The 57322-nt window shown below is 60.8% G+C and carries 53 protein-coding genes, 1 tRNA gene and 2 pseudogenes (2 of these 56 only partly in view); 36 read left to right on the top strand and 20 right to left on the bottom strand.

The window, feature by feature from the left end; all coding sequences use genetic code 11:
* From aspS to ACLD1Y_RS11750, 16 genes are all read left to right on the top strand, one after another.
* Positions 1-1306, top strand: partial view of an aspartate--tRNA ligase gene (aspS, locus tag ACLD1Y_RS11825; RefSeq protein ID WP_429478162.1) — the 3' portion only. The gene continues 470 nt to the left of window position 1, outside the view; the window shows 1306 of its 1776 coding nt (coding positions 471-1776); its start codon lies off the left edge, out of view; it ends in the stop codon at positions 1304-1306.
* A 133-nt stretch (positions 1307-1439) separates the two neighbouring features.
* Positions 1440-2186 carry a YebC/PmpR family DNA-binding transcriptional regulator gene (locus ACLD1Y_RS11820; RefSeq protein ID WP_017738028.1) on the top strand — a complete coding sequence of 249 codons (747 nt, stop codon included), beginning with the start codon at positions 1440-1442 and terminating at the stop codon, positions 2184-2186.
* 155 nt (positions 2187-2341) lie between these two features.
* Positions 2342-2866, top strand: a complete 525-nt coding sequence (gene ruvC, locus ACLD1Y_RS11815) for a crossover junction endodeoxyribonuclease RuvC (RefSeq protein WP_159955518.1) — start codon at positions 2342-2344, stop codon at positions 2864-2866.
* A 68-nt stretch (positions 2867-2934) separates the two neighbouring features.
* Positions 2935-3546 carry a Holliday junction branch migration protein RuvA gene (gene ruvA, locus ACLD1Y_RS11810; protein ID WP_003193868.1) on the top strand — a complete coding sequence of 204 codons (612 nt, stop codon included), beginning with the start codon at positions 2935-2937 and terminating at the stop codon, positions 3544-3546.
* Complete coding sequence (ruvB, locus tag ACLD1Y_RS11805; RefSeq protein ID WP_015885611.1) at positions 3547-4605, top strand: Holliday junction branch migration DNA helicase RuvB; 1059 nt, start codon at positions 3547-3549, stop codon at positions 4603-4605. It begins immediately after the preceding gene.
* A complete protein-coding gene (locus tag ACLD1Y_RS11800) occupies positions 4589-4735 on the top strand; it encodes a hypothetical protein (protein WP_429478282.1) in 147 nt (48 codons plus the stop codon). The genes ruvB and ACLD1Y_RS11800 overlap by 17 nt, the downstream gene beginning before the upstream one ends.
* Before the next feature lie 10 nt (positions 4736-4745).
* Positions 4746-5201: a tol-pal system-associated acyl-CoA thioesterase gene (gene ybgC / locus ACLD1Y_RS11795; protein ID WP_429478161.1), complete on the top strand. Its 456-nt coding sequence runs from the start codon at positions 4746-4748 to the stop codon at positions 5199-5201.
* Between the two features lies 1 nt (position 5202).
* Positions 5203-5898: a protein TolQ gene (gene tolQ / locus ACLD1Y_RS11790; protein WP_010208111.1), complete on the top strand. Its 696-nt coding sequence runs from the start codon at positions 5203-5205 to the stop codon at positions 5896-5898.
* A gap of 23 nt (positions 5899-5921) precedes the next feature.
* A complete protein-coding gene (gene tolR, locus ACLD1Y_RS11785) occupies positions 5922-6374 on the top strand; it encodes a protein TolR (RefSeq protein ID WP_161634127.1) in 453 nt (150 codons plus the stop codon).
* Positions 6374-7447 carry a cell envelope integrity protein TolA gene (gene tolA / locus ACLD1Y_RS11780; protein ID WP_429478160.1) on the top strand — a complete coding sequence of 358 codons (1074 nt, stop codon included), beginning with the start codon at positions 6374-6376 and terminating at the stop codon, positions 7445-7447. The genes tolR and tolA overlap by 1 nt, the downstream gene beginning before the upstream one ends.
* A 17-nt stretch (positions 7448-7464) precedes the next feature.
* Positions 7465-8745, top strand: a complete 1281-nt coding sequence (gene tolB, locus ACLD1Y_RS11775) for a Tol-Pal system beta propeller repeat protein TolB (protein ID WP_032865025.1) — start codon at positions 7465-7467, stop codon at positions 8743-8745.
* Between the two features lie 55 nt (positions 8746-8800).
* Positions 8801-9301, top strand: a complete 501-nt coding sequence (pal, locus tag ACLD1Y_RS11770) for a peptidoglycan-associated lipoprotein Pal (protein WP_003209827.1) — start codon at positions 8801-8803, stop codon at positions 9299-9301.
* A 6-nt stretch (positions 9302-9307) separates the two neighbouring features.
* The gene (ybgF, locus tag ACLD1Y_RS11765; RefSeq protein ID WP_429478159.1) at positions 9308-10141 is read left to right on the top strand and encodes a tol-pal system protein YbgF; all 834 of its coding nucleotides are present in this window, start codon (positions 9308-9310) and stop codon (positions 10139-10141) included.
* A gap of 164 nt (positions 10142-10305) precedes the next feature.
* Positions 10306-10953 (top strand): 7-carboxy-7-deazaguanine synthase QueE, encoded by a 648-nt coding sequence (queE, locus tag ACLD1Y_RS11760; protein WP_105695406.1) that lies wholly within the window; start codon positions 10306-10308, stop codon positions 10951-10953.
* A 1-nt stretch (position 10954) separates the two neighbouring features.
* Positions 10955-11644, top strand: coding sequence for a 7-cyano-7-deazaguanine synthase QueC (gene queC, locus ACLD1Y_RS11755; protein ID WP_429478158.1), 690 nt, complete (start codon positions 10955-10957; stop codon positions 11642-11644).
* 63 nt (positions 11645-11707) lie between these two features.
* Positions 11708-11783, top strand: a tRNA-Lys gene (locus ACLD1Y_RS11750).
* A gap of 184 nt (positions 11784-11967) precedes the next feature.
* Here ACLD1Y_RS11750 and ACLD1Y_RS11745 read toward each other — a convergent pair.
* Positions 11968-12912 (bottom strand): antitoxin Xre/MbcA/ParS toxin-binding domain-containing protein, encoded by a 945-nt coding sequence (locus ACLD1Y_RS11745; protein WP_429478277.1) that lies wholly within the window; start codon positions 12910-12912, stop codon positions 11968-11970.
* A gap of 530 nt (positions 12913-13442) precedes the next feature.
* Here ACLD1Y_RS11745 and ACLD1Y_RS11740 point away from each other — a divergent pair.
* From ACLD1Y_RS11740 to ACLD1Y_RS11675, 14 genes are all read left to right on the top strand, one after another.
* Positions 13443-13781 carry a DUF7693 family protein gene (locus ACLD1Y_RS11740; RefSeq protein ID WP_429478157.1) on the top strand — a complete coding sequence of 113 codons (339 nt, stop codon included), beginning with the start codon at positions 13443-13445 and terminating at the stop codon, positions 13779-13781.
* Between the two features lie 67 nt (positions 13782-13848).
* Positions 13849-14355 carry a sigma-70 family RNA polymerase sigma factor gene (locus tag ACLD1Y_RS11735; RefSeq protein WP_429478156.1) on the top strand — a complete coding sequence of 169 codons (507 nt, stop codon included), beginning with the start codon at positions 13849-13851 and terminating at the stop codon, positions 14353-14355.
* A complete protein-coding gene (locus tag ACLD1Y_RS11730; RefSeq protein ID WP_429478155.1) occupies positions 14355-15287 on the top strand; it encodes a FecR domain-containing protein in 933 nt (310 codons plus the stop codon). Before ACLD1Y_RS11735 ends, ACLD1Y_RS11730 begins: the two co-directional genes overlap by 1 nt.
* Before the next feature lie 75 nt (positions 15288-15362).
* Complete coding sequence (locus ACLD1Y_RS11725; protein WP_429478154.1) at positions 15363-17789, top strand: TonB-dependent siderophore receptor; 2427 nt, start codon at positions 15363-15365, stop codon at positions 17787-17789.
* Between the two features lie 308 nt (positions 17790-18097).
* A complete protein-coding gene (locus tag ACLD1Y_RS11720; protein ID WP_429478153.1) occupies positions 18098-19117 on the top strand; it encodes an ABC transporter substrate-binding protein in 1020 nt (339 codons plus the stop codon).
* Entirely contained in the window at positions 19114-19905 is a 792-nt protein-coding gene (locus ACLD1Y_RS11715) for an ABC transporter permease (RefSeq protein WP_429478152.1), read from the top strand. Before ACLD1Y_RS11720 ends, ACLD1Y_RS11715 begins: the two co-directional genes overlap by 4 nt.
* Positions 19893-20672, top strand: a complete 780-nt coding sequence (locus tag ACLD1Y_RS11710; RefSeq protein WP_198913603.1) for an ABC transporter ATP-binding protein — start codon at positions 19893-19895, stop codon at positions 20670-20672. The genes ACLD1Y_RS11715 and ACLD1Y_RS11710 overlap by 13 nt, the downstream gene beginning before the upstream one ends.
* A 165-nt stretch (positions 20673-20837) precedes the next feature.
* Positions 20838-21704: a formyltetrahydrofolate deformylase gene (gene purU, locus ACLD1Y_RS11705; protein ID WP_429478151.1), complete on the top strand. Its 867-nt coding sequence runs from the start codon at positions 20838-20840 to the stop codon at positions 21702-21704.
* On the top strand, positions 21701-22588 hold the full coding sequence (folD, locus tag ACLD1Y_RS11700; RefSeq protein ID WP_429478150.1) for a bifunctional methylenetetrahydrofolate dehydrogenase/methenyltetrahydrofolate cyclohydrolase FolD: 888 nt from the start codon (positions 21701-21703) through the stop codon (positions 22586-22588). The genes purU and folD overlap by 4 nt, the downstream gene beginning before the upstream one ends.
* Complete coding sequence (locus tag ACLD1Y_RS11695; RefSeq protein WP_429478149.1) at positions 22578-23819, top strand: FAD-dependent oxidoreductase; 1242 nt, start codon at positions 22578-22580, stop codon at positions 23817-23819. Before folD ends, ACLD1Y_RS11695 begins: the two co-directional genes overlap by 11 nt.
* A gap of 12 nt (positions 23820-23831) precedes the next feature.
* On the top strand, positions 23832-24125 hold the full coding sequence (locus tag ACLD1Y_RS11690) for a sarcosine oxidase subunit delta (RefSeq protein WP_429478148.1): 294 nt from the start codon (positions 23832-23834) through the stop codon (positions 24123-24125).
* Complete coding sequence (locus ACLD1Y_RS11685) at positions 24122-27019, top strand: 2Fe-2S iron-sulfur cluster-binding protein (protein WP_429478147.1); 2898 nt, start codon at positions 24122-24124, stop codon at positions 27017-27019. The genes ACLD1Y_RS11690 and ACLD1Y_RS11685 overlap by 4 nt, the downstream gene beginning before the upstream one ends.
* Before the next feature lie 52 nt (positions 27020-27071).
* Positions 27072-27671: a sarcosine oxidase subunit gamma gene (locus tag ACLD1Y_RS11680; protein ID WP_429478276.1), complete on the top strand. Its 600-nt coding sequence runs from the start codon at positions 27072-27074 to the stop codon at positions 27669-27671.
* A gap of 192 nt (positions 27672-27863) precedes the next feature.
* Positions 27864-28658 carry an IclR family transcriptional regulator gene (locus tag ACLD1Y_RS11675; protein WP_105695420.1) on the top strand — a complete coding sequence of 265 codons (795 nt, stop codon included), beginning with the start codon at positions 27864-27866 and terminating at the stop codon, positions 28656-28658.
* A 36-nt stretch (positions 28659-28694) separates the two neighbouring features.
* On the opposite strand, the gene ACLD1Y_RS11670 is transcribed toward ACLD1Y_RS11675, so the two are convergent.
* From ACLD1Y_RS11670 to dapA, 9 genes are all read right to left on the bottom strand, one after another.
* Positions 28695-29939, bottom strand: a complete 1245-nt coding sequence (locus tag ACLD1Y_RS11670; RefSeq protein ID WP_429478146.1) for an OprD family porin — start codon at positions 29937-29939, stop codon at positions 28695-28697.
* Positions 29940-30017: 78 nt separating this feature from the next.
* Positions 30018-30614, bottom strand: a complete 597-nt coding sequence (locus tag ACLD1Y_RS11665) for a TetR/AcrR family transcriptional regulator (protein ID WP_429478145.1) — start codon at positions 30612-30614, stop codon at positions 30018-30020.
* 76 nt (positions 30615-30690) lie between these two features.
* On the bottom strand, positions 30691-32289 hold the full coding sequence (pruA, locus tag ACLD1Y_RS11660) for an L-glutamate gamma-semialdehyde dehydrogenase (protein ID WP_429478144.1): 1599 nt from the start codon (positions 32287-32289) through the stop codon (positions 30691-30693).
* A gap of 15 nt (positions 32290-32304) precedes the next feature.
* Positions 32305-33747 (bottom strand): FAD-binding oxidoreductase, encoded by a 1443-nt coding sequence (locus ACLD1Y_RS11655; protein ID WP_429478143.1) that lies wholly within the window; start codon positions 33745-33747, stop codon positions 32305-32307.
* Between the two features lie 9 nt (positions 33748-33756).
* Positions 33757-34854 (bottom strand): ABC transporter ATP-binding protein, encoded by a 1098-nt coding sequence (locus ACLD1Y_RS11650; protein ID WP_429478142.1) that lies wholly within the window; start codon positions 34852-34854, stop codon positions 33757-33759.
* A gap of 22 nt (positions 34855-34876) precedes the next feature.
* Complete coding sequence (locus ACLD1Y_RS11645; RefSeq protein ID WP_429478141.1) at positions 34877-35752, bottom strand: ABC transporter permease; 876 nt, start codon at positions 35750-35752, stop codon at positions 34877-34879.
* Entirely contained in the window at positions 35752-36588 is an 837-nt protein-coding gene (locus ACLD1Y_RS11640; RefSeq protein WP_429478140.1) for an ABC transporter permease, read from the bottom strand. Before ACLD1Y_RS11640 ends, ACLD1Y_RS11645 begins: the two co-directional genes overlap by 1 nt.
* A gap of 71 nt (positions 36589-36659) precedes the next feature.
* The gene (locus ACLD1Y_RS11635) at positions 36660-37733 is read right to left on the bottom strand and encodes an extracellular solute-binding protein (protein WP_429478139.1); all 1074 of its coding nucleotides are present in this window, start codon (positions 37731-37733) and stop codon (positions 36660-36662) included.
* A gap of 21 nt (positions 37734-37754) precedes the next feature.
* A complete protein-coding gene (dapA, locus tag ACLD1Y_RS11630) occupies positions 37755-38663 on the bottom strand; it encodes a 4-hydroxy-tetrahydrodipicolinate synthase (RefSeq protein ID WP_429478138.1) in 909 nt (302 codons plus the stop codon).
* 390 nt (positions 38664-39053) lie between these two features.
* Between dapA and ACLD1Y_RS11625 the strand changes: the two genes are divergently transcribed.
* A complete protein-coding gene (locus ACLD1Y_RS11625; protein WP_429478137.1) occupies positions 39054-39677 on the top strand; it encodes a helix-turn-helix domain-containing protein in 624 nt (207 codons plus the stop codon).
* Positions 39678-39685: 8 nt separating this feature from the next.
* Here the strand turns inward: ACLD1Y_RS11625 and ACLD1Y_RS11620 are convergent, their stop codons facing one another.
* The gene (locus ACLD1Y_RS11620; protein WP_429478136.1) at positions 39686-40636 is read right to left on the bottom strand and encodes a helix-turn-helix domain-containing protein; all 951 of its coding nucleotides are present in this window, start codon (positions 40634-40636) and stop codon (positions 39686-39688) included.
* Between the two features lie 204 nt (positions 40637-40840).
* On the opposite strand from ACLD1Y_RS11620, the gene ACLD1Y_RS11615 reads away from it, so the two are divergent.
* From ACLD1Y_RS11615 to ACLD1Y_RS11595, 5 genes and pseudogenes are all read left to right on the top strand, one after another.
* A complete protein-coding gene (locus tag ACLD1Y_RS11615) occupies positions 40841-42757 on the top strand; it encodes a TonB-dependent receptor (RefSeq protein ID WP_429478275.1) in 1917 nt (638 codons plus the stop codon).
* A gap of 11 nt (positions 42758-42768) precedes the next feature.
* On the top strand, positions 42769-43800 hold the full coding sequence (locus tag ACLD1Y_RS11610) for a methyltransferase domain-containing protein (RefSeq protein ID WP_429478135.1): 1032 nt from the start codon (positions 42769-42771) through the stop codon (positions 43798-43800).
* Positions 43797-45260, top strand: coding sequence for an MFS transporter (locus ACLD1Y_RS11605; RefSeq protein ID WP_429478134.1), 1464 nt, complete (start codon positions 43797-43799; stop codon positions 45258-45260). Before ACLD1Y_RS11610 ends, ACLD1Y_RS11605 begins: the two co-directional genes overlap by 4 nt.
* 220 nt (positions 45261-45480) lie before the next feature.
* Positions 45481-46503: pseudogene (nadA, locus tag ACLD1Y_RS11600) on the top strand (quinolinate synthase NadA); the annotation flags it as partial.
* Position 46504: 1 nt separating this feature from the next.
* Positions 46505-46702, top strand: a pseudogene (locus tag ACLD1Y_RS11595) (RDD family protein); the annotation flags it as partial.
* Positions 46703-46838: 136 nt separating this feature from the next.
* Here the strand turns inward: ACLD1Y_RS11595 and ACLD1Y_RS11590 are convergent.
* From ACLD1Y_RS11590 to arcC, 9 genes are all read right to left on the bottom strand, one after another.
* Positions 46839-47327, bottom strand: a complete 489-nt coding sequence (locus ACLD1Y_RS11590; RefSeq protein ID WP_429478133.1) for an RDD family protein — start codon at positions 47325-47327, stop codon at positions 46839-46841.
* Between the two features lie 95 nt (positions 47328-47422).
* On the bottom strand, positions 47423-47635 hold the full coding sequence (locus ACLD1Y_RS11585; protein ID WP_194938420.1) for a cold-shock protein: 213 nt from the start codon (positions 47633-47635) through the stop codon (positions 47423-47425).
* Positions 47636-48028: 393 nt separating this feature from the next.
* On the bottom strand, positions 48029-49153 hold the full coding sequence (gcvT, locus tag ACLD1Y_RS11580; RefSeq protein WP_429478132.1) for a glycine cleavage system aminomethyltransferase GcvT: 1125 nt from the start codon (positions 49151-49153) through the stop codon (positions 48029-48031).
* A gap of 39 nt (positions 49154-49192) precedes the next feature.
* Positions 49193-50569 carry an L-serine ammonia-lyase gene (locus tag ACLD1Y_RS11575; protein ID WP_429478131.1) on the bottom strand — a complete coding sequence of 459 codons (1377 nt, stop codon included), beginning with the start codon at positions 50567-50569 and terminating at the stop codon, positions 49193-49195.
* Positions 50570-50728: 159 nt separating this feature from the next.
* On the bottom strand, positions 50729-53569 hold the full coding sequence (gene gcvP, locus ACLD1Y_RS11570; RefSeq protein ID WP_429478130.1) for an aminomethyl-transferring glycine dehydrogenase: 2841 nt from the start codon (positions 53567-53569) through the stop codon (positions 50729-50731).
* Positions 53570-53579: 10 nt separating this feature from the next.
* On the bottom strand, positions 53580-53963 hold the full coding sequence (gene gcvH, locus ACLD1Y_RS11565) for a glycine cleavage system protein GcvH (protein WP_185708033.1): 384 nt from the start codon (positions 53961-53963) through the stop codon (positions 53580-53582).
* Positions 53964-54378: 415 nt separating this feature from the next.
* Positions 54379-55890, bottom strand: coding sequence for a sigma-54-dependent transcriptional regulator (locus ACLD1Y_RS11560; RefSeq protein ID WP_429478129.1), 1512 nt, complete (start codon positions 55888-55890; stop codon positions 54379-54381).
* Positions 55891-56104: 214 nt separating this feature from the next.
* Positions 56105-56467, bottom strand: a complete 363-nt coding sequence (locus ACLD1Y_RS11555; RefSeq protein WP_429478128.1) for a DUF5064 family protein — start codon at positions 56465-56467, stop codon at positions 56105-56107.
* Between the two features lie 18 nt (positions 56468-56485).
* A protein-coding gene (arcC, locus tag ACLD1Y_RS11550) for a carbamate kinase (RefSeq protein ID WP_429478127.1) crosses the window boundary here: on the bottom strand, positions 56486-57322 show its 3' portion. It continues 93 nt past the right edge of the window; only the last 837 of its 930 coding nucleotides appear in the window; the start codon falls outside the window, past its right edge; its stop codon occupies positions 56486-56488.

The following is a 57322-nucleotide window of genomic DNA, read 5'->3' as shown; positions in this document are numbered from 1 at the left end:
AAACGGCTTCCTGGACGTAGAAACGCCGATCCTGACCCGGGCTACCCCGGAAGGCGCGCGTGACTACCTGGTGCCTAGCCGTACCCACGCCGGTTCGTTCTTTGCCCTGCCGCAATCGCCGCAGTTGTTCAAGCAACTGCTGATGGTGGCCGGCTTCGACCGCTACTACCAGATCGCCAAGTGCTTCCGCGACGAAGACTTGCGCGCCGACCGTCAGCCGGAATTCACCCAGATCGACATCGAGACCAGCTTCCTTGATGAAAAAGAGATCATGGGCCTGACCGAGCAGATGATCCGCAACCTGTTCAAGGAAGTGCTGGACCTGGAATTCGGCGATTTCCCGCACATGACCTTCGAAGAAGCCATGCGCCGCTACGGTTCCGACAAGCCAGACCTGCGTAACCCGCTGGAACTGGTAGACGTTGCCGACCAGCTCAAGGAAGTCGACTTCAAGGTGTTCAGCGGCCCGGCCAACGACCCTAAATGCCGCATCGCCGCACTGCGCGTGCCTGGCGGCGCGAGCATGCCGCGCAAGCAGATCGACGACTACACCAAGTTCGTCGGCATCTACGGTGCCAAGGGCCTGGCGTACATCAAGGTCAACGAGCGCGCCAACGGTGTTGACGGCCTGCAATCGCCTATCGTTAAAAACATCCCGCTGGAAAACCTGAACGAGATCCTCGATCGCGTGGGTGCAGTCGATGGCGACATCGTGTTCTTCGGCGCCGACAAGGCCAAGATCGTCAGCGAGGCCCTGGGCGCGCTGCGTATCAAGCTGGGTCACGACCTGAACCTGCTGACCTGCGAATGGGCCCCGATGTGGGTCGTTGACTTCCCGATGTTCGAAGAGAACGACGACGGCAGCTTCAGCGCCTTGCACCACCCGTTCACCGCGCCGAAGTGCTCGCCAGCCGAGCTGGAAGCCAATCCTGCGGGCGCACTGTCCCGTGCCTACGACATGGTGCTCAACGGCACTGAGCTGGGTGGCGGTTCGATCCGTATCCACCGCAAAGAGATGCAGCAAGCGGTGTTCCGTCTGTTGGGCATCAACGAAGCGGAACAGGAAGAGAAATTCGGCTTCCTGCTCGACGCCCTCAAATACGGCGCGCCGCCCCACGGTGGTTTGGCGTTCGGCCTGGACCGTCTGGTGATGCTGATGACCGGCGCCCAGTCGATCCGTGAAGTAATTGCCTTCCCGAAAACCCAGAGCGCTGCGGACGTCATGACCCAGGCTCCAGGTGTGGTGGACGCCAAGGCACTGCGCGAACTGCACATCCGTCTGCGCGAGACGCCAAAGGCTGAGTAAGGCTGCTGCGTGAAAGCGCACTGAGGTTTACGCAGTCTAAAAAGGCGCATCTTCGGATGCGCCTTTGCGTTAAAGGACTACATCCCGCCCAGCGGGGTTGATCAAGGTTTCTACAGAATTTCGGAGTTGTGTTATGGCTGGCCATTCCAAGTGGGCGAACATCAAGCACCGCAAAGAGCGTCAGGATGCCAAGAAAGGCAAGATCTTCACCAAGTGGATCCGCGAGCTGACCGTCGCGGCCCGCCAGGGCGGTGGTGACCCGGGTTCCAACCCGCGTCTGCGCCTGGCGCTGGACAAGGCCTTGGGCGCCAACATGAGCCGCGACATCATCGACCGCGCCGTGGCCCGTGGTGCCGGTGCGGCCGATACCGACGACATGGTCGAGCTGACCTACGAAGGCTACGGCCCGGGCGGCGTGGCGGTGATGGTCGAGTGCATGACCGACAACCGCAACCGCACCGCAGCGGCCGTGCGCCACGCGTTCAGTAAGTGCGGTGGCAACCTCGGTACCGACGGTTCGGTGGCTTACCTGTTTGAGCGCAAGGGGCAGATCACGTTTGCACCGGGCACGGATGAAGATGCATTGATGGAAGCCGCCATGGAGGCGGACGCCGATGACGTGGTGACCAACGAAGATGGCTCCATCGATGTGTTCACCTCGTTTGCCAGCTTCTACGCCGTGCGTAACGCGCTGGAAGCGGCTGGTTTCAAAGGCACTGACGCCGAGATCGTGATGTTGCCGACCACCAGCGCCGAGCTGGACTTGGACGGTGCGCAGAAGGTGTTGAAGCTGCTGGATATGCTTGAGGACCTGGATGATGTGCAGAACGTCTACTCGAATGCTGACATCCCGGAAGACGTAGCCGCACAGCTAGTCTAAGGGGTGATGTAGATCCAAATGTGGCAGGGGGCTTGCCCCCGATGACGGTGTATCAGCAATAGATTGTTAATCTGACCCACCGCTATCGGGGGCAAGCCCCCTCCCACATGGATCTTCGCAGTATCAAAAATTGTTTTACCCAACCCGCAGGCGTTATGACTTTAATCCTAGGTATCGACCCCGGTTCGCGCATCACCGGTTTTGGCGTAGTGCAACAGACCCCACGGGGCTGCGTGTATGTTGCCTCGGGTTGTATCCGCACCGGCGCGGGCGAGTTGGCCGAGCGCCTGCAGATCGTCTATCGCGGCGTGCGAGAAGTGATCCAGACCTACGGACCGGTGACCATGGGTATCGAAAAGGTGTTTATGGCCAAGAACGCCGACTCGGCGTTGAAGCTGGGTCAAGCCCGTGGTGCGGCCATCGTCGCGGGTGCCGAAGAGGGCCTGGAAATCGCCGAATACACCGCCACCCAGGTCAAACAGGCCGTGGTCGGCACCGGTGCGGCCAATAAAGAGCAGGTGATGATGATGGTCATGCACATGCTCAAGCTCACCTCAAAACCGCAGATCGACGCCTCCGACGCCCTGGCCATCGCCATTTGCCATGCGCACACCCGTTCCAGCCTGCTGCCCCACGGCCTGGGCACGGCACGCAGTCGTGGCGGGCGGCTGCGTCTCTGATAGCATCAGCGCAATCGTTATTTCCGGTCAGGCCTTTAACTGACCCTCAAGCTTTAAGGATTTGAACCGTGATTGGACGCTTGCGCGGCACCCTGGCTGAGAAACAGCCGCCGCACCTGATTCTGGATGTAAACGGGTTGGGGTATGAGCTGGAAGTGCCCATGACCACCCTCTACCGCCTGCCGTCGGTCGGCGAGCCGATTACGCTGCACACCCACCTGGTGGTGCGCGAAGATGCGCAATTGCTCTATGGTTTCATTGGCAAGCGTGACCGCGACTTTTTCCGCGAGCTGATTCGCCTCAATGGTGTAGGGCCTAAGCTAGCGTTGGCGTTGATGTCCAGCCTGGAAGTGGATGAGCTGGTGCGTGCCGTTTCGGCCCAGGACACCTCGGCGTTGACCAAGGTGCCGGGTGTAGGCAAGAAAACCGCTGAACGCCTGCTGGTGGAGCTCAAGGACCGCTTCAAGGCCTGGGAAGTCGTGCCGAGCATGTTCGCCCTGGTGCCGAACCAGCCGGACATGCCGGCGGCCCAGGTGGCCAGTGCCGAGAGCGATGCCGTCAATGCGCTGATTTCCCTGGGCTACAAGCCGCAGGAAGCCAGCAAGGCCGTGTCGGCCATCAAGGACAAGAACCTGAGTGCCGAAGACATGATCCGCCGTGCCCTGAAGGGAATGATTTAAGTGATTGAAGCTGATCGTCTGATCGCGGCCACCGGCCCGCGCGACCGTGAAGAAGTCCAGGACCGGGCCATCCGCCCACTGAGCCTGGCCGACTATATCGGCCAGCCCACCGTGCGCGAGCAGATGGAGTTGTTCATCCAGGCTGCGCGAGGGCGCAGCGAGTCCCTGGACCATACGTTGATCTTCGGCCCGCCGGGCCTGGGTAAAACCACCCTGGCCAACATCATTGCGCAGGAAATGGGCGTGTCGATCAAGTCCACCTCCGGGCCGGTGTTGGAGCGTCCGGGCGACTTGGCGGCGTTGCTCACCAACCTTGAGCCCCATGACGTGCTGTTTATCGACGAGATCCACCGGTTGTCGCCGATCGTCGAGGAAGTGCTGTACCCGGCCATGGAGGACTTTCAGCTCGATATCATGATCGGTGAAGGCCCGGCGGCGCGCTCGATCAAACTCGACCTGCCACCGTTCACCCTGGTGGGGGCCACCACCCGCGCCGGCATGCTGACCAACCCGCTGCGAGACCGTTTCGGCATTGTTCAACGTCTAGAGTTCTATAGCACCGCAGACTTGGCGACCATCGTCAGCCGTTCGGCGGGCATTCTCGGCCTGCCCCTTGACCCGGAAGGTGCGTTTGAAATCGCCCGCCGCGCCCGTGGCACGCCGCGAATCGCCAACCGCCTGCTGCGCCGTGTGCGCGACTTTGCTGAAGTGCGGGCAAAAGGGCATATCACCAAGGCCGTGGCCGATCTGGCGTTGAACCTGTTGGACGTGGATGAACATGGCTTCGATCATCAGGATCGACGTCTACTCTTGACCATGATCGAAAAGTTCGACGGTGGCCCCGTGGGTGTCGACAGCCTGGCCGCAGCCATCAGTGAGGAGCGCCATACCATTGAGGATGTGCTGGAGCCGTACCTGATCCAGCAGGGCTACATCATGCGCACGCCAAGAGGGCGAGTGGTGACGCGCCATGCCTATTTGCACTTCGGGCTAAACATTCCGTCACGATTGGGCGAGATGCCCGTGGTAGACGAATTCCTCGATGCAGTGGACGATTAAAAGCGTAACGCCTGCTGATTTATTCGAGGTTTGTGCTGTCCTAGTGGCTGGTGTCGTCATTCAGTTACTGGATGTGTTTTTCGAGAATGAAAAAACAGTTGCCCAGCCGGATTGGCAACCTGAGGAGTAAGCACTAGAGTATGCGCGCGCAAAACGGGGATCAGTCGTTCGCACATCGCTGTCGCGTTTATTACGAGGACACCGATGCCGGCGGCATCGTGTATTACGTCAATTACCTCAAGTTCATGGAGCGGGCTCGAACCGAGCGGCTACGGGAGCTGGGCTTTGCCCAGTCCGAGTTGGCAGGGGAGGACCTGTTGTTCGTCGTGCATTCCAGCGAGGCGCGCTACCACGCGCCGGCGCGGCTTGACGACGAGTTGTTGGTAAGCGCTGAAGTCGTCGAATTGAACCGTGTCAGCCTGCGCTTTAAACAGCAGGTCAGGCGGGCAACGGATGCAACGCTGCTCTGTGAGGGGCAGTTCCTGGTGGCCTGTGTGCGCACCAATAGTTTGAAACCCCGGGCCATTCCCGAAGCTCTACGTGCGGCCTTTGCCGGCGTAAGCGGCGCGGGTAAACAATCAAAGCAGGAGATTTAGCGTGGAACCTACCGTCGTCGACCATTCCTCCATGTGGAGCCTGGTCAGCAATGCCAGTGTTGTGGTTCAACTGGTCATGCTGACCCTGGTAGCCGCATCGGTTACCTCTTGGGTCATGATTTTTCAGCGCAGCAACCTGCTGCGTGCCGGTCGACGTGCCCTGGAGAGCTTTGAAGAGCGCTTCTGGTCGGGTATCGACCTGTCCAAGCTGTACCGCCAGGCGGGCAGCAACCCGGACCCGGATTCGGGCGTCGAGCAGATCTTCCGTGCCGGCTTCAAGGAATTCTCCCGTCTGCGCCAGCAGCCAGGGGTTGACCCGGAAGCCGTGATGGAAGGCGTGGCCCGTGCCATGCGCGTTGCCATCTCCCGCGAAGAAGAGAAGCTGGAGCAGAGCCTGCCGTTCCTCGCCACCGTAGGTTCCGTAAGCCCGTACATCGGCCTGTTCGGTACCGTGTGGGGCATCATGAACTCCTTCCGTGGTCTGGCTCAGGCCCAGCAAGCGACCCTGGCCACCGTGGCTCCGGGTATCGCCGAAGCCCTGATCGCCACCGCGATCGGCCTGTTCGCTGCTATCCCGGCAGTAATCGCCTACAACCGTTTTGCCGCTCGCGGCGAAAACCTGATTGGCCGTTACTACACCTTCGCCGATGAATTCCAGGCGATCCTGCACCGTAAAGTGCACACCAGCGAAGAATAAGCAGGTACCTCCCGATGGCTTTAATCACTCGAGCTCGAACCAAGCGCAAGCCGGTCGCCGAGATGAACGTAGTGCCTTACATCGACGTGATGCTGGTGCTGCTGGTTATCTTCATGGTGACCGCGCCGATGCTCAACCAGGGTGTGAAGGTTGATCTGCCCAAGGTTTCCAGCGAAGCCTTGCCCCAGGACAACAACACCCAGGTGCTGACCATTTCGATCAAGTCCGACAAGACCTATTACTGGAACCTTGGCAGCGAAGTCGACACTCAGAAGCAACAGGACAAGGCCCTGACCCTGCCGGCGATGACCGATGCGGTGACCAAGATCATTCGTTCGGGCAACGAAGGCGGCAAGCATACCCAGGTCTTTATCCGCGGTGACAAGGCGGTCGACTACGGCTCCGTCATGGGTGCCATGGGCGGGCTGCAGAAGGCCGGCGTCGGTAACGTTGGCTTGATTACCGAGGCGCCCTGATGCAGCAACAGCGAGAGCCGTCCGCCTCGGAAAGCTACTTCTGGCCTAGCGTCTGGGCAATTGCCCTGCACGTCCTGGTGTTTGGCATGCTGTTTGTCAGCTTTGCCATGACCCCGGACCTGCCGCCAGCCAAGCCGATCGTGCAGGCGACCCTGTATCAGCTGAAATCGAAAAGTCAGGCCACCACCCAGACCAATCAGAAGATTGCGGGTGAGGCCCAGAAGTCGGCCGCGCGCCAGACTGAAGTCGAACAGATGGAACAGAAGAAGGTCGAGCAGGAAGCGGTGAAGGCTGCTGCGGAACAAAAGAAAGAAGAGGCGGCTCAAAAGGCCGAGGAATCGAAAAAGGCTGACGAAGCCAAGAAGGCTGACGAGGCGAAAAAGGCTGATGAAGCCAAGAAAGCCGAGAAAGCTGCCGAAGCCAAAAAAGCCGAAGAGAAACAATTGGCTGATATAGCCAAGAAGAAATCTGAAGAAGAAGCCAAAAAGGCTGCCGAAGAAGAGGCCAAGAAACAGGCCGCTGAAGACGCCAAGAAAAAGATTGTCGAAGACGCGAAGAAGAAAGCCGCCGAAGACGCCAAGAAAAAAGCTGAAGCAGACGAGGCGAAGAAGAAAATCGCCGACGACGCGAAGAAGAAAGCTGCCGCCGACGCCACCAAGAAAAAGGCCCAGGAAGCAGCGCGCAAATCCGCCGAAGAGAAAAAGGCCCAGGCCTTGGCAGATTTGCTCTCCGACACGCCGCAGCGCCAGCAAGCCTTGGCCGATGAACGTGGTGATGAAGTCGCGGGCAGTTTCGACGACCTGATCCGGGCACGGGCAGCAGAAGGCTGGACACGTCCACCTTCGGCGCGCAAAGGCATGACAGTCGTGCTGCAGATCGGCATGTTGCCGGACGGCACCGTGACTTCGGTCAGCGTGGCCAAGGGCAGTGGCGACAGTTCGTTTGACAGTTCAGCGGTTGCCGCGGTCAAGAACATTGGCCGGTTGACCGAGATGCAGGGAATGAAACCAAGCGACTTCGCTCCCTATCGTTCATTCAAGATGACATTCACACCTGAGGATCTAGCCTTGTGAGAAACCTTCTTCGAGGAATGCTTGTCGTTATTTGCTGTATGGCAGGGATAGCGGCGGCGGATGAAAAGAACATCCTGGTCACCAGCGGTAGCGATCGGGCCACTCCAATCGCGGTAGTACCGTTCGGCTGGCAAGGCGGCAGCGTGCTGCCGGATGACATGGCCCAGATCGTCAGTGACGACCTGCGCAACTCCGGTTACTACGCGCCGATTCCGAAAGGCAACATGATCAGCCAGCCGAACCAGGCCAGCGAAGTCGTGTTCCGTGACTGGAAAGCCGTGGGCGCCCAGTACCTGATGGTCGGCAACATTGTGCCGGCCGGTGGTCGCCTGCAGATCCAGTACACGTTGTTCAACGTGGCTACCGAGCAGCAGGTCTTGACCGGCAGTGTCTCGGGTACTGCCGAACAGCTGCGGGACATGGCCCACTACATTTCGGACCAGTCGTTTGAAAAGCTCACCGGTATCAAGGGTGCGTTCTCGACACGCCTGCTGTACGTAACGGCTGAGCGTTTCTCCGTAGATAACACGCGCTACACGTTGCAGCGTTCGGACTACGACGGCGCGCGGGCCGTGACCTTGTTGCAGTCCCGTGAGCCAATCCTGTCGCCGCGCTTTGCGCCGGATGGCAAGCGTATTGCCTACGTGTCTTTCGAACAGAAGCGTCCGCGTATCTTCGTTCAGCACATTGATACGGGCCGTCGTGAGCAGATCACCAACTTCGAAGGCCTCAACGGTGCGCCAGCCTGGTCGCCGGATGGTTCGCGCCTGGCATTCGTGCTGTCCAAGGACGGCAACCCGGATATCTACGTGATGAACATGGCTTCGCGCCAGATCTCTCGTGTTACCAGTGGCCCTGGTATCAACACCGAGCCGTTCTGGGGTAAAGATGGTTCGACCATCTACTTCACTTCCGACCGTGGTGGCAAGCCACAGGTCTACAAGGCAAGCGTGGGTGGCGGTGGTGCGGAACGCGTGACCTTTATTGGTAACTACAACGCCAATCCTAAGCTTTCGGCTGATGAAAAGACGTTGGTGATGATTCACCGTCAGGATGGTTTCACTAATTTCCGGGTTGCGGCCCAGGATTTGCAGCGTGGAACGGTAAAAATCCTTACAGATACCAACCTTGATGAGTCAGCCACTGTTGCGCCCAACGGCACCATGGTAATCTACGCCACCCGCCAGCAGGGCCGGGGAGTCTTGATGCTCGTATCCATTAATGGACGCGTAAGGCTCCCACTTCCTACCGCTCAAGGCGAAGTCAGAGAACCATCCTGGTCCCCTTACCTGAACTGACGCGGCGCTACAAAAAGAAGTACTTAACACACTGGGGTTCATTAGGAGTTTCACGATGGAAATGCTGAAGTTTGGTAAGTTTGCTGCTCTGGCTCTGGCTCTGTCCGTAGCCGTTGGTTGCTCGTCTAAAGGCGGCGACAATGCCGGTGAAGGCGCAGCTGTTGATCCAAACGCTGGTTACGGCGCTAACACTGGTGCAGTTGACGGCTCCCTGAGCGAAGAAGCTGCTCTGCGCGCTATCACCACTTTCTACTTCGAATACGACAGTTCGGACCTGAAACCAGAAGCCATGCGCGCTCTGGACGTTCACGCGAAGGACCTGAAAGCTAACGGCGCTCGCGTTGTTCTGGAAGGTAACACCGACGAACGTGGTACTCGCGAGTACAACATGGCACTGGGCGAGCGTCGTGCGAAAGCCGTTCAGCGCTACCTGGTACTGCAAGGTGTTGCTCCAGGCCAACTGGAACTGGTTTCCTACGGTAAAGAGCGTCCAGTTGCTACTGGCCACGACGAGCAGTCCTGGGCTCAAAACCGTCGCGTCGAACTGCGTAAGTAATTCGTCATGCGAACGTGCCGTCGTGCTCTAACTGTATTGGCTCTCAGCCTCGCGCCGCTTGCGGTGTGGGCTGCGGTTCCTGTGGAAGATAGCAACTCTGGCTATAACAATAGCGGGAGCAGTTATCCGCCAGCAGGTTATGGCACGAACGGCGCCTATGCGGGGGGAGCGGCTACGTCCGCTCCCTCGGCACAGGGCGAACTGTTCAACCAGCTGCAACGCATGCAGGATCAATTGTCCCAGCAACAGGGCACCATTGAAGTTCTGCAGAATCAAGTGAACCAGCTGAAGCAAGAAGGCCTGGAGCGTTACCAGGATCTTGATCGACGCATTGGAGCCGGCGTTCAACCTGCCGCAACTCCTGATAATTCTTCTACCGGTGGTGCGCCAAGTGCCGCCGCCGGTGGTGCAGCAGCAGGGGCGGCTGCCAGCCAAGCCCCTGCCGCCAGCAGCGAACCGGGTGATCCGGCGAAGGAAAAACTGTATTACGATGCAGCCTTCGACCTGATTAAAGCCAAGGACTTCGATAAGGCCAGTAAGGCTTTTACCGCATTCCTCGGCCGCTACCCAAACAGCCAGTACGCGGGCAACGCCCAGTACTGGTTGGGTGAGGTGAACCTGGCCAAGGGTGATCTGCAAGCTGCCGGCCAGGCATTTGCCAGGGTCAGCCAGCTGTACCCCAAGCACGCCAAGGTGCCGGATTCGCTGTACAAGCTCGCTGACGTAGAGCGCCGCCTGGGTCATACCGACAAGGTCAAAGGCATTCTGCAGCAGGTGGTGGCCCAGTATCCGGGTACCTCTGCTTCCCAGTTGGCTCAGCGGGATCTGCAACGCTTGTAAGCAATGCAGCCCGTTTAGAAGAAACCCGCGCCTGGCGCGGGTTTTTTCGTTAGAATCCACGCCCTTTTATGAAACACGCTCCTTGGGGTCTACGCGCTGGCGGGGTCCCTTGAAGTGCCTGACGGAGGCGGACAGCCTGTTTAGCTGTTACGCCCGTGGCGACTATGCAAGACACATTACGCATTACCGAAGTTTTTTACTCGTTGCAGGGTGAAACGCGCACCGCTGGCCTGCCCACAGTTTTTGTGCGCCTGACCGGCTGCCCGTTGCGCTGCCAATATTGTGACAGCGCCTACGCTTTCAGTGGCGGCACTGTGCGCACCCTCGATGACATCCTGGAACAGGTTGCCGGTTATCGCCCGCGCTACGTCTGTGTGACAGGTGGCGAGCCCTTGGCCCAGCCCAATGCCATCCCTTTGCTTAAGCAGCTGTGCGACGCCGGTTACGAGGTGTCCCTGGAGACCAGTGGCGCCCTGGATATTTCCGCGGTAGACCCACGTGTCAGCCGCGTGGTCGACCTCAAGACCCCGGACTCCAAGGAGTCGCACCGCAACCGCTACGAGAACATGGACTTGCTGACGGCCAACGATCAGGTCAAGTTCGTTATCTGTTCCCGTGACGATTACGACTGGGCGAACTCCAAGCTGATCCAATACGGCCTGGATCGTCGCGCCGGCGAGGTGCTGTTCTCTCCGAGCCACCACGACCTGAATGCTCGTGACCTCGCTGACTGGGTCGTTGCGGACAACCTGCCGGTGCGCCTGCAATTGCAGCTGCATAAATACCTTTGGAACGACGAGCCGGGACGCTGACATGACTGAATCAACCAATGATCAAAAACGCGCTGTAATCCTGCTGTCCGGTGGCCTCGACTCCGCCACCGTGGTGGCCATGGCCCAGGCCGAAGGCTACAGCTGCTACACCATGAGCTTCGATTACGGCCAGCGCCACCGCGCCGAATTGAACGCCGCCGCTCGCGTCGCCCGCGACATGGGCGTGGTCGAACACAAAGTGATCGGCCTTAACCTCAACGGCATCGGCGGCTCCGCCCTTACCGACAGCAGCATCGACGTGCCAGAAACCCCAGGTGAAGGCATCCCGGTCACCTACGTGCCTGCACGCAACACCGTATTCCTGTCCCTGGCCCTCGGTTGGGCAGAAGTGCTCAAGGCTCGTGACATCTTTATCGGCGTCAACGCGGTGGATTACTCGGGCTACCCGGATTGCCGTCCTGAGTTCGTCGAATCCTTCGAGCGCATGGCCAACCTGGCGACAAAAGCCGGTGTAGAAGGGCAGGGCTTCCGAATCCTGGCGCCGCTGCAAAACCTGAGCAAAGCCGACATCGTGAAGGCTGGCGTAGGACTTGGCGTGGATTATTCGCTGACTGTTTCCTGCTATCAGGCAGACGATGACGGCCGTGCCTGTGGGAAATGTGACAGCTGCCGACTGCGTGCAGAAGGCTTCCAAGCGGCCGGAATTACTGACCCAACGCGTTATTTCTGATTTATTTCAAATAAGGTGTTGAATAATCCTTAGAAATCAGTATTATACGCGCCACCACACAGCGGGTCGTTAGCTCAGTTGGTAGAGCAGTTGGCTTTTAACCAATTGGTCGTAGGTTCGAATCCCACACGACCCACCATTTTTGGCGGTTTAGAAAATCCGGAAGGCCCACGCAAGTGAGGATTTCCGGGTTTTTTTTTGCCTGCGATTTGGTGGTAGTACGGAGCTGGAAGGTTTCGGAAAAGCCAAAACCTGTAAGGCATGCAGCCGTGGCTGGTCGCCCGAATGCGTTTGCAGCTAGTTAGCAGTCACCTTGGCGGTGATCACTCAAATCTCCCTGGAGTATTTTGAGTTATCCATCCCTGAATATATTCCAATACCCGATACGCACCGTCAGTGGTCTCTGCTAAGTCGATTGGACACGCTCCGCCAAGATAACCATTGGGTTGCTCCAACCACTTGAATGCAGCCGCTCGGCTTCCGCGAACGGGTATTGCCAGGTCCAGAATACGCTGTAGCAACTCAGGTTGTGCGTACCACGACTCCGGCTTTATGGTCGGACGCTTACCAGGAATGACCCGAGGTAGCTGGCAGGCGGCGAGTTCGTTCGTGTTGATGTGGCGACGGGTCCAGTGTGCAAGCTTCACTAAATCCGCGTTAGGCCGACGTTGACAATCAGTTGTCGGAATCACCACTCCGACGAGAGTGTTTGTGTGGGTTCTGATCATGTCTAACGCTGGGGCAATATCGGTATCGTTGGTGACGATTACCGCATGGTCAATTTGGTTGGTTATCGCATCGTGGTAGGCATGCAGCGCCAAGTTGACGTCACTTTGCTTCTCCTCAACCTTCCAGGCCTGTAGTTCCTGGCAATCCCGCGGCTGCCGGTTAGGGGTCTCGGCATCAACTATTTTGACCTTCATTTTATTGACGGCGTAATAGCCTTCAACCAAGTTGATACGTCCGTCATAAAGCTTGCGCAGAGCGGTGTGATAGCGGGCTTGAGAAGAAACCGAGTCAACGGACCTGGCCACCGACTCAAGAATTTTGGCTGTGAAGAACTGGATTGACGGATTATCGACAAGCTTCGAGGTACGGGATTGGCCCTGCTGGTCCTGAACCAGAATCGACGGGAGAATCTGACTCTCAAACAGCTGAATCAAATCCAGCCACTTATACGGTGTGCCCCGCAGGCAGCCGTAGTAGAAGTTGTAACCGTCGATATAGATGCGCGTGCGTAGAGGTGCTGATTCAGGCTTTCCCTGCATTTCAGGTTCTCCAGAAACGAAAAAACCGGCTTTCGCCGGCTTTTTCCCCCTCCAACCAGATGGTCGAGCCACACTGGTCATGAGGGTTAGTTGTTGGGCAAATTATTGCGTAAGCGACTGTCTGGTGCAACCTCGATTGATCAAATTTGATCAACGGTGGTGGTCACAAAAGGTAGGCGCTTTTCTGTCCCAAGTACTACCTATTAGATTGTTACCAGGCTTGTTGATTTGGTAGCGAGACGCCTACTCCTTCACCCCGGTCGTGGCACTTAAGGCCACTTAGCCCGAACATCAGCTTGAGCATCATTGAAGGCTCCGTGCTGTACTCAGTACATCTGGATAGTGGCGGTAATCCATGATCGTCCCATCATGGTTTTTTGCCTGCGATTCCATCGCTGCTGTGGCTGATATCCATGGCTTCGGTCTATCCTTCCTCGCTGGTCGTATGGGCTAGGGCGTACCGGGGAGAGGCGAGTGGTACCGGCGAAGGCGTGTGGCAAATAAGTTGATCAGGCTGCGAGGTGTTGCGAATGGATAGAACCCATCGTCCACTCTCTGCCAGAGAGGTGTGCGAGGTGCTGCGCGAGGTCACTTGGGGTCGGCGCGTCATGACCGCGGTGGGGTGGCAGTTGTGGGACCACATGCATGCCGGCCATGTAACTGTCGACGTCGACGGTTGGCGTCTCTCGATTTACAACGACTGCGGTGCGTTGGGCTACTGCCAAGCGTGTATCTGCCCGGCCGGGCGACGCTGGTCGTTCGGCTCAGGTGACAGGTATGGGACGGATCCGGTGGCGTTGCTGTCCACGTGGGAGCATAAAACCCTGGAAGGGCTGCTGAAGGTCGCTGGCAGAGACTGCCCTGGATGACATGCCTCGCTCGTTGATGTGAGAATCATTACCAATTATTATCGGCGCTTCTTTCGGGGGGCGAGTAGTGAGTGATGATCGTCTAGGGCTGCTTTATGCAGAGCACAACAGGTGGCTGAAGGGTTGGCTTTATCAGCGCCTGGGCTGCAACAGCCAGGCGGCGGACCTGGCGCAGGATACGTTCCTGCGCATCCTCACTTCCCAGCGTAGAACCGGCGAAAAGCTGATCCTGGAGCGCCCTCGCGCGTATTTGGCGACGGTGGGGCAGCGCCTGGTCTGCGACTATTTTCGTCGGCAGTCGCTGGAGCGCGCCTATCTCGAGATGCTCGCCACGCTGCCCGAGGCATTTGCGCTCTCACCACAAGAGCAGTGGCAGATGCGTGAAACCTTGCTGCAACTCGACGCCATGCTCGATCGCCTGAAACCGGTGGTACGTACGGTGTTTCTGCTGGCGCAGTTGGATGGCCTGACCTACCTGCAAATCGCTCATCAGCTGGGTATCGGCGAGCGCACGGTCAAGCGACATATGGCCAGCGCCTTCGAAGCCTGCATCCTGCATGACGTGGGATTTTGATGCCCGCTCAAGCCCCCATCAGCCGTGACGTCGCACGCCAGGCCGCGCATTGGTTGGTGCTTATGCACGAGCAACCGCTGAGCGCCGCGCAGCAACTGGCCTGTACCCGTTGGCGTGCCGCCGACCCTGAGCATGAGCGGGCCTGGCAGCGCGTGCAGCATGTGCAGCAACAGCTGGGTGGCCTGCCCCCCTCGATTGCGATTGGCACCCTTAACCGTGAGCGGCGCCAGGTGCTGAAGGCGCTGCTGGTGCTGGCGACGATAGCGCCGGCGGGCTACTTGGGTTACCGCATCGTGGGGCAGCAGGGTTGGATGGCCGATTACCGTACGGCCATTGGTGAGCGTCGGCAGCTGACGCTCGCGGATGCCAGTGTGGTCAACCTGAACACCGACAGCGCCATCGATGTGAGTTTTGATGCCGGCCAGCGCCTGATACGTCTAGTGCGCGGCGAAATCGTCATCACCACGGGGGTCGACCAGCGCCCGTTGCGAGTGGTCAGTGCTCAAGGTGTCATGGAGCCCTTGGGGACGCGCTTCGCGGTGCGTCAACTCGATGGCGTCACCCAGCTCGCGGTGTTGCAGGGGCAAGTTCGCGCCACGCCCGCGCAAGGGGCGGCGCAGGTTGTCGAGGCTGGGCAGCAGTTGTATTTCAGTGCGGCGGCATTTGGGCCATTGCGCCCGGCCAGCGCGCTGGCGACGGGGTGGACCCAGGGCCAGTTGGTGGCCGAAAACCTGCCGCTGCGCGACTTCCTGCAAGAGCTGGCGCGGTATCGCCCAGGTCGCGTGTATTGCGATGACAGCGTTGCAGGCCTGCGTATCAGCGGTGGCTTTCAGCTCGACAATACCGACGCCATTCTCGCCGCGCTGCCCACCACGCTTCCCGTGGCTGTGAGTTATCGCACCCGCTACTGGGTCACCATCAAAAAAGCCTGACCTCTATTTGGCCCGTTTTTTTGCGGCGCTCGTCCTTAGTTGTGAATCGCTACTCACCATAGGACACCTTGCTCCATGACGCTTTCCACTATCCCGCGCGCTGCCCGGGGCCGCACGTTTGCCGTGTCGTTGCTTACCCTGGTTCCGGCCCTGGCCTTGGCCATGCAGCCACTGTGTGCCTGCGCTGAGGGCGCTGCCCATACGTACAGCGTTCAGCCTGCAAGCTTGAGCCAGGCCCTGACCGGGTTCAGCGCCCAGGCCGGGATTACCGTGCAATTTGTGCCTGCGCTCACTGAGGGCTTGGTTTCGCCGGGCCTGGAGGGTGACTACAGCGTCGAGCAAGGCCTGGCCACGCTGCTCGGCGGTGCCGGGCTTGCAGCCGTCAAGTTGGGGGAGGGGGTCTATGGGCTGGTCCAGACCCGTGGTGATGCAGGCACGATGACCCTTCCGGATATCGCTATCCAGGGCCAGCGCGCGTCAATGGACGGCTCGCAGGCGGCCGGCTATGTGAGTGAAAACATCAGCAGCGTCGGCGCTTTGGGGGCGATGAAGTTGCAGGATACGCCCTATTCCATGAGCGTCACTTCCCAGGCGCTGCTCAAGAACATGCTGGCGACGTCTACCGACGATGTGCTCAAGCGCAACCCGTTCACCCAGCTGTACTCGCCCAAAAGTGCGGGTTATGCCAGTGCTGTGACCATTCGTGGTTTCGGTAGCTCGGCCAGCCTGAATATCGCCAACGACGGCCTGCGTTTCACCACGCTGGCCGATGCTGGCAACTTCATCGAGGACACCGAGCAACTGGAGGTGGTCACCGGCCTGACCGGTTTCCTGTACGGCCCGGCCTCGCCGGGCGGCTTGGTCAACTATGTGCTCAAGCGCCCGACCTATCAGCGCTATAACAGCGTCACGCTGGGCAATGCTGGTGGCGAGAACTACTACCTGCACGGCGACTTCGGTGGCCCGATCGACAGCGAAGGTAAATTCGCCTACCGACTCAACGTTCTGACCCAGGATGGCGAAACCGCGATGGACCTGCAAAAGCGCCGTCGCCAGATGGTCAGCCTTGCGTTGGACTGGAATATCAGCGACGACCTGCAAGTGCAATTCGACGCCTCCCACAAGGAAAGCCTGACCCGTGGCCTCACCAGCTACTGGTATTTTGTCAACGAGGCGTACCGCCCAGGCGCGTCGTCGCTGGATACCGATACGCTGTACAGCCAGAAATGGGCGTTCTCCAAAAACCAGACCGACAAGGCCGGCGCGAGGGTCAAGTGGCGCTTGAACGATGCGTTCAACCTGCGCGCTGCCTTCGCGGCGCAGCAATATACCCAGGAGTACACTTACACCGGTCCGCAGGTGGATGCGCCGAATCGATACACGCAGCCGCTGTACGCATTCGCACCGATCGAAACGCGCGAGTATTCAGGCTATCTGTTCCTCGACTCGCAGTTCGCGACCGGTTCGCTGGCGCATAAAGTCACCCTGGGTTATCAGGGTAATACCGCGCGTAGCCTCATGTACGAAGACCACACGCCGAGCCAGCAGCGTAGCTCGGTGACCGGCCCGGGCTTGTCCCTCGACCAGCAACCCCAGGTCAGCCAGCCGGGTTACTCCATCGGCCATGGCGCGCAACATGTCTCCAGTACCTCCGATACCCATAACCTGTTGATCGGCGACATCATCACCTTCAACGAGCAGTGGTCGACGATCCTGGGGGCTACCCGCACGCGCATCACGTCCTATAACAATGACTTCGCCACCTCGACCGCGCCGCGCAAAACCGAGTACGACAAGAGCACCACCTCGCCCAGCCTGTCGTTGATCTACAAACCCGTACCCTGGCTGACCACCTATGCCACCTACATCGAAGGCCTGCAAAGTGGCGGCATCGCGCCTTCTCGGGCGATCAATGCCGGGACAGCCCTGGCACCGCAGATCAGCGAGCAGTACGAGATCGGCGCCAAGGCCAGTCTGGGTGACACCCTGTTTACCCTGGCGCTGTTCAACATCGACAAGCCCAATACCTACACCAACTCGGCGCGTGTCTATGTTCAGGATGGGCGCCAGGAAAACAATGGCCTGGAGTTCAGTGTCACCGGCAAGGTCACCCCGCAGCTGACGCTCGTCAGCGGCTTTACCTTGCTGGACCCGAAGGTGAAAAAATCGGCGGTGGCGGCAAACGCCGGCAATGCGCCGATCAACGTGGCCAAGCAATTGGCCAAGGTTTACGCCGAGTATGACGTCGCCTCGGTGCCAGGCTTTGCCCTCACCGGCGGTGCGTTCTACACCGGCAAGCAGTATGCGGACGAGGCGAATAACTACACTTTGCCGTCGGTCACCACCTTTGATGCCGGCGCCCGTTACCACCTGCCGCTGGGGGGCAATGACCTGACGCTGCGCATGAACGTGAGCAACCTCACCGACAAGCATTACTGGCTCAACAGCAGTTACCTGGGGGATTCGCGCACGGTGGCGTTCTCTGCGCAGTTGGAGTTCTGATCGAAGCGTGTAGCCGATTGTTTTGATGGGTACTAAAGGTCCGGAAAGCCCCACGCAAGTGTGGGTTTCCGGATTTTTTTTGCCTGCTTGTTCAGCGGTAGTGGGGTGGCCGGCGCATCGCTCCGGTAAATATAGTATTTACTTGATTGTCCGATTGGCTTATAAAATAGCCAATAACACAAGGTGATACATAAAATCAATTCACCTGTAAAAATAACATTTCACAATGAATAAATACAACATTCTGCCCTTCATTGAAGAACGGTTTTAACCGTCCTTTTTGCTCCCACCAAGCTCGGGTACCTTGCATGACCACTCTCAAAGCTTTCACCAGAACCCTCCTGTTATCAGCCTCGCTGCTGGTCGGCGGCCTTACCGCCACCACCACTCAGGCCGCCACGCCTGCGCCTGTCATCTATGGCGGCTCGACCTGGTTCAGTAGCTTTCCAGTCTGGGTGGGCATTGATAAAGGCATCTTCAAAAAGAATGGCCTGGATGTGCAGTGGCAGCTGTTTGGTACCTCGTCGAGCCGCATGAGTGCGATGGTGTCCGGCAACCTGGATTTCGCCGCCTCCAGCGCGATTCCTGCGTTGTCGTTGATGGCAGCAGGCAGCAAATCATTCGAGGTGGTCTCGGAACCGGACTCCTTCGTGACCGTGCAGGGCGTGTTCACCAGCGGTGAATTCAAGGATATCCCCAGCCTCAAGGGCAAGAAGATCGGCGTCACTTACGCATCAAGCGGACACATTCTCATTCTTGACCTGCTCAAACAAGCGCAGATGGACCCGAACAAAGACGTGATGCTGCTGAACATGCCGACCCAGGAAATGCCAGCAGCCCTCAAGACCGGGCAGATCGACGCTGCCGTGGCGTGGTCGCCCACCTTCAATATCCTGCAGCAGCAGGGCAGCACACTGCTGGCGGACGACACCCAGTTCAGCCTCTACAAGCAATTCAAGATCGGCACCGGGCCGGACATCCTGATCGCCAGCCGCACCTACACCAAAGAGCATCCGAAGGAAGCCCAAGCGTTCGTCGACAGCTACATGGAAGCCATCGCGTTCATCAAGGCTCACCCGGAGGAAGCCGCGCAGTCCATCACCTCGCTGACCAAATTGCCGGTGGACGAACAACTCAAGACCATCAATGCCATCGAGTGGCACGACCTGGCCGACCAGAAGCAAACCCTGATCGAGGCCCACAGCTTCCAGCATGGCCTCAAGCAACTGGCCGCCTTTATGGTGGAGAACAAGCAGCTGTCCAAGGTTCCGGCCGTGGATGACTGGTTCAACACCTCGTTCGTCAGCCACGCAGAGATCCGCCCATGAGTAGCGCCAGCGCTCGCCCCTATGTGCCAATGGGCACCGGCCTCGTGTCGCGGCTGGTGATCGGTTTCGCCACTTTGATCATCATCCTCGCGGTCTGGGAAGCCGCCGTGAAGATGGGCTTCATTGAGGCCCTGTTCCTGCCGGCGCCGTCTGACATCTGGCACCGCGCCGTCGATATGACCGGCGACGGCAGCCTGATCGCCAACATTTTCGCCTCCACCCGCCGCGTCATGGTCGGCTTCCTGCTGGCCACCCTCGTTGCCGTGCCGCTGGGCATCGCGATGGGTTCGTCGCCACTGTGCATGGCGATCTTCAATCCGCTGCTGTCGTTCCTGCGGCCGTTGCCGTCGATGAGCTGGGTGCCGCTGTCGCTGTTGTGGTTTGGCATTTCCGAGTCGCAGAAGTACTCCATCGTGTTCATGGGCTCCCTGGCCCCGGCGCTGCTGTACATCATCGACTCCACCCGCAACGTTGACCCGCTGCTGATCCGCGCCGCCAAGAACCTGGGGGCCAAGCGCCACAACATCATGTTCGGCATCATCCTGCCGGCCGCGCTGCCGCAGATCATCACCGGCCTCAAAGTGATGCTCGGCATCGCCTGGACCTGCGTGATCTCTGCCGAGCTGATCGCCGCCCGTGAAGGCCTGGGCTTCATGATCATGAACGGCAAGGAGTACTTCCAGACCGACACCGTGGTGTTGGGCATGGTCATGATCAGCATCACCGTACTGCTCACCGACCTGGTGATGCGCATTATCGAGAGGAGGCTCGTATCGTGGCAGGACTGAACCCAATCATTGAGCTCGAAGGCGTCTCCAAGCGCTACGGCGACATGCTGGCGTTGGATAACGTCAGCCTGCGTATCGAGAAAGGCGAGTTCGTGGTGATTGTCGGCGCATCGGGCTGCGGCAAGAGCACCACCCTCAACATGATCGCCGGCTTCGACCATCCCAGCGAAGGGCTGGTGAAAGTCGAGGGTCGCCAGGTCACCGAAGTGAGCCCCAACACCGGCATGGTGTTCCAGCAGTACGCGCTGTTCCCGTGGCTGAGTGTGCTCGACAACATCGCCTACGGCCTGAAGATGAAGGGCATGAAAAAGGCCGAGCGCCGCGCCATTGCCCAGCAGTTTGTTGACATGGTGGGCCTCAAGGGCTTTGAAAACGCCTATCCCAAGCAGCTGTCCGGCGGCATGAAGCAGCGCGTGACCATTGCCCGGGTGCTGGCCAACGACCCGGCGGTGATGCTGTTCGATGAACCCTTCGCCGCGCTGGATGCGATGACGCGCCAAGTGCTGCAGGAAGAACTGGTGCGCATCTACGAGCAAAGCGGCAAGACCATCGTCTTCATCACTCACTCCATTGATGAGGCGCTGATGCTGTCGTCGCGCATCCTGATCATGTCGGCCCGGCCGGGCAAGATCGCCCAGGACATCGTCAACGACCTGCCGCACCCGCGTAACGCCGACGTGCAGTTGTCGGAGCAGTACCTGGCAATGAAGCAGAAGATTTGGAAGACCGTTCAGGGCGAGGTGGCTAAAAGTTTAGCGACGCGCTGACGAAGTTATCAGGCGTAGATCTGGGTTTGAAGGTCTGCGCCGGGGCTTTGCTCGTCCATAGCTTTTCAATAAAAACTATATTTGCAAGCGATTTTAGTAATGCCTTAAAGCAAGGTTTTATTGATAAATAATTTCACTTACGAACTTAAAATTGTCAGGCGAAAAATGAACACTTCGAACGAATCTTTTATCCTCACCGTCAGTTGCCCGGCCACGTCGGGCATCGTCGCCGCCGTCACGTCTTACCTGGCGCAGCAGAAATGCTACATCAGCGAGCTGGCGCAGTTCGATGACGAGTTCACCGGGCGCTTCTTCCTGCGGGCGGTGTTCCGCTTCAATGCCGGCGTGGTCGGTGATATCGAAGCGCTCAAGCCGGGCTTTGAACCGGTGGCTCAGGAATTTGACATGACTTGGCAGATCCACGACCGCAGCCGCCCGATGAAGGTGCTGTTGATGGTCAGCAAGTTCGACCACTGCCTGTCCGACCTCCTGTACCGTCGCCACAAGGGCGAAATGGAGATGGACATCACCGCCATCGTCTCCAACCACAAAGACCTGCGCGCCATGGCCGAGCGTGAAGGCATCCGCTTTATCCACTTGCCGGTGACCAAAGACACCAAGGCCCAGCAAGAACAGGCGCTGCTCGACGTGGTGCGCGAGACCGGCACCGAACTGGTGGTGCTGGCGCGCTACATGCAGATTCTGTCCGATGACCTGTGCCGCCAGCTCAGTGGCCGTGCGATCAACATCCACCACTCGTTCCTGCCTGGCTTCAAAGGCGCCAAGCCGTATCACCAGGCGTTCGAGCGTGGGGTCAAACTGATCGGCGCCACCGCCCACTACGTGACCTCCGACCTCGACGAAGGCCCGATCATCGAGCAGGAAGTGCAGCGCGTGGACCACGCCTACAAACCCGAAGACCTGGTCGCCATCGGTCGTGACACCGAAACCGTGGCCCTGTCCAAGGCCGTGAAGTATCACCTGGAACACCGCGTGTTCATGAACCACGACCGTACGGTGATCTTCCGATGAACACACCCCGAATCATCGATGGCAAAGCGGCCGCGCGCGAGGTGCTAGCGGCGGTCAAGCACGAGGTTGAAGTGCTTGGCGCCGAAGGCCTGCAACCGTGCCTGGCAGTGGTGTTGGTGGGTAATGACCCGGCCAGTCGCGTGTACGTGCGCAACAAGGTCGAGCGCTGCGCCGAGGTGGGCATTTGCTCGATAGAGCATCTATTGCCTGCGGATATCGACCAGGCCACGGTGCTGGCCTTGATCGCTGACCTGAATGCCGACCCGCGGGTCAACGGCATTTTGGTGCAGATGCCGCTGCCCAGACAAATCGACGAAGCGGCGGTGATCCAGGCGATTGATCCGCGCAAGGATGTGGATGGTTTCCATCGCGAAAACGTCGGTGCGCTGTCCCTCGGCCAGCCGGCGCTGTACCCGTGCACGCCGAGTGGCTGTATGTACCTGCTTAACCAGGTACTCGGCGATCTTAGCGGTAAGCACGCGGTGGTCGTCGGCCGCTCCAACATCGTTGGCAAGCCGATGGCTGCGCTGCTACTGCAAGCCAATTGCACGGTCACTGTGTTGCATTCGCGCAGTGTCGATGCGCCGCGCCTGTGCCGCGAAGCCGATATCGTCATCGCCGCCGTGGGTCGCCCGCAGTTGATCACGGCTGATTGGCTCAAAGAGGGCGCCGTGGTCATCGACGTCGGCATCAACCGCATTGCCGAGGCCGACCGAACCCGCTTGGTGGGGGATGTGGACTTCGCCAGCGCCGCGCAAAAAGCCGCCGCCATCACCCCAGTGCCTGGCGGCGTAGGCCCCATGACCATCGCCTTCCTGCTGCAAAACACCGTCCGCGCCCTGCGCCAGCAACTGTCTGTACCTGGAGCCCACCATGCCCTTTAGCCTGTTGAAATACGGCTTGTCGTCCGACTACCCGGTGGAAGTGGATTTGCCGGCGCCCAAGGAACTCAAGTCTGCCTATGACGTGGTGATCATCGGCGCCGGTGGCCACGGCCTCGCCACCGCGTACTACCTGGCCAAGTACCACGGCATCACCAACGTGGCCGTGCTGGAAAAGGCCTACCTGGGCGGCGGCAATACCGCACGCAACACAGCGGTGATTCGCTCCAACTACCTGACCTCCGAAGGCGTGCGCTTTTACATCGAGTCGGTGCGCATGTTCAAAGAGCTGTCCAACGAGTTCGACTTCAACATCATGTACTCCGAGCGCGGGCAACTGACGCTGGCCCACACCGACGCCACGGTGCGTGCGTTTCGCCAGCGCGCCGAAGTGAACAAACACTTCGGCGGGCGCTGCGAAATGATCGACCGCCAGCAGATCCGCGAGCTGGTGCCGTCCCTCAACCTCGACCCCGGCCACTTGCCGGTGCTCGCCGGGTTGTGGCACGAAGACGGCGCCACCGCACGTCACGATGCCGTGGCCTGGGGTTACGCCAAGGAAGCGGCCAAGCGCGGCGTCGAGATCCATCAGCTCACCGAAGTGCAGGACCTGGTGATCACCAACGGCCGCATCACCGCTATCAAGACCAATCGCGGCAACATCCAATGTGGCTGCGTGGTGCAGGCGGTGGCCGGTTCCAGTTCGATCCTGCTGAACAAGGCCGGGATCAAGGCGCCGATTCATACCTACCCGTTGCAGGCGATGGTCACCCAGCCGTTCAAGCCGTTCCTCGACCCGCTGGTGAGCTCCTCCGCGCTGCACTGCTACGTGCAGCAAACCAGCCGTGGCGAGATCGTCTTCGGTGGCGGTTCCGACCCGTACCCGCTGTACAACTCGCGCTCCACCCTGGACCTCAAGGAAAGCCTGCTGTCGGCCGCCATCGAGATGTTCCCGTTCATGGCCAACGCCAAGTTGATGCGCCAGTGGGGCGGCATGACCGACATGACCCCCGACTACAGCCCGATCATGGGCCTGTCGCCGGTGGAAAATTACTACCTCGACGCCGGCTGGGGCACCTGGGGCTTCAAGGCCACGCCCATCACCGGCAAGACCATGGCCGAACTGGTCGCCAGCGGCGGCAAGGTTCCGGACCTGATCAAGCCGTTTGCCCTCGACCGGTTCTCCACCTTCCAGCAAGTCAACGAGATGGGCGCGACAGCGGCCAGCCACTGACGGAGTGCACGTATGAAAATCATGACCTGCCCCCTCAACGGCGCGCGCAACATCAACGAGTTCACCTACGGCGGTGAAGTCAAAACCATGCCTGACCCAGCCACCTGCTCCACGGCCGAGTGGGCCGACTACGTGTTCAACAGCGAGAACATCGCAGGCGTGGTCACCGAATGGTGGATGCACAACGCGTCGAGCTACTGGTTTATCGCCGTGCGCCACACCGTCACCGACCAGATTCTGCGCACCTTCGACCCCAAGGAACTGTTCACCCGGCGTATCGACTTCGCCACGGAGGCTTCCCAATGACTCGCCTGCCAGCCCCGATGGGCCTGCTGATCGACCGCAACAAGCCTGTGAGTTTTTCCTTCGACGGCCGCCCGTTCCAGGGCTTCAGCGGCGACACCGTCGCCAGTGCCTTGCTGGGCAGTGACCAGTGGCTGATGTCGCGCTCGTTCAAATACCACCGCGCCCGTGGCCCGCTGACCATGGCCGCCCAAGACGCCAACACCCTGGTGCAACTGCCCGATGAACCGAACGTCATCGCCGACCTGCAACCGCTGTTGCCGGGCCTGCAAGTGACCCCGCAAAACATCAGCGGCACCCTGGAGAAAGACAAGGACGCCTACCTGGGCAAGTTCTCCAAATTCATGCCGGTGGGGTTCTACTACCGCGCGTTCTACAAGCCCAAGGGCATGTGGAAACGCTGGGAGCCGTTGATCCGCAAAAAGGCCGGCCTGGGTGTACTCGACCTCGAATTCAAGCCTGAGTACCACGACAAGGCCTTCCTGTTCTTTGACGTGGTGGTGATCGGCAGTGGCCCGGCGGGCCTGAGTGCGGCGCTGACCGCAGCGGACGCTGGCGCCAAGGTCTTGCTGGTAGAGCAGCAACCGGTACTCGGCGGCGCGCTGACCTATGCACGCTTCGGTTTGGATGCGAACCAGGCCAGCGGCACCCGCGAGCAAATGGTCGGCGCGGTGAGCAACCACCCGAACATCCGCGTCATGACCGACGCCACCTGCAACGCCTGGTTTGCCGACAACTACCTGCCGATCCACCAGGGCAAGCGCATGTACAAGGTGCGGGCGCGCCAGTGCATCGTCGCCAGCGGCGCGTTCGACCAGCCGGTGGTGTTTCGCAACAACGACCTGCCGGGCGTGGTGCTGACCAGCGCGGTGCAACGTTTGATGCGCCTGTATGCGGTCAAGCCGGGCCAGCGTGCGGTGGTGCTCACCGGTAACGATGACGGCTACCTCGCCGCACTGGATTTACACGAACAAGGCGTGGCGGTTGCCGCCTTGCTCGACATGCGCCCACAGCCTGCATCGCAAGCGTTGCTGGCGGCGGTGAAAGCCAAGGGCATCGTGGTGCACCTGGAACACACGGTGTATGAGGCGCTGGCCGACAAGCGCGGCCTGCATGTTACCGGCGTGGACGTGCGCCGCATCGTCGGCCAGGGGCGCGTTGCCGATCAGGGCCAAGTGCTGGACTGCGACCTGCTGTGCATGTCCGCAGGCTACATGCCGGTCTACCAACTGCTGTGCCAGGCCGGTGGCACCCTGAGCTACAACGACACCTGCGCCGCGTTCGCCATCAAGGGCTTGCCGGCCAACTTGCAGATCGCCGGTTCCGTGAACGGCCAGCACGCGCTAGGCAATGTGATCGAGGACGGTCGCTACGCCGCCGCCAAGGCGCTGGCCGCCCTGGGCCTGGGTGAAGAGCCCGCGCAAGCGCCAGAGGCCGACAGTGCGCGGGTCAACTTCGATTGGCCGATCTTTGCCCACCCCAAGGGCAAGGAATTCGTCGACTACGATGAAGACCTGCAGATCCGCGACATCATCAACGCCACCCGCCATGGCTATCGCGATGTGCAGTTGGTCAAGCGCTTCTCCACGGTGGGCATGGGGCCGTCCCAGGGGCGTCACTCCGCGTTGCCGACGGCGCGTTTGGTGGCCGCCTCCACCCATCGCAATATCAGCGAAACTGGTGTGACCACTGCGCGTCCGCCGTTCACCGAAGAGAAACTCGCGCTGTTGGCCGGACGTGGCTTCGACCCTTACCGCCGCACCCCGATGCATGAGCGCCACTTGCAGGCCGGCGCGAAAATGATGCCAGCCGGTATCTGGCAGCGACCGGCGTTTTACGGCCCGGCCCATGAACGCGAACGCTGCATGCGTGAAGAAGCCGAGTGCGTGCGCAACAACGTCGGCCTGATCGATGTGTCCACCCTTGGCGGCCTGGATGTACGCGGCCCGGACGCGGCTGAACTGCTGGAGCGCATGTACACCTTCGGCTTCAAGAAACTGGCCGTGGGTCGTACTCGTTATGCGCTGCTCACCAACGAACAAGGCGTGGTGGGCGATGACGGCGTGGCGTGCCGCCTGGCCGACAACCACTTCTACGTGTCGGCCACCACCAGCGGCGTGGACCGTATCTACCAGCAAATGCTGCAGTGGAACGCCCAATGGCGCTTGGATGTAGACGTGGCCAACGTCACTGCCGCTTACGCTGCGGTCAACCTGGCCGGGCCGCAATCGCGCAAGGTGCTGGAAAATGTCTGCACTGACGTGGACCTCAGCGCCGAAGCCTTCCCTTACCTGGGTGTGCGCGAAGGCACGGTTGCCGGCAATCCCGCGCGCATCCTGCGGGTCGGTTTCGTTGGCGAACTGGGCTACGAAATCCACGTGCCGGCGCGTTTCGCCGAAGCCCTGTGGGACATCCTGCTGGACACCGGCAAAGCCTTTGGCATTCGCCCATTCGGCGTCGAAACCCAGCGCCTGCTGCGCCTGGAAAAAGGCCACGTGATCATCAGCCAGGACACCGACGGCATGACCCACCCCGGCGAGATCGACATGCAGTGGGCGATTGCCCGCAAGAAGCCGTTCTTCATCGGCAAACGCTCGGTGGAAATCCTCGAAGCCCAGCCCCTCAAGCGCAAGCTGGTGGGCTTCAAACTGGCCAAGACGCAACCGTTGCCGCTGGAAGGGCACCTGGTGCTCGAAGGCGCGGACATCAGCGGCAACGTCACCTCGTGCGAATACTCCAGCACCCTGGACGCCATCATCGGCCTGGCCTATGTCAGCGCCAAGCAGGCGGCACCGGGCAGCCAAGTGCCGATCCGTGTGGGCGGTGGGCAAATCGTCAGCGCCACGGTGGTCGAACTGCCTTTCTATGACCCTGAAAACAAGCGTCAGGAGCTGTGACATGAATAACCTTGAGCGAAGCCCGCTGCACTCTCTGCACACCGACGCGGTGATGACCTCCTTGGGCGGCAAGCCGTTCGTGGCTAGCTACGCCGACGAACACCGAGCCTGCGGGCTGGTGGACCTGGCCAACCTGCACCGTGTCGGTTTTCGCGGTGCCCAGGCCGCCGAGTTCCTCACCGGCCACGGTTTCAGCCTGCCCCAAGCGCCCAACGTCGCCGTGCGCCAATCGGGCGGTGAATGGGTCGCACGGTTGTCGATGAACGAATACTTCCTGCTGGGCGCCCTGGGCGACGGTGGGGAGCGCCTGGCGCAACTGGAAGCCGGCTGGACGTTCAGCCCGCAAGCCAACTACTGCCTGCCACGCCAGGACAGCCACACTTGCCTGGCGCTGTTTGGACCGCGTGTCAGCGAGATCATGGCCAAGCTCTGCGGTGTCGACCTGAGCGCCTCGGCGTTTGCGCCGGGGAGCGTGGCGCAGACCTCCGTGGCGCGGGTCAACGGCATCATCGTCAACACCGGCACCGATGACAGCCCGTGTTTTCACCTGCTGTTCGACCGGGCTTCGGCGCATTACCTCTGGCATGTGTTGATTGATGCCATGCAAGAGTTCGACGGCGCCCCGGCTGGCATCACAGCCCTGCCGAGATAGCCCTGCCTATGCAGTCCAAATGTGGGAGGGGGCTTGCTCCCGATAGCGGTCTTTCAGCTAAAGATGTGCTGACTGATACACCGTTATCGGGAGCAAGCCCCCTCCCACATTTTTTGATTTGTGTCGGGCCGGACACTGGTATCTTGTCTGGCATTCGGTAGCCCCAAAACATTTTGTAGACGAGAGATGCACATGAGCGAGCAGGACCCCTCAGCCAAAGACTTGGACTACATCGTTCCAGCCCTGCAACGCGGCCTGCGCATCCTGGAACTGTTCAACTCCGACCAGCGCAACCTGAACATGAACGAGCTGGCCGAACTCATGGGCGGCAGCGTTTCTTCCATTTATCGCATCGTGCAAACCCTGGCGGCGATGGGCTACCTGCAAAAAGTCGGCAAGAACGGCTATGAGCTGGGGCCGCAATTGATCTCTCGGGGTTTCACCTACCTGGCCAGTCGCGACATCGTCGACGTGGCCCTGCCGCACCTCAACACCCTGCGCGATCGCACCTCACTGTCGTGCCACCTGAGCATCCGCGAGCAGCACCACACCCTCTACATCTACCGCTCGTTTGCCCAGCAACGGCTGTCGGTGAATATCCCCATCGGCACGCGCATTCCGTGCCACTGCAATGCGATGGGCAAGATGCTGCTCAGCTCCATGAGCGAAGCGGAGCTGGAGTCGCTGTACCAGCACGTGCGCCTGGACGACCACATGACATCCGGCCCCAGGAACCTGCCGGACCTCAAGCTGGCCATCAGTGAAGCGCGCGAACAGGGCTGGGTACTCAGCCGTTCTGACTACGCCACCGCCATTGCCACCGCCATCCGTGACCATGAAGGCAATGTGGTCGCCGCCATCAACGTGTCCGGCCCCGACGCCATGATGGCCGCCGAAGGCGTGCTGGAACGCACCCGCGACATGCTGCTCGAATGCGCCCGGCAGATCTCCGCCGAAGCCGGTTACCGTCCTGCCGCACTGACGTAAAAACGCCAGGCCATCGGCCTGGTGTTTTTGTCTGGGTTACCAGTTCAGCGGGTATTCGGTGATCAAGCGCACTTCATCCAGGCTGCCATTGAACGAGTTTCGATAGGTCGCCTGGCGCATCCGAAAGCTCAGGTTCTTGGCTGGGCCGGACTGCACCACATAACCCATCTCGATATCCCGTTCCCACTCGCGGTCGTCCTGGCCCGCGCTGGCGCTGAAGTTATCGCCGCGCACGTAGCGGGTCATAAAGGTCAGGCCGGGTACGCCGATGCTGGCGAAGTTGAAGTCGTAGCGTGCCTGCCACGAACGTTCGTTCTCGCGGGTGAACTCGGCGTACTGGATGTAGTTGGACAGGTAGTCCGTGTTGGTGCCGTCCACATACAGCTGGAACGCGCCACGCCCGTGGATCTGCTGGTTGGCCAGGGAAAAGGTGCTGCCGGCATAGCGATACGCACCCTTGAGGCTGAACGACTGGTTATCCAGCTCGCCGGCTTTTTCTTCGCCCTGGCTTTTGAGGTCGTAGGCCCGCAGGTCCAGGGACACGGTTTGCAGGTCGTCCAACGGCTTGACCCAGGCCAGCGCGGCGTAGCGCTTCTTCCAGTAGTCCTTGACCGACGAGCCGTACAGCGACGCGGTGAGGGTTGGGGTGAGCTTGTAGCTGGCGCCGAGGATATCGGCGCCGGTCAACGCCGAGCCTGGGCGTCTGGCGTAGGCCTGCAAGGTCATGGAGGTGAAATGCCCGGCCTCCACGGTCAAGTCCTTGACCTCCTTGCTGCTGAGGAAAAAGCCCTCGACGGTTTCCGGCAGCAGGCGCGAGTCGGCTGTGGCGAACACTGGCGTAGCCACTGATTGGCCGCCGTACTTGAGCACGGTATTGGAGACTTTGATCTTTATCGCACCGGTGGCTTTGGAATAGTCATTTTGCGCATGGTCCACCCCCGCAACATGGTTGCCGCTGCTGGGCAGCAGGCCGCTGTTGATGCGGTCTGAGCTGCTGTCCAGTTTCAGGCCATACATGCCCAGCAAATCAATGCCGAAACCCACGGTGCCCTCGGTGAAGCCCGAGTTGAAGGTGCCGATCAGGCCCTGGGCCCATTCCTGGCGATAACTTTGTGCGGTGCTGGCGTTATCGCGAAAGTCTCGGTTGAAAAAGAAGTTGCGGTTTAGCAGTTGGGTTTTACTGTCCTTGAAGAAAGCTGACTCGCTCAGTTCATCGCCCACTGCAAAAGGTGTTGCCGCCAGCATTAACAAGCCTGCGCCCCATACGCTCATACGTTCCATAACGTCTCCAAAGTAATATTTATGGCAGCCATAAATGTGTGTGCATCGTTATTGTTGTTATTCGTGGACGTAACGGAATCAGTCCAGAATTTCTGCTACGGCGGCATTGGCCATTGCGGCAAATACCTTTACTGCTCGTTCAACGGAAAGTGCCTGCTCGGGCAAGTACAGAAACCCGTCGAGGGTGGTCAGCACACTTTGCGTCATCACCTGTATCGCCGAGGCTGGCGCCTTCAGCGTGCGTAGCTGTGTGCCCAGGGCCTGGTTGAGTAATACCGCCAGCTCCTGGCGCAACTGTTCAATGCAGCATTGTTGTTCGGGGGATAAGCTGTGGCGCTCCCTGATGGCTAATAACAAGTGCCGCCGTTCGCGACAGGCGTGGCTGATAGCCCCCCGTACAAAACCATCGAGTAAAGACGCGTTTCTGTGCGCCGCGCGTTTTAATTCCCGCCGGATTGAATAGTTAAGTGCCTGTTGTGTGCCTTCAATGATTTCAAATAACAACTCCTGCTTACTTTCAATGTGTGCATACAGTGAGCCGGCACTTAATCCCAGTTCGCTGGCAAGTTTCCTTAAACTGACGGCGTGATAACCCTGTTGGTAAAACAACCTCAAGGCGGCTTCGCGAACTTCCGTGCTCCGATCTATTGGCTCGCATTTAACCTGGTGTTGCACAGTGACTTCCCGGCCGACATTCGGCTGTTAAACGAAAGAGGGCGACCCCGGCATTGCGCCAGGGTAGCCATCGGTCTTACCAGGTGCGCGAAGGCGCGTAGGTTTCCTTGACCACGCGCGAGGAGGTCCAGCGCAGGATGTTCATCCAGGAACCTGCCTTGTCGTTGGTGCCGCTGCGACGGCCGCCACCGAACGGATGCTGGCCGACCACCGCGCCGGTGGTTTTGTCGTTGAGGTACAGGTTGCCTACGGCGTTCACCAGCACGTTCTGGGCGTGCAGCAGGGCGAAGCGGTCGGTGCTGAAGATTGAGCCGGTGAGGGCGTAGTCGGTGCTGCTGTCGATCAGTGCCAGGGTGTCGTCCCAGGCTTTTTCTTCGTACACGTACACGGCCAGGATCGGGCCGAACAGCTCGTCGCGCATCAGCGGATGCAGCGGGTTGCTCACCTCGTACACGGTCGGTTGGATAAACCAGCCCGGCTCGCTCCAGTACTCGCCACCGGCCACCAGAGTGGCGTGTGGATCGTTCTTGGCGCTGTCGATACGCCCACTCAAGCGCTGGAACGAAGCCTTGTCGATCACGGCACCGTTGTAGGTATCACGCTCGGCCACATCGCCGATCTTCAAACTCGCCACCAGTTGCTGCACACGAGCCTTCACTTGCGGCCACAGGTTTTTCGGGATGTAGGCACGGGACGCTGCGCTGCACTTCTGCCCGGAATAACCAAACGCGCCTTTGACCAACGCAATCGCCACTTCATCGGCATTGGCCGAAGCGTGGGCCAGCACGAAGTCCTTGCCGCCGGTTTCGCCGATCAGGCGCGGGAAGGTGCGGTACTTGTCGATGCGCGCACCGGCTTGTTGCCACAGTGAGCGGAAAACGTCGGAAGAACCGGTGAAGTGCAGGCCGGCAAAATGCGGCGAGTTGAACGCCACGTCGGTCACGGTCGCCGGGTCACCCGGTACAAAGTTGATCACGCCCGCTGGCATACCGGCTTCCATCAAGGCCTCGTAAAAGATGTAGTTGGCCAGCGCCGATTTGTTCGACGGTTTCCACAGCGCCACGTTGCCCATCACTGCCGGTGCGCAGGCCAAGTTGGCGCCGATGGCGGTGAAGTTGAACGGCGACACGGCGTACACGAAACCTTCCAGTGGGCGCCAGTCGGCACGGTTCTGGGCGTCACGGGTGGAGGTCGGTTGTTCGCTGTAGATCTTCTGCGCGAACAGGGTGTTAAAGCGCAGGAAGTCGATCAGCTCGCAGGCGCTGTCCGGCTCGGCTTCGCCGATGGTCTTGCTCTGGCCGAGCATGGTCGCGGCGTTGATGCGGTGGCGCATGCGCCCGGCGACGATGGCGGCGGCGCGGTGCATGATCGCTGCGCGGTCGGCAAACGGCACGGCGGCCCATTGCTTGGCCACGGCCATGGAGCTGTCGATGGCTTGCTGGGCATGCTCGGCAGTGGGGCGGTGCAGGCGGGCCAGCAGGCGCGACTGGTCGTGGGGCGCGCGGATTTCTTCGATGTCGCCGGTGTAGATCTTCTCGCCGCCGATCACGGCGGGGATGTCGATCACTTCAGGGTTGGCCAGGTGCTTTTGCAGCTCGGCCCACTCGGTGGACTCGGCCAGGTAGGCCAGTTCTGGTTCGTTATCGGGACGTGGGAAATGTGGGGTAGCGTTCATACGTGGCTCCTGGAGTTAAAGCGAAGAATTCGTGCCGGGCAACACGCGGCCCGGGTTGAAGCGGTTGGCGGGGTCGAGCAACGCCTTGATGCTTTGCATCAGGTCCAACTCGGCCTGGGGCTTGTAGATGTCCATCTCATCGACATGCAGCGAACCGATGCCGTGCTCGGCGCTGAAGGTGCCGTCGAGCGCCGCGGCGATGTCGTACAGGCGGCAGCTGAGGGCATGCTGAAAGGCTTTTTTGTCGGCCACTTCGGCCCACGCCGCGTGGGGGAACATGGCGATGTAGTGCAGGTTGCCGTCGCCCATATGGCCAACGATCACCGGGCGCGCCTCGGGGTAGTGCTCGGCCAGCGCGGCGCTTGCCTGGTCGACGAAATCCGGGATGCGGTAGATCGGCACAGCGATGTCATGGGTGATGCCCATGCCTTCATGCACGTTGGATTCGGTGACGCTGTGGCGCAGCAACCAGAGGTCCTGGCGCTGTTGTTCGCTGGAGGCGATCACCGCGTCTTCGATCACTCCCGCTTCAATCGAGGGCTCCAGGCATTCGGAGAGCGCATCCACCAGCATCTCGCTGGTGCCGGTGGCCGCCGACAGTTCGATCAGCACCACGCATTGCGGCGAACGGGTCAGTGGGCGTTTCACGGTGGGTGAATGCTTGAGGACGATTTCGTATTCGCTGCCGGAGATGAACTCCAGGGCAATCAACGAACCGGGAAACGCCTGCTGCAACGTCAGGCCTTGGGCAACGGCGGCGTGGATATCCGACACGGCCAGCATCGCGGTGACCATCGCCTTGGGCTGCGGGTACAGCTTGAGGGTGGCGCCGGTGACGATGCCCAGCGTGCCTTCGGCGCCGATAAACAGGTGCTTGAGGTCGTAGCCGCTGTTGTTCTTGCGCAGGGTGCGCAGGCCGTTCCAGATCGTGCCATCGGGCAGCACCACTTCCAGGCCGAGGATCAGGTCGCGAGTGTTGCCATAGCGGATCACGTTGACGCCACCGGCGTTGGTGGCGATGCAGCCGCCGATCTGGCACGAGCCTTCGGCACCGAAGCTCAAGGGGAACAATTTGTCTTCGGCAGCGGCGGCGTCATGGATGTTGGCCAGGATGCAGCCGGCTTCGACGGTCATGGAATTGTCGGCGGTGTTGACGCTACGGATGGTGTTCATGCGCGCCAGGTTGAGCACCACGTTGCGCCCGTCTTCGGTGGGCACCGAGCCGCCGCATACGCTGGTGTTGCCGCCCTGGGGGAAAATCCGCAGGTCGTGTTCGGCGCAAAAACGCACCACGGCCGACACCTGTTGCGTGGACGCAGGAAACACCACGCACAGCGCTTGCCCGTGATGACGCTTGCGCCAGTCCACCAAGTGCGCCTGCATGTCGAATTGCCCCTGGACTACACCTGAGCCACCGACGATGGTTTGCAGGCCTTGGATAATGGATTGCTCGTTCATAGGGGCCCCTTACTTCAATACGATGCTGTCAGCGGCAGACCAATGCACATGCATGGGTTGGCCGATGGCGGTGCGTTCGCTGAGGCGGCTGGAGATGTCCTTGACCAGCAGGTTGCCGCCACCGGGCAGCTCCAGCTCGAAGCGGGTCATGCCGCCCACGAAGGAAATCTGGCGCACCACGCCACTCACGCTGTTTTGTGCTGCACCCGGCAATACGGCGCCTTGGGTGATGGCGATTTTTTCCGGGCGGATCATCACTTTGGTACGGGTGCCCACCACGATGTCCTGGGTGCAGCCGGTCTTGACCTGGAGCTGCCCGCCGGTGGCGAGGTTGACGCGGTTCGCGCTGTCCACGGTGCAGTCCAGCAGGTTGGATTCGCCGACAAAGTCCGCGACGAACTCGCTCTTGGGTTCGAAGTACAGCTCGTCTGGCGTGCCGTGCTGGGCGATGCGCCCGCCGTTCATCAGGCAGATGCGGTCGCTCAGGTTCAGCGCTTCTTCCTGGTCGTGGGTGACGTAGACCAGGGTGGTGCCCAGATCGCGGTGGATCTTCTTGATCTCGCCTTGCAACTGGTCCCGCAGCTTTTTATCCAGGGCGCCCAGGGGTTCGTCCATCAGGATGATCGACGGCGAGTAGACGATGCAGCGCGCAATGCCCACGCGTTGTTGCTGGCCGCCGGACATTTCCCGTGGCTTGCGCTTTTCAAAGCCCACCAGGCCGACGCGCTCAAGGGCAACGCCGACCTTTTGCTTGATCTCGGCACTGCTGGCGCCGCGAATGCGCAGGGGGAAGGCGATGTTGTCGAACACGTTCAGGTGCGGCAGCAGGGCGTAGTTCTGGAACACCATGCCCAGGCCACGTTCGCGGGAGGGCTTGTCGAGTACGTCCTGGCCGTCGATCAACAGGCGACCGCTGCTGGGCTGGATCGCGCCGGCAATGATATTGAGGATGGTGCTTTTGCCCGAGCCGCTGGGGCCCAACAGGCTTAAGAACTCGCCACGGCGCACATTGATGTCGGTAGTGTGCAGGGCGTCCAGGCCGCCGTAGCTTTTACGGATGCCTTGGAAGGAAATCATGGTGTCGCTGGTTGGTTGAGCGTTGAGCATAGGAACTCCGATAATTCTTGAATCAGTGGTTTTCATCGGGCGTACCGGCCCGCAGGTACACCAGCGAGCAACACACCAGCAGCGACATCACGGTGAGCAGGCTCGACACCGCGGCGATCACCGGGGAGATATCCCACTGGATGCTGCTGTACATCTTCACCGGCAAGGTCACCGTGGACGCGCTGGTCAGGAACCAGGCGATCACCACTTCATCGAACGAGATCAGGAACGCAAACAAGGCGCCTGCGGCAATCGACGGCTTGAGCTGCGCCAGCACCACCTTGAAGAACACCGTGCTGCGGCTGGCGCCCATGATGGTGGCCATGAACTCCAGGTCCGGGTCGAGCTTCTTGACCCCGGCGATCACGGTCATCATCAAGAACGGCATTACGTAGGCCACGTGGCTGGCGACCAGCCCGGCGGTGGTGCCCGTCCAGCCCAGGCGGGCGAAGTACAGGTACAGGCCCAGGGATACGATGATCACCGGCACCAGCACCGGTGCCATCAACAGCATCATCACCAGGCGCTTGCCGGGGAACTCGAAGCGCACCAGCCCGTAGGCGGCGGGCACGCCCAGTACCACGGAAATCACCATGGTGATCACGGCGACTTTTAGGCTCTGGTAGATCGGGTCCATCCAGGTCGAGGAGCTGAATAACTGTGCGTACAGCTCCAAGGTCCAGCGCTGTGGCGGGAAGGTGATCTCCCCCGGCCCGCCGAACGAGATCGGAATCACGATCAGGCTCGGGATCAGGATGAATGCGTAGATGATCCACGCCAGCGAGGTCATCAACACGCGGTAGCCGGTGGCTTGGCGGTCCTTGATGCGCACCGTGGCGTAGGACGCCATTTCGGCACTGTCCAGACGATTCAAGCGGCTCACTTTAGCGACGCTCATCACACGGCCTCCCGGGGTTTGGCGCCGTAGCGCTGCAAGCGGCTGGCGCACAGGCCGGCGATGGCGATGATGATCAGCATGACCACGCCGATGGCCGAAGCGGTGTTCCAGTCCAGGGTTTCACGGGTGTAGAAGTCCACGAGGTTGGACATCATCACGTCCTGCGGGCTGCCCAACAGGGCGGGAATGACGAAGAAACCCATCGACATGATGGTGGTGCTCAATACACCTGCGGCCACGCCGGGCAGGCTCAGGGGCACGGTGATCTTGAAGAAGATCCGTGGGGCCTTGGCGCCCATGATTTCCGCTGCTTTATAAAGGGCAGGGTTGATCGCCAGCAGGCTGGCCAGCACCGGGAACACAATGAACGGCACCAGGTAGTTGGTCATGCCCACCATGACGCCGAAGCGGTTGAACAGCATCGGCAACTGGATCTGCGTACCGAACAGCATCGACAGCAGGCTGTTGATCAGGCCGGTCTTGCCCAGCAGGATGGTGAACGCAAAGCTCTTGACCAGGATGCTGGTCCAGAACGGCACCAGCACCAGGATCATGTAAATCGCCCGGCGTCGCGCTGGCTGGCGCGCCAGGTGCACCGCCAGCGGATAGCCCAGCAACAGGCTGGCCAGGGAGGCCAACAGGCTGATCTCAAAGGTGGCCCACAGCGTGCGGCGAAACAGCGAGCTGGCGAACAGTTTCTGGTACGCCTCCAGCGAAAACCCATGTTGCCCCGCCAGGCTGGTGTACAGCAGCACACCCAGGGGCACCAGGATAATGGCCAGCAAAAAAACGGTGGCCGGCCCCACGTACAGGGCGGCGTCGTTGCGATTATTCATAACGTGAACTCGATCAAACGTTGTCGACCCGCTCCAGCAATGGGCTCAGAGCGGACTTCGGCGATGGGCAATCAGCTAAGCGCCCATAACTTGAAACGGCTGGTGAGTTCGTCGTAATGCTCGGCCCACCACGCGTCGCTGATCAGGACGTTGTGCACGTTGGACGGGGTGGACAGCCACTGGCGGGTTTGCGGGTTCATCAGCGCCACGGCCTTGTTGTTGGCCGGGGTGTTGCCGTGCAGGTCCATCAAGGCTGCCTGGTTTTCCGGGCGCATGGCGAAGCTCAGGAACTTCATGGCATTGGCTTTGTTTGGCGAGTTCTTCAGCACCACCAGGTATTCCAGGCCGATCAGGTTCTGTTCGAACGAGAACTTGATCGGTTGCCCGGCCTCGCTGGCAGCCTTGGCGCGGGTGGCGTAGGTGTAGCTGTAGTCGACCTCGCCGGTCTGCACCAGGGACACGGTCTGCGGGGTTTGCTCGATCCACTTGCCGATGTGCGGCTTGATCTTGTCGAGCATCTTGAATGCACGCTCAACGTCCAGCGGGTACATGTCGGCAGGTGCCACGCCGTCGGCCAGCAGCGCCGATTCCAGGGTTTCCACTGCACGGTTGCGCAGGGTGCGGGTGCCAGGGAATTTCTCGACGTCGAAGTATTCGGCGAAGTTCATCGGGTGCTTGCCCGCCGGGTGGCGGTTGTCATCCCAGCAGATGCCACCGGTGTAGCCGTAGAACGGCACGGCGAACTTGGACGGCGCGGTGATCAGGTCGGCGGCGTCCACCAGGCCGCTGTCCAGGGGTTCCCAGTAGTTGTTCTTTTCGCCGCTGAAGACCATGGGGCCGGTAGCGTCGAAAATGTCCCATTCGATGTTGCCGGTCATCATCTGTGCTTTGACTTTGGCCAGGTCTGGCGTGTCGATCAGCGTGACCTTGATGCCGGTCTCTTTTTCAAACGGGATGGTGAGCGCCTGCTCGACGGCGGTGCGGTAGTTGCCGCCCCAACTCACCATCACCAGTTTGTTTGATGCAGCCTGTGCGCTGCCCGATGCGGCCAGCAATGGTGCGCCAATCGCACCGGCCATGGCGGTGACGCCGACGGCCTTGAGGAAGTCGCGGCGCGGTAAAGCGAAATCGGTTTTCTTGTTCATGTCCTGACACCCCTGGAGAATTTAAAGTGCGAGAAGACGCTCACGCTCAATGTAGACGGGCACAAGTTCGGCGATGCTCGCCTGCAGCCCTGGGCTGGCAGACTTCAACGGCGCGAGTACCTCGCCCATCGGGAAGCCTTGCTGGGTGAGCGCGGCTTTTATGGGGGCAGGATTGGGTTCGGAAAAAATCAGATCGATCAGCGGTCGCAGGCTGGTATGCAACTCGATCGACTCTTGCAAATGGCCTTGCAGGGCAAGGTTGAGCACTTTGGCCCAATGCTTTGGAATCAGGTTGGAGCTGGAAATGATCGCGCCGACTGCGCCCATGGCCACATGCAGCGGTAGCACGTCTTCTTCGCCGGACAGGATCGAGATCTTTTTGCTGGAGCTTTCGGCCACGCGCATCTGCACGGCGAGGTCCGGGTTGCAGGCCTTGATGCCGACCACGCGGGTTTGCTCGGCCAGCTTGGCGACGGTTTCGTGATGCAGCGACACTCCGGTGCGGTACGGGATCTCGTAGAGGATGATGTCGCTGTCCACTTCATCGGAGAAGCGCTTGTAGTAGTCGAGGATGCCTTGTTGGGTGGGGCGGAAGTAGTACGGGGTCACCACCATCAGTGCGTCGGCACCTGCCGACATAAAAGCCTTGGCGTTATCCACCGCGTCACCGATGCCGGGCGAAAGGATGCCTGGGATGATCGGCAGCGTGCCGCCACCAGCCCCTACGGAGCATTCGACGACCTGCATGCGTTCCTTGAACGACAGCGAGGTATATTCACCGGTGCCGCCCAACGGAATGATGGCGTCGGTGGGGGTGTCGAGAAGGTACTGGATGTGCCGGGTCAATGATTCGACGTTGATGCTCAGGTCCGTATGCAGCGGTGTGGGCACCGCCGTGAGGATACCGGTGTATTTCTGCTTCTGATTCATAGCCATTCCTGTTGGTCGAGCAACACGGCAGTTCTGGAAAAGAAATTGTTTGCTCGTAAATTTATTGTTCTTTGGCAAATCAATGGCGTCTTTGAGCCCTGTTTTATTCAGGCTACAAAATCACTGGTAAACAGTTTTTTTGTATATTTCTTGTGCGTGCACGTCAAGCTCCGCTAGGTGGTTCACGCGGTGGCTCTCCCTGTCCGTCATCCTTGATAATGGATGGTTTCCACTATAGTGATATACTTTACTTTTTGTGGATGCAAGCAGTATTTTGCGACACAGCCGTTTGGCATTGCCGTGGCGGTTGCATGAATAATCCGCGAACGAATATTTTCTCTTTTTGAATCAACAGTCTGAGCACTACCCAATCGGAGCGTCAGCCGCAGCATGGACACCAATCTAGAGATCAGCTCCTCGGCGTTTGAAGATCACGAAACAGAATCTGCGCGCCCGTCGATAGAGATCGGCCCGCGCCTGCACCGGCTGCGCAAGGAGCGCCAGTGGTCATTGGTACAGACCAGCAAGCACACTGGCCTGTCGTTGTCGGCGTTGTCGAAGATCGAGCGCGGCGAGCTTTCGCCGACCCTCAGTAGCCTAAGCAAGATTGCTGCCGGGTTTGATATGGACGTGGTCAGCCTGCTCAACGACAGCGATGTCTTATTGACCCAAGGCCGGCGCAGCACCAGTCGCCACTCCAACGGCCTGGCCATCGCCACCAAAACGTGCAAGAACGTGTGGTTCGCCGCCGACCTGCGCAACAAGAACATGCTGCCGGTCAAGACCACCATCGTGGCGCGTACCACGCGGGACTATTCGGAGTGGCCAACCCATCCGGGGGAGATTTTCGTCTACGTGCTGTCCGGCGAAATCACCATCTACTCCGAACTCTACGAGCCGTTGGCCCTGGCCCAGGGCGACACCATTTACTACGACGCCAGCAGCGGCCATAAGTGGATCTCCACCAGTCCGGACGATGCCGAAGTGCTGTGGATCTACGCCAGCAATAAATAGCCGCCGTTTCAGCGCCGTTTGCCAAACACCGCCTTGGGCGTCTTGCCAAAGAACCGGGTAAATGCCGCGCTGAAATTATTCGGGAATTTATAGCCCACCTGATACGCCGCCTGCGCCACTTGGCAGCCGCTTTCCAGCAGGGTGTGGGCCTTGCGCATGCGCATCTCCAGCAGCATGCGGTGCGGCGTGGTGTTGAAGCGGTAGTGCAGGCCTTGCTTGAGCTTGAATTCATTGAGCCCCACCGCCGCGCACAGGTAGGCCACGGTCAGCGGTTGGTCCATGTGCTCCAGCATGAGGTCGCGTACCCGTTCGAGCTTGTCGAGGTCGGTGGCGCTGAATTGCACGCTGGCCGGGACGGTGTCGGGGCTCAGGCGCTGGAGTTGTTCCGAGAGCAGGCTGAGGCTGTGGATATGCATGTCCAGCGTGCCGGTCGCGCCATGGGTGAGGGCGCTGGCGTGGCTGGCGCTGGCCGTTGACGTGGTGCAGTAGGCCAGTTGGCGCACATGGCCGTTGCCCAACAGCTGGCGCGTGCGTTGTTCGCCGATGTACCTGTTGAGCGTACTTTCACCGATTACCAGGCGCAGTTGGGATACCGTCGTGTCGCTCGCATAGCAGCGTTCGCCAAGGCTTCTCTGGAACGCGGTGACGGTGGTGAACCCCGCCTTGAACGCCACCGCCGAACCATCAGCGCCCTTGTAGCCGGAGTCGCCCTGCATGCCAAAGGTGATCACCAGCATCGGGCGGTTGTGGGGGCTGACGGTGTCTTCGATCAGGTTGCGCGTGGGCCGATAACGCGAGCGCACCAGCATCAGGTCGTTGTCGAAGGCCAGGCGTTCCGAATAACACTCCCCCAGTTCTTCGGGCAATTGCTGGCGCATCCAGCCGCCGGCTTCGCTGACCTGCCGCGCGTGGGCAGATGCCACCCGGTACGACTGGGAAATCCGTTGTGATGCCACCACGCGCGCCGCCTCCGATTTGCATATGAATGGATCCGTTATGCAGACGGGTCCAGATGATAGCCATTCGCATCCATCAGTAACATGTTTGCCCATCAACTGCCATCGCCGAGACGCGGCGATGGGGTGCAGCATTGAAGGGGAACGCAGGTGAGCATAAGGCGCGTATGGGTGTTGGGTTGTTGTCTGGGCAGCGCCGGGGTGGCCATGGCGCAAACCGAGCTGGAGGCGGTGACCGTCACCGCGAACAAGATCGAGCAGGCGCAGGAACAAGTGCCGACGGGCCTGTCGGTGATCACCGAAGAAGACTTGCGCAAAGGCCACATCAACGACCTTGAGCAGCTGGCCCGCACCACGCCGGGCTTTACCTTCCAGCCGTTCGGCCAGTCCGGCACCAACCTGCCGGTGGTGCGTGGCCTCAGCTCCGGGGCGACGGCGTTTTCATCCTCGATGCTGATGCTGGTGGACGGCGTGCCGACCTTGATGGGCCAGGGTTTTGACCACAACCTGTTGGGGGTGGAACACATCGAAATTCTGCGCGGGCCGCAGTCCACCCTTTATGGGCGCAATGCCGAAGCCGGGGTGCTGAGCATCCACACCCGCCAGCCGGGTGATACGCCGTACGCGCGCATCGAAGCCGGCAGCGGCAGCCGCGACTTACGCACCCTCAGCGCCGACGCCAGCACCGCCCTGGTACCCGGCACCTTGTATGCCGGGGTGTCCGGGCAGTGGCTGGAGCAGGACGGTTTTATCGACAACCGCTATCGCGGCGGCCAGGCCGATGACCGTGAGCGCCATAGCGCCCGCATGGTGCTGCGCTGGACGCCGTCCCTGGCCACCGACGTCAACCTGCGCTACAGCCGCCAGGACTACCGCGACGGTGGTTCGGTATGGGGCGCAGCCAGTTCAACGCGGCGCGAAGTGCGCTCCGGCACGCCAGGCTGGAACCATTCCAGCGGCCGCAGCCTGTCGCTGGATGTGCTGCACGAATTCGACTCTGGGGTGAAGCTGCGCTCGATCACCGCGCGCAACGACTTCTACGACCGCCTGCAACAAGACACCGACTTTTTGCCTGCCGACCAACTGCACCTGGGCCGCGATTATCACTTCAATACCCTGTCCCAGGAATTTCGTCTGGAAGGCCAGTGGCGCGACAACCAGTGGTTGCTCGGTGCTTATGCCGACCGGGACGACCACGACCTGTCCTACCAGCAAAAACTGCCCCTGCGCCTGACGCAGATCGACAGCCAGTTGGGCGGCAATTCCAGCGCGCTGTTTGGCCAATGGCTGATGCCCCTGGCCGAGCGCTGGACCCTCACCCTCGGCGCCCGTGCCGAGCAGGACAAGGTGCACATCAACCCGCAGAGCGGCAGCCGACAAAGCGCCAGTTGGCAGCGCTTCACCCCGAAACTCGCGCTGCAATATGAATGGCAACCCGACGCTTACCTGTACGCCAGCTACGCCGAAGGCTTCCGCGCCGGTGGCTTCAACGCCTTCTCCAGCGCGGCTAACTATCCCGGCTACGACCCGGAAAAGGTCAAGACCTACGAGCTGGGTGCCAAGGGTTGGCTGGCGGACAAACGCCTGCGCTACTCGGCGGCGCTGTACTGGATGGACGTGCGTGACATGCAGGTGCAGCAGATCATCCAGCCGGGTGTGGTGTACATCACCAACGCGGCGACGGCGCGCTCCACTGGGCTGGAACTGGAAACCGAATACCTGCTCGCCGATAACTGGCGGGTGGTCAGTTCCGTGGGCCTGAACCGCACGCGCTTCGAGCAATTCAACGAAGGCAGCAACGACTACAAGGGCAATCACAACCCCTACGCGCCGGACGTCACCGGCCACCTCAGCCTGCGCTTCGACGCCCCCGCTGGCTGGTATGCCCAGGGCGGCGTGAGCGCGGTGGGCAAGACCTACCTGGACGCGGCCAACCAATACAGCCGGGGCGGCTACGGGTTGATCGACCTGAATGCCGGCTACGACTTCAGCCACTACGGCATCAGCGCTTACGTCAAAAACGCCGCCGACAAACGCTACGACGCGGTCGGCTACCTCAATGGCACCACCCGCGTGTACAGCCCGGGGCGTGAAGTCGGCCTGCGGGTCAGTTACGAACTGTGAGGGATCAACCGATGAACCTGTCTACGCCCCATCCACTGCAATCCTATTGGGACTTGGCCCTGTCTGCTGTAAGCGCCGATGCCCTGCGCATTGCGCTGGAATGGCAGCTGTTTGATCGCCTGTCTCGGCCCACCACTGCGGATATGATCGCGCAGCAACTGGAACTCGACCCAGCCAACACCGGTTTTTGGCTGGACACGCTGTGGAGCATGGGGTTGCTGGAGCGGGACGCGCATCAGCCACCGCAGTATCGAAACAAGCCGGTGACCACCGATTACCTGCGCAGCGATTCGCCGGGGTATTGCGGTGACGCCTGGACCTTTCGCCTGCGCGGCCTGCGTCGCTTCGCCAGCCAACTGGGGGAGCAAGTGCGCGCCGGCCAGCCCGACAGCCAGCCCAGCGAAACCACCACCACCCAAGCCAACTGGGCTGGCGCCGCGCGTGTGCAGATCGCCCAGGAGCAACGGGCGGTCACCGTCGACATGGCGTCACGCCTGATGGCGCGGGTGCCGGAGTTTGCGTCTGCCCGCCGCCTGCTGGACCTCGGTGGCGGCCCTGGTTTGGTGGCGATTGCTTTGGCACAGGACAACCCGCAGCTGTGCGGTGAAGTCTTCGACTTTGCGCCAGCGGTGGCCGTTGCGGCCGACAATATTCGTCGCGTGGGGCTGGAGCGGCGTCTGGTGGTGCGAGGTGGTGACCTGGCCTGCGACTCGATTGGGGAAGGCTATGACTTGATTTGGTGTTCTTCAGTGCTGCACTTCGTCCCGGACCTGGCGGCGACATTGGCCAAGATCCACGCGGCCTTGCGCCCCGGAGGCGTGCTGGTCAGCGCCCATGCCGAGATTCCCGCCGACGCGCAGCACGCACAGCGGGTGACGCCGTATTACCTGTCGATGCAGATGCTGGGCCGTCACGTCACCCGTGCCGGTGGTTTGCAGGCGGCCATGGAGCAGGTGGGGTTCGTCGATATCGACAGCTACCCCGAAGTGGCGTTTGCCGTGGCGCCGGTGTCGGTGCTGGTGGCGCGTCGGAGTCGCGTATGAACCCTCGCGCATGGCATCTGCAATTGCTGTTTGGCTGGTTGGGTTTTGTGCTGGTGGTACCGAGTATTTACCTGTTGCTCGGCTTGCCGTTGGTGATGCGCGAGCACGGTTGGTCCGGCACCGATATCGGCCTGTTCCAGCTGGCTGGGCTGCCGGCGGTGTTCAAGTTTTTGCTGGCATTGCCCGTGCAGCGTTATCGCTTGCGGGGTGGGCATTACCGCACCTGGGCGATGGCGTTGTGTGTGTTGCTGGCGGTGTTGCTGGTGGTGGTCAGCCAGCAGGCGATTACGGCCAATCGCCTGTACTTGTTTGGCCTGGCGTTTGCCGCTTCGGTGCTGGCGACGTGGGCGGATATTCCGGTCAATGCCCTGGCAATCAAATTGCTACCACGCTGCGAGCAAGTGCGCGCCGGTGGGGTGCGCTCGGCGGCGCTGTTTTTGGGTGCCATTGTCGGTGCAGGGGTGATGCTGTTGGTGCAGAACCGTTGGGGTTGGCAGGCACCATTCCTACTGATGGCCGCCGGCTTGTTGCTGGCGCTGGTGCCCTTGGCCTGGCTGCGGGAGGGCGATACCCGCGAAGTAAGCTTGCCCCCCGTATCCGCCGATTGGTCGGGTTACTTCCGCCAGCCCGGTGCCCGGCGGTGGACCTGGGTGCTGCTCAGCAGCTTCCCGTTTATCGGCGCGGCATGGTTGTATCTCAAGCCGCTGTTGTTGGACCAGGGCATGCTCGCCCCGCACGTGGCGCTGATCGCCGGTGTGGGTGGTGGGGTAGTGGGGGCGCTGGCCAGTGTGCTGGGCGGCCGGGTGATCCAGCGCGTCGGGCCGGGGCGGGCGATCCCGTGGTTTATGTTGGGGGCGTTGATTGCCTTGCTGGCAATGACCGCGGCGGTGGGCTTGCAGGCGGGGATGGCCTGGTTGGTGGGCGCGGCATTCTTGCTGGCTTGCGCCATGGGGGCGGTGTCGACGTTGGTGTTCGCCTTGATGATGTTGTTCTCCCGCGAACAGCGCCAAGCCGCCGACTACGGCTTGCAGGCCAGCCTGTTCGTGTTGACGCGCATGCTGGTGCCGGTGGCCGCCGGGGTGCTGCTGGACTACAGCGGCCACTTTGGCATGCTGGCCGGGCTGTCGCTGGCGATGGCATTGGTGTGTGGTGTGGCATGGCTGGCCAGGCGTGCAGGGGGNCCCCCCCCCCCCCCCCCCCCCCCCCCCCCCCCCCCCCCCCCCCCCCCCCCCCCCCCCCCCCCCCCCCCCCCCCCCCCCCCCCCCCCCCCCCCCCCCCCCCCCCCCCCCCCCCCCCCCCCCCCCCCCCCCCCCCCCCCCCCCCCCCCCCCCCCCCCCCCCCCCCCCCCCCCCCCCCCCCCCCCCCCCCCCCCCCCCCCCCCCCCCCCCCCCCCCCCCCCCCCCCCCCCCCCCCCCCCCCCCCCCCCCCCCCCCCCCCCCGCTCCCACATTTGAACTGTGACCGACAAAAAAAGCCGGGCAACTTGATCCTGGCGCTTCACAACCGCCGCCCCAAACCCCAGATTGGGCTTTTGAATCGATTGGATATTCTGTAGCCTTGCGCAGCTTCAGTTTCACCCGTGCTTGATGAACAAAAACACTTCGTCCGGCGGCGCCCGAAGGGCTCCAGAGCCGGTGGTACACTCGACTTTCGCGCAACTGCGCCTGCAGGTCTTGCGAACATGACGCAAATTTCCGAACGCCTACTGGTTCAAGCCCACCTCGACGCCAAGCAGCCCAAGGCCCTCAGCGCCGACGAAGAGGCAAGCCTGCGCGCCGCCATCGCCGCCGAGCTCAAGGCTCAGGACGCGGTGTTGGTTGCCCACTTCTACTGCGACCCGGTGATCCAGGCCCTGGCCGAAGAAACCGGTGGCTGTGTCTCCGACTCCCTGGAAATGGCCCGTTTCGGCGCCGCCCACCCGGCCAAGACCGTACTGGTCGCCGGCGTGCGTTTCATGGGCGAGACCGCCAAGATCCTGACTCCCGAAAAACGCATCCTGATGCCCACCCTGGAAGCCACCTGCTCCCTGGACCTGGGTTGCCCGGTGGATGAGTTTTCGGCATTTTGCGACCAGCATCCAGAGCGCACCGTGGTGGTGTACGCCAACACCTCGGCGGCGGTCAAAGCCCGGGCCGATTGGGTGGTGACTTCCAGCTGCGCGCTGGAAATCGTCGAAAGCCTGATGGACAACGGCGAGACCATCATCTGGGGCCCGGACAAGCACCTGGGCACCTACATCCAGCGCCAGACCGGTGCCGACATGCTGCTGTGGGACGGGGCGTGCATCGTCCACGAAGAGTTCAAGTCCAAGCAGCTCGAAGACATGAAGGCGCTGTACCCGGACGCCGCGATCCTGGTGCACCCGGAGTCGCCGACGTCGGTGATCGAACTGGCGGACGCCGTGGGCTCTACCAGCCAATTGATTGCCGCAGCCCAGCGTTTGCCGAACAAGACCTTCATCGTGGCCACCGACCGCGGCATCTTCTACAAGATGCAGCAGCTGTGCCCCGACAAGGTGTTTGTCGAAGCGCCCACCGCCGGCAACGGCGCGGCCTGCCGCAGTTGCGCGCACTGCCCGTGGATGGCGATGAACACGCTGGAGCGTACGTTGCAGTGCTTGCGTGAGGGCAGCAATGAGATCTTTGTTGAACCGTCGGTGATTCCGCAAGCGGTGCGGCCGCTTAAGCGGATGTTGGATTTTACTNTGGGGCGTGCGCGTGCAGAACGCCGACGGTTCACGCATCAGCTTGTGGCAGGCGCTGCTGCGGTTTGTGGTGTCGATTGCGTCGTGGTTGTGCGTGGGGCTGGGGTTTATTTGGTCGCTGTTTGATAAGCAAAAGCGCAGCTGGCATGACATCTACTCGGATACGCAGTTGGTGCGCATCCCGAAGCAAAAGAAGTAATCCCAGGCTAGCGAAGATCCAAATGTGGGAGCGGGCTTGCTCGCGAAAGCGGAGTGTCAGTCGGTACATTCATTGACTGACACTCCGCTTTCGCGAGCAAGCCCGCTCCCACATTTGGATCTTCGCTAGCCTGGGATTACTTCTTTTGCTTCGGGATGCGCACCAACTGCGTATCCGAGTAGATGTCATGCCAGCTGCGCTTTTGCTTATCAAACAGCGACCAAATAAACCCCAGCCCCACGCACAACCACGACGCAATCGACACCACAAACCGCAGCAGCGCCTGCCACAAGCTGATGCGTGAACCGTCGGCGTTCTGCACGCGCACGCCCCACACCTGCATGCCCAGGGTTTGCCCGGAGTGGGTCCAGAACTTGGCGAAGAAGCCAAATAGTACAAAGAACAGAATCGTCGACAGCAACGGGTCGCCGTCCAGTGCGCCGGACTCGGTGAGGGTGCGCATCTTGGCTTCACCCACGAAAGCGATCCATACCAGCTTGTAGATGAACGCGGTGACGATCAGCAGGGCAGTGCACAGCAGGAAGTCATAGAACATCGCTGCCAGGCGACGGCCCAGGCCAACGGCGGGAAACTCGCCTTGGGGGCTCAGCAGGGGTTTGGGCATGGCCGGGCTCTCTCGGAAAAAAAGCCATTTTACGGACAAACGGCCATAAAAAAGCCCCTGATGTCACCATCAGGGGCTTTTTGTCGCAGTTGGGATCAGCCTTGCGCTTCTACTTGATCCGCTTGCATGCCTTTTTGGCCTTGTACGGCAACGAAGGTCACTTTCTGGCCTTCTTTCAGGCTCTTGAAGCCGTTGCCTTGAATAGCGCGGAAATGCACGAACAGATCCGGACCGCTTTCTGGAGTGATAAAACCAAACCCTTTCTCGTCGTTAAACCACTTGACGGTGCCGCTCTGACGATCTGACATTTTCTTCTTTCCTTTGACGCTAAAAATTAATGACAGTCTCTTTCAGATGAAAGAGTACTGGGCTGGGTTGCAGGAAAGTAAGAGACGTCGAACGGGTTGTAGCACAACTACTTCAGCTACTGCCCAGGTCCAGGTTCAAAGCGACCCATGCAAACACAGTGGGGAAACTCTACGCCAACTACCAGAGAAAAAACAAGCCCTGTAAAAAGCCCAGCATTTGCTCGGCTTCATGACACTTTGGTCAACAATTCGTATAGAGCTTATTCGATAGAGTTGATCACTTGTTATAGGTTAATCCCGTAAGCAATGACTATCGATACTGCACTGTTTTATGGCGGTTGCGTTACAAATTAGTGCGCGTAACGCAACCGCGTTACTTATAGGAACAGTGAATCAGCCGCGATAGTAACGTTGTGGCACAAATGGCATTTTACTTACACGAAGTGGCACCTTTTTCCCACGTACCAACGCAGACACTTCGGTATCCAGGGCGATAAATGCGCTGTCCAGGTAACCCATGGCCAGCGGGCCACCCAGGCTCGGGCCAAAGCCGCCGCTGCACACGCTGCCGATCACGGTGCCGTGTTCGTCGACAATCTCTGCGCCTTCACGTACCGGAGTGCGCTCCTGTGGTAACAGGCCAACACGTTTACGGCTAACACCGGCTTGTTGTTGGGTGAAGATGCGGTCGGCTCCCGGGAAACCACCGGCACGCGCGCCGTCGGCACGGCGGGCCTTGGAGATCGCCCACAGCAGGCTTGCTTCAATCGGGGTGGTGTCGGTGTTCATGTCGTGGCCGTACAGGCACAGGCCGGCTTCCAGGCGCAGGGAGTCGCGGGCACCCAGGCCGATGGCCTGCACTTCGGTTTCGGCCAGCAGGCTGCGGGCCAGGCTTTCGGCGTTGGCCGCGGGCACGGAGATTTCAAAGCCGTCCTCTCCGGTGTAGCCCGAACGGCTGACGTAGCAATCCACGCCCAGCAGTCGCAGAGTGGCGAACTGCATGAAGGTCATCTTGGTCACTTCCGGTGCCAGGCGCGCCAGCACCTTGACTGCCGCCGGGCCTTGCAGGGCCAGCAGGGCGCGTTCTTCGAACAGCGGCTCAATGCTGCACTGGTCGCCGATATGCTGGCGCAGGTGGGCCAGGTCCTGGTCCTTGCACGCAGCGTTGACCACCAGGAACAGCTCGTCATTACCCAGGTTGGCCACCATCAGGTCGTCGAGGATACCGCCCTGGTCATTGGTGAACATCGCGTAGCGTTGCATGCCCACCGGCAGGTCGATGATATCCACCGGCACCAGGGTTTCCAGGGCCTTGGCGGCATTCGCGCCAGTGAGGCGGATCTGGCCCATGTGGGACACATCGAACAGCCCGGCCTGCTCGCGGGTGTGCAGGTGTTCCTTCATCACGCCCAGTGGATACTGCACCGGCATGTCATAGCCGGCGAAGGGCACCATGCGCGCGCCGAGTTCGAGGTGCAGGGCGTGCAGAGGGGTTTTCAACAGGGTTTCGGTGGACATATTCAGCTCCTGAAAAACGTGCTGGCGCGCCGTTGGGCGTCAGCACTCGATAATGTTGACCGCTAAACCGCCACGGGCGGTTTCTTTGTATTTGCTTTTCATATCGGCGCCGGTCTGGCGCATGGTGCGGATGACCTTATCCAGCGAAACGAAGTGTTGTCCGTCGCCACGTAACGCCATGCGCACCGCATTGATGGCTTTCACCGAGCCCATCGCGTTGCGTTCGATGCAGGGCACCTGCACCAGCCCGCCAATCGGGTCGCAGGTCAGGCCGAGGTTGTGTTCCATGCCGATCTCGGCGGCGTTTTCCACTTGGGAAACCGTGCCACCCAATACTTCGCACAACGCGCCAGCGGCCATGGAGCAGGCCACGCCGACTTCGCCCTGGCAGCCGACTTCGGCGCCGGAGATCGAGGCGTTTTCCTTGTACAGAATGCCGATGGCGGCGGCGGTGAGCAGGAAGCGCACCACGCCGTCTTCGTTTGCGCCGGGGATAAAGCGCATGTAGTAATGCAGCACTGCCGGCACAATCCCGGCCGCACCATTGGTGGGCGCGGTCACTACGCGCCCACCGTTGGCGTTTTCTTCGTTGACCGCCAGGGCGTAAAGGTTGACCCAATCCAGCACCGACAGCGGATCACGCAGCGCCGATTCCGGGTGTTTGCACAGTTGGCGGTGCAGGGCGGCAGCACGGCGCTTGACCTTCAAACCGCCGGGCAAGATCCCTTCATTGCGACAGCCCGCATCCACGCAGTCCTGCATCACCTGCCAGATTTTCAGCAGCCCGGCGCGGGTTTCGGCTTCGGGGCGCCAGGCACTTTCGTTGGTCAGCATCACCTGGCTGATAGACAGCCCATAGGTGCTGCAATGGTTGAGCAAGTCCTTGCCGTGCTTGAACGGGAAGGTCAGCGGCGTGGCGTCTTCGACGATGCGGTCGGCACCGGCGGCGTCTTCATCCACCACAAAACCACCGCCCACCGAATAGTACTCGCGGCTGCGGATTTGAATGTTGGCGGCATCGAAGGCACGAAAGATCATGCCGTTGGGATGGTAGGCGAGGGGTTTGCGAATCATCGCCAGGTGTTCTTTTTCGTTGAACACAATGCTGTGTTCGCCGAGCAAATTCAGGCGGCCGTCCTTGCGCATTTGCGCCAGGCGCGTGGCCACGGTTTCGGTATTCACGGTGTCCGGGTGTTCGCCTTCCAGGCCCAGCAATACGGCCTTGTCGCTGCCGTGGCCTTTGCCGGTGGCGCCCAGCGAGCCATAGAGCTCCACCTTGACGCAGCTGGTGGTGCCCAGCAGGTTGTCACGCTTGAGGCCTTCGACGAAGCGAGCGGCGGCGCGCATCGGGCCGACGGTGTGGGAGCTGGAGGGGCCGATGCCAATCTTGAACAGGTCGAACACGCTTAAGGACATGAGTTGTTCTCCGGTTTCTTATTATTTTCTGAAGGCCGACTCGGTCAGTGTGGGAGGGGGCTTGCTCCCGATAGCAGTGTGTCAGTCAACAGAGATGTTGAATGTACAGCCGCTATCGGGAGCAAGCCCCCTCCCACAGGGGACCGAGTTGACTTTAGGTTACGCGTAGCTCTCGATTGAAGGGCACGCGCACACCAGATTGCGATCACCAAACACGTTGTCCACTCGCCCAACCGGCGGCCAGTATTTGCCTTCGATCAACGACGCCACCGGGTACACCGCTTGTTCACGGCTGTATGGGTGGCTCCATTCGCCAACCAGTTCCGCGGCTGTGTGCGGTGCGTTCTTGAGCGGGTTGTCGTCCTTGTCCAAGGTGCCGTTTTCCACCGCGCGGATTTCTTCGCGGATGGCGATCATGGCGTTGCAGAAGCGGTCCAGCTCTTCCTTGGATTCGCTCTCGGTCGGCTCGATCATCAAGGTGCCGGCCACCGGGAACGACATGGTCGGTGCATGGAAGCCAAAGTCGATCAGGCGCTTGGCCACGTCATCCACGCTGATGCCGCTGCTGTCCTTGAGCGGGCGCAGGTCGAGGATGCATTCGTGGGCCACCAGGCCGTTGCTGCCGGTGTAGAGCACCGGGTAGTGCTCTTCGAGGCGACGGGAAATGTAGTTGGCATTCAGGATCGCCAGTTGCGAAGCGCGCTTGAGGCCCGCGCCGCCCATCATGCTGATGTACATCCAGGTGATCGGCAAAATGCTCGCGCTGCCGAACGGCGCCGCGCACACCGCGCCTTCCTTGCGCTCCATGGCTGCGTGGCCTGGCAGGAACGGTGTGAGGTGCGACTTCACGCCAATCGGGCCAACGCCCGGGCCGCCACCGCCGTGGGGAATGCAGAAGGTTTTGTGCAGGTTCAGGTGGGACACGTCGCCGCCGAACTTGCCCGGTGCACACAGGCCGACCATGGCGTTCATGTTGGCGCCGTCGATGTACACCTGGCCGCCGTTGTCGTGAATGATGCCGCAGATTTCGCGGATACCTTCTTCGAACACGCCGTGGGTGGACGGGTAGGTGATCATCAGCGCGGCAAGGTGGTCGCGGTGCTCGATGGCTTTGGCGCGCAGGTCTTCGATGTCCACGTTGCCACGGGCGTCGCAAGCGGTGACGACAACACGCATGCCCGCCATGTTGGCGGTCGCCGGGTTGGTGCCATGGGCCGACGACGGGATCAGGCAGATGTCGCGGCGCTCATCGCCACGGCTCTGGTGATAGGCGCGGATCGCCAACAGGCCCGCGTATTCACCCTGGGAACCGGCGTTCGGTTGCAGGGAGATCGCGTCGTAGCCGGTGGCCGCGCAGAGCATGGCTTCCAGGTCCGACGTCAACTCCAGGTAACCGGCGCTTTGTTCGGCCGGGGCGAACGGGTGCAGGGCGCCGAACTCAGCCCAGGTCACCGGGATCATTTCGCTGGCGGCGTTGAGCTTCATGGTGCACGAGCCCAGCGGGATCATGGTGCGGTCCAGCGCCAGGTCCTTGTCGGCCAGCTTGCGCAGATAGCGCATCAGCTCGGTTTCGGAGTGGTAGCGGTTGAACACCGGGTGGCTCAGGACGGGCGACTGGCGCAGCAGGGCGGCGGGCAGGGTGGCGTCGACCTTGGCATTGAAATCCGGCAGGGTTTTGTCGCCCGCGAAGATCGCCCACAGGGTTTCGATATCGGCCTGGGTGGTGGTTTCATCCACGGATACGCCAAGACGCTCGCCGTCTACGACACGCAGGTTGATGCGCTGGGCGCGGGCCTTGTCGTGCAGGGCCGCGGTGTTGGTGCCGGTGTTCAGGGTGATGGTGTCGAAGTAGTTTTCTTGCTCGACGTTGAAGCCCAAGGTGGTCAGGCCGTTGGCCAAAATAGCGGTGAGCTGATGCACACGCTTGGCGATCTGAGTCAGGCCTTTAGGCCCGTGGTACACGGCGTACATGCTTGCGATATTGGCCAGCAGCACCTGGGCGGTGCAGATGTTGGAGGTAGCCTTCTCGCGGCGGATATGCTGCTCGCGGGTCTGCATGGCCAGGCGCAGGGCCGGCTTGCCGAAACGGTCAACCGACACACCGACCAGACGGCCCGGCATGTCGCGCTTGAACGCATCCTTGGTGGAGAAGTACGCCGCGTGCGGGCCACCAAAGCCCAGCGGTACGCCGAAGCGTTGCGCGCTGCCGATGGCCACGTCGGCGCCAAACTCGCCAGGCGGGGTCAGCAGGGTCAGGGCCAGCAGGTCGGCGGCCACGGCCACCAGGGCGTTGGCAGCGTGGAAACGCTCGGTTAGCTCGCGGTAGTCGAACACGTCACCGTTGCTGGCCGGGTATTGCAGCAGGGCGCCGAAGAATGGGCTGACGTCAGTCAGTTCGCGCTCATCGCCCACGACCACGTCAATCCCCAACGGCTCGGCACGGGTGCGCAGCACGTCGAGGGTTTGCGGATGGCTGTGGACGGAGGCGAAGAAGGCGTTGCTGCCCTTGTTCTTGCTCAGGCGCTTGCAGAAGGTCATGGCTTCGGCGGCGGCGGTGGCTTCGTCCAGCAGGGAAGCGTTGGCGATCGGCAGGCCAGTGAGGTCGCTGATCAGGGTCTGGAAGTTCAGCAGCGCTTCCAGGCGGCCTTGGGAAATTTCCGGTTGATAGGGGGTGTAGGCGGTGTACCAGGCTGGGTTTTCCAGCAGGTTGCGCAGGATCGGCGATGGCGTATGGCAGTTGTAGTAGCCCTGGCCGATGTAGGTCTTGAACAGTTGGTTCTTGCCGGCGATGGCCTTGATCTTGGCCAGCGCATCAGCTTCGCTCAGGCCGTCTTCCAGGCCGAGCACGCTGGTGCCCTTGATGCTTTCCGGGATCACGCTGGCGCTCAGGGCTTCCAGGGAGTCAAAACCCAGGCTGGCGAGCATCTGCTGCTCATCTTCCTGGCGCGGGCCGATGTGGCGGGCGATGAATTCGTTGGCGGTGGTGATGTTGACGGTCATTACGCGCTCCTCAAGCTTCAGCGTTGGCTTTGATCAGGCGGTCGTACGCGTCCTGATCCAACAGTTTAGCCACCGCCTCGGCATCGGCCGGTTTAAAGCGGAAGAACCAGCCTTCGCCCATCGGGTCTTCGTTGACCAGTTCCGGGCTGTCGCTGAGCTTGTCGTTCACTTCCAGCACTTCGCCGGTCAGGGGCATGTACACGCCGCTGGCGGCTTTGACCGATTCCACGGTGGACGCTTCGGCGCCCTTGTCGTAGGCCTGCAACTCCGGCAGTTGCACGAAAACCACATCACCCAGCGCGTTCTGCGCGAAAGCGGTGATACCCACGGTGACGCTGCCGTCAGCTTCGGCGCGCAGCCATTCGTGATCTTCAGTGAAACGCAACTCGCTCATGGAAACTCCTCGGGGCCAGATTCGTCTGGTGGACAAATAATGGGGAGTTGCTTAGCAAGATTGCGGCCAAGGTTGTTAAACCTTTGTAAATCAATGGTTTGATGAAAATAGTTATAGGCTTATGCTCAAGGGCTGTAGCGATTTCGCTACAGTTGGGCGCGCGAAAAAAAGCCTATGTGGATCAAAGCCTTGCATGGCGCGCAAAAAACAGGGTTGTAGCGATATCGTTACGCTGTAGCGCTTTCAGTACAGCCGATGTCGTTCCTGGACCAAAACTGGAATGCAATCCAAATGTGGGAGCGGGCTTGCTCGCGAACGCGGTGGGCCAGTTGATATTTCTGTGACTGACACACCGCATTCGCGAGCAAGCCCGCTCCCACATGGGTTTGTATTCCATAAATTGGATTTTGTGTGTTCAGGGTTTGTTGGCGGGAATGCCGTACTTGCGCAGGCGATGGGCAATCGCCGTGTGGGAGGTTTGCAACCGGCTGGCCAGTTGGCGAGTGGAGGGATAGCTGGCGTAGAGCTTCTCCAGCAGGCTGCGCTCGAAGTCTTCCACGGCCTGTTCCAGGCTATCGACTTCGTTGTCGCTCTGGCGGGCCACCGAGGTGCCGGCGATGTCCAGGTCGCCGATGTCCACCAGGTTGCTTTCGCAGATGGCGGCCGCGCGGAAGATCACGTTTTGCAACTGGCGCACGTTCCCCGGCCAAGGGTTGCCCAGCAGCGCCGGGTAGGTGCCGGGCGCCAGGCGGCAGACCGGGCGCTGGATCTGCGCGCAGGCCTGCTGCATGAAATAGCGCGCCAGCAACAGGATGTCCTGGCCACGTTGACGCAGCGGCGGCACTTCGACGTTGAGCACATTCAGGCGGTAGAACAGGTCTTCGCGAAAGGTGCCTTCGCTGACCATTTTTTCCAGGTCGCGGTGGGTGGCGCTGAGGATGCGCACGTTGACCTTCACTTCACGGTCGCCGCCGACACGGCGGAAGCTGCCGTCATTGAGAAAGCGCAGTAGCTTGGCCTGCAAATACGGCGACATTTCTCCGATTTCATCGAGAAACACCGTGCCTTGGTTGGCCAACTCCATCAGTCCCGGTTTACCGCCGCGCTGAGCCCCGGTAAATGCACCGGGCGCATAACCGAACAACTCGCTTTCGGCGAGGTTTTCCGGCAGCGCCGCGCAGTTCAACGCCAAAAACGGCGCACTGTGCCGCGCACTGCTGGCATGGCAGGCTCGCGCAACCAGTTCTTTACCGGTGCCGGTTTCGCCCTGGATCAATAGCGGCGCATCCAGCGCCGCAACCCGCTGCGCACGCGCCTTGAGGGTGCGAATTACCGGCGATTCGCCGAGCAACGCATCAAAGCCTTCGGCATGGTCATGGTGCAGCGCCGAGAGTTGTTCGCCGATGCGGTTGGGTTGATACAGGGTGAGCAGGGCGCCAGCGTCGGTAATCGGCGTGGCGTCCAGCAACAGGGTTTGGCCGTTGACGCTGATCTCCCGCAACGGCAAACGGAAACCTTGCTCCAGCAAGGTGGCCAGCAGTGCAGGGTCGTTAAACAGTTCGCTGATGCTTTCCCCGGCAGGTTCGCGGCCGTAAAGGGCGATCAACGCCGGGTTGGCCAACAGGATCTTGCCCGCGCTGTCCAGGGCCAACACCGGGTCGGTCATGGCGGCCAGCAGGGCGTCGAGCTGCAGGTGGCGGCGTTGGCCGGGGAGGATGTCGACCACCGTTACCGCCTGTACGCCGTGCACGCTGAACAGCGCGTCGCGCAGTTCTTCGAGCACTTCGGCACTCAAGGTTGGCGCGTCGATGTAGACGTTGGGCGGCACCATTTCCACCGCATCCAGGTTGAGATTGCGCCCACCGAGCAGGGCCAGGACTTCCTGGGTGATGCCGACGCGGTCGATGAAGCTGACGTGGATACGCATGGGGTGGGTGGCGATTCTGCAGAGCGAGAGGTGGCAAGTATGCCTTGCAGCGAGGGTAGAGGTGAAATCTCACATTGGGTGGAGATTAAAATGTGGGAGCGGGCTTGCTCGCGAATGCGGTGGGTCAGTCACTTGATTTATCAACTGACCCACCGCATTCGCGAGCAAGCCCGCTCCCACACAAGCCCGCTCCCACAGGGGATTTGCGGTGTTCTTACGCTAGGTGTTCAGGCTTGATCGGGTCGCCCGATTTCACATCCAACTGATGCCGCACATCCTCGAACATCAAGTCGTACTGCTTGTGCATCTGGCCGTTCAGCACCGCGATTTTCGGCATGCCGTACTTCTGCGCGATGTTCATCGCATGCCGGGCAAAGTCGTACGCCTGGTCCTTGGGCAAGAAGAACTCTTCCTTGAGGTCCTTGCCCTGTACCGAGCCATGCAGCTTGAACAGCATCCCCTTGCCTTCCTTGGGGTCCTGGCTGACTTCGTAGTCCAGGCACAGGTTGTAGCTGTAGTCCTGCGGGTTCAGCGCGTGACGTTCGATGTGCATGTGTCCCGGTTCAAAGGTGGCCATAGGCGTCTCTCCTCTACTTCACAGATAGGTGATGCCAGGTTTTGCCGTGCTGATGCGCGTACCGGCGCTGCCCTGGACGATGGCTTCGATGTCCGAGAGTGAACCGATGACTGCGGTTTTGCCAGTCTTGCGGGCGAACTCGCAGGCAGCTTGCACCTTGGGCCCCATGGAGCCGGCGGCGAAGCCGAGTTTTTCGATGTCATCCGGGTGAGCCTGGCCGATGGCCTTTTGGGTGGGCTTGCCGTAGTCGATAAAGGCCGCGTTGACGTCGGTGGCGATCACCAGCAGATCAGCGTCCAACTGCGAGGCCAGCAGCGATGAGCACAGGTCTTTGTCGATTACGGCCTCAATGCCACGCAGCTTGCCGTCTTCGCCGTACATGGTCGGGATGCCGCCACCGCCGGCGCAGATCACGATGCTGCTTTTTTCCAGCAGCCATTTGATCGGGCGGATTTCGAAGATACGTTTGGGGCGCGGGCTGGCAACCACGCGACGGTATTTATCGCCATCCGGCGCAATGGCCCAGCCTTTTTCGGCGGCGAGTTTTTCCGCTTCGGCTTTGGCATACACCGGGCCGATGGGCTTGGTGGGGTTCTTGAAGGCGGGGTCGTTGGCGTCCACTTCCACTTGGGTGAGCAAGGTGGCGAAGGGCACCTCGAAGTCCAGCAGGTTGCCCAGTTCCTGTTCGATGATGTAGCCGATCATGCCTTCGGTCTCGGCGCCGAGTACGTCCAGCGGGTAGGGCGACACCTGGGTGTAGGCCGCTGCCTGTAGCGACAGCAGGCCGACTTGCGGGCCATTGCCGTGGGCGATCACCAGCTCGTTGCCAGGGTGGATCTTGGCGATCTGTTCGGT

The sequence above is a fragment of the Pseudomonas sp. 18175 genome (assembly GCF_050432925.1).
Lineage (GTDB): Bacteria > Pseudomonadota > Gammaproteobacteria > Pseudomonadales > Pseudomonadaceae > Aquipseudomonas.
Note: the sequence above shows the minus strand (reverse complement) of the source record. Positions and strands in the feature narration are given on the sequence as shown.

Bases quoted from the DNA above. Each gene is read 5' to 3' on its own strand.
- ACLD1Y_RS11585 (WP_194938420.1), bottom strand. From the start codon at position 47,635: ATGTCAGATCGTCAGAGCGGCACCGTCAAGTGGTTTAACGACGAGAAA.
- tolA (WP_429478160.1), top strand. From the start codon at position 6,374: ATGCAGCAACAGCGAGAGCCGTCCGCCTCGGAAAGCTACTTCTGGCCT.
- ACLD1Y_RS11635 (WP_429478139.1), bottom strand. From the start codon at position 37,733: ATGAACAAGAAAACCGATTTCGCTTTACCGCGCCGCGACTTCCTCAAG.
- tolB (WP_032865025.1), top strand. From the start codon at position 7,465: ATGCTTGTCGTTATTTGCTGTATGGCAGGGATAGCGGCGGCGGATGAA.
- ACLD1Y_RS11715 (WP_429478152.1), top strand. From the start codon at position 19,114: ATGAGTAGCGCCAGCGCTCGCCCCTATGTGCCAATGGGCACCGGCCTC.
- ACLD1Y_RS11690 (WP_429478148.1), top strand. From the start codon at position 23,832: ATGAAAATCATGACCTGCCCCCTCAACGGCGCGCGCAACATCAACGAG.
- queE (WP_105695406.1), top strand. From the start codon at position 10,306: ATGCAAGACACATTACGCATTACCGAAGTTTTTTACTCGTTGCAGGGT.
- ACLD1Y_RS11680 (WP_429478276.1), top strand. From the start codon at position 27,072: ATGACCTCCTTGGGCGGCAAGCCGTTCGTGGCTAGCTACGCCGACGAA.
- gcvT (WP_429478132.1), bottom strand. From the start codon at position 49,153: ATGTCCACCGAAACCCTGTTGAAAACCCCTCTGCACGCCCTGCACCTC.
- ACLD1Y_RS11730 (WP_429478155.1), top strand. From the start codon at position 14,355: ATGCCCGCTCAAGCCCCCATCAGCCGTGACGTCGCACGCCAGGCCGCG.
- ACLD1Y_RS11670 (WP_429478146.1), bottom strand. From the start codon at position 29,939: ATGGAACGTATGAGCGTATGGGGCGCAGGCTTGTTAATGCTGGCGGCA.
- ACLD1Y_RS11640 (WP_429478140.1), bottom strand. From the start codon at position 36,588: ATGAATAATCGCAACGACGCCGCCCTGTACGTGGGGCCGGCCACCGTT.
- ACLD1Y_RS11610 (WP_429478135.1), top strand. From the start codon at position 42,769: ATGAACCTGTCTACGCCCCATCCACTGCAATCCTATTGGGACTTGGCC.
- ACLD1Y_RS11590 (WP_429478133.1), bottom strand. From the start codon at position 47,327: ATGCCCAAACCCCTGCTGAGCCCCCAAGGCGAGTTTCCCGCCGTTGGC.
- ACLD1Y_RS11720 (WP_429478153.1), top strand. From the start codon at position 18,098: ATGACCACTCTCAAAGCTTTCACCAGAACCCTCCTGTTATCAGCCTCG.
- ACLD1Y_RS11555 (WP_429478128.1), bottom strand. From the start codon at position 56,467: ATGGCCACCTTTGAACCGGGACACATGCACATCGAACGTCACGCGCTG.
- ACLD1Y_RS11695 (WP_429478149.1), top strand. From the start codon at position 22,578: ATGCCCTTTAGCCTGTTGAAATACGGCTTGTCGTCCGACTACCCGGTG.
- ACLD1Y_RS11740 (WP_429478157.1), top strand. From the start codon at position 13,443: ATGGATAGAACCCATCGTCCACTCTCTGCCAGAGAGGTGTGCGAGGTG.
- gcvH (WP_185708033.1), bottom strand. From the start codon at position 53,963: ATGAGCGAGTTGCGTTTCACTGAAGATCACGAATGGCTGCGCGCCGAA.
- ACLD1Y_RS11745 (WP_429478277.1), bottom strand. From the start codon at position 12,912: ATGCAGGGAAAGCCTGAATCAGCACCTCTACGCACGCGCATCTATATC.
- ACLD1Y_RS11650 (WP_429478142.1), bottom strand. From the start codon at position 34,854: ATGCTCAACGCTCAACCAACCAGCGACACCATGATTTCCTTCCAAGGC.
- ybgF (WP_429478159.1), top strand. From the start codon at position 9,308: ATGCGAACGTGCCGTCGTGCTCTAACTGTATTGGCTCTCAGCCTCGCG.
- ACLD1Y_RS11560 (WP_429478129.1), bottom strand. From the start codon at position 55,890: ATGCGTATCCACGTCAGCTTCATCGACCGCGTCGGCATCACCCAGGAA.
- folD (WP_429478150.1), top strand. From the start codon at position 21,701: ATGAACACACCCCGAATCATCGATGGCAAAGCGGCCGCGCGCGAGGTG.
- ACLD1Y_RS11685 (WP_429478147.1), top strand. From the start codon at position 24,122: ATGACTCGCCTGCCAGCCCCGATGGGCCTGCTGATCGACCGCAACAAG.
- queC (WP_429478158.1), top strand. From the start codon at position 10,955: ATGACTGAATCAACCAATGATCAAAAACGCGCTGTAATCCTGCTGTCC.
- ACLD1Y_RS11625 (WP_429478137.1), top strand. From the start codon at position 39,054: ATGGACACCAATCTAGAGATCAGCTCCTCGGCGTTTGAAGATCACGAA.
- dapA (WP_429478138.1), bottom strand. From the start codon at position 38,663: ATGAATCAGAAGCAGAAATACACCGGTATCCTCACGGCGGTGCCCACA.
- pruA (WP_429478144.1), bottom strand. From the start codon at position 32,289: ATGAACGCTACCCCACATTTCCCACGTCCCGATAACGAACCAGAACTG.
- gcvP (WP_429478130.1), bottom strand. From the start codon at position 53,569: ATGACCGTCAACATCACCACCGCCAACGAATTCATCGCCCGCCACATC.
- ACLD1Y_RS11575 (WP_429478131.1), bottom strand. From the start codon at position 50,569: ATGTCCTTAAGCGTGTTCGACCTGTTCAAGATTGGCATCGGCCCCTCC.
- ACLD1Y_RS11725 (WP_429478154.1), top strand. From the start codon at position 15,363: ATGACGCTTTCCACTATCCCGCGCGCTGCCCGGGGCCGCACGTTTGCC.
- ACLD1Y_RS11615 (WP_429478275.1), top strand. From the start codon at position 40,841: ATGGCGCAAACCGAGCTGGAGGCGGTGACCGTCACCGCGAACAAGATC.
- ACLD1Y_RS11800 (WP_429478282.1), top strand. From the start codon at position 4,589: ATGCAGTGGACGATTAAAAGCGTAACGCCTGCTGATTTATTCGAGGTT.
- ACLD1Y_RS11655 (WP_429478143.1), bottom strand. From the start codon at position 33,747: ATGAACGAGCAATCCATTATCCAAGGCCTGCAAACCATCGTCGGTGGC.
- ruvC (WP_159955518.1), top strand. From the start codon at position 2,342: ATGACTTTAATCCTAGGTATCGACCCCGGTTCGCGCATCACCGGTTTT.
- pal (WP_003209827.1), top strand. From the start codon at position 8,801: ATGGAAATGCTGAAGTTTGGTAAGTTTGCTGCTCTGGCTCTGGCTCTG.
- ACLD1Y_RS11645 (WP_429478141.1), bottom strand. From the start codon at position 35,752: ATGAGCGTCGCTAAAGTGAGCCGCTTGAATCGTCTGGACAGTGCCGAA.
- purU (WP_429478151.1), top strand. From the start codon at position 20,838: ATGAACACTTCGAACGAATCTTTTATCCTCACCGTCAGTTGCCCGGCC.
- ybgC (WP_429478161.1), top strand. From the start codon at position 4,746: ATGCGCGCGCAAAACGGGGATCAGTCGTTCGCACATCGCTGTCGCGTT.
- ACLD1Y_RS11820 (WP_017738028.1), top strand. From the start codon at position 1,440: ATGGCTGGCCATTCCAAGTGGGCGAACATCAAGCACCGCAAAGAGCGT.
- ACLD1Y_RS11675 (WP_105695420.1), top strand. From the start codon at position 27,864: ATGAGCGAGCAGGACCCCTCAGCCAAAGACTTGGACTACATCGTTCCA.